Source organism: Psychrobacter sp. DAB_AL62B (assembly GCF_028895345.1).
GTDB lineage: Bacteria > Pseudomonadota > Gammaproteobacteria > Pseudomonadales > Moraxellaceae > Psychrobacter.
This window is the reverse complement of the sequence record NZ_SAXC01000006.1, coordinates 115,343-173,013: the sequence shown is the minus strand read 5'-3', so window position 1 is coordinate 173,013 and position 57,671 is coordinate 115,343. Positions and strand designations below refer to the sequence as shown.

Annotated in this window: 48 protein-coding genes and 1 pseudogene (1 of these 49 cut by a window edge); 25 read left to right on the top strand and 24 right to left on the bottom strand. The window is 42.3% G+C overall.

All coding sequences use genetic code 11. The features are described from left to right. Together EPB74_RS09675 and nhaA are read right to left on the bottom strand one after the other, a co-directional pair. Positions 1-83, bottom strand: partial view of a DUF2799 domain-containing protein gene (locus EPB74_RS09675; RefSeq protein ID WP_274903989.1) — the start only. It extends 514 nt beyond the left edge of the window; the window shows 83 of its 597 coding nt (coding positions 1-83); it begins with the start codon at positions 81-83; its stop codon lies beyond the left edge, outside the window. A gap of 53 nt (positions 84-136) precedes the next feature. Then, positions 137-1,339, bottom strand: a complete 1,203-nt coding sequence (gene nhaA / locus EPB74_RS09670; protein WP_089554558.1) for a Na+/H+ antiporter NhaA — start codon at positions 1,337-1,339, stop codon at positions 137-139. Positions 1,340-1,845: 506 nt separating this feature from the next. Between nhaA and EPB74_RS09665 the strand changes: the two genes are divergently transcribed. Further along, on the top strand, positions 1,846-2,601 hold the full coding sequence (locus EPB74_RS09665) for a TSUP family transporter (RefSeq protein WP_274903988.1): 756 nt from the start codon (positions 1,846-1,848) through the stop codon (positions 2,599-2,601). Between the two features lie 104 nt (positions 2,602-2,705). On the opposite strand, the gene EPB74_RS09660 is transcribed toward EPB74_RS09665, so the two are convergent. The 3 genes from EPB74_RS09660 to radC all read right to left on the bottom strand — a co-directional run bounded on the left by EPB74_RS09660 (position 2,706) and on the right by radC (position 8,480). After that, entirely contained in the window at positions 2,706-4,079 is a 1,374-nt protein-coding gene (locus EPB74_RS09660; RefSeq protein WP_079692617.1) for a dicarboxylate/amino acid:cation symporter, read from the bottom strand. A gap of 400 nt (positions 4,080-4,479) precedes the next feature. Beyond that, the gene (locus EPB74_RS09655; protein WP_274903987.1) at positions 4,480-7,407 is read right to left on the bottom strand and encodes an acyl-CoA dehydrogenase; all 2,928 of its coding nucleotides are present in this window, start codon (positions 7,405-7,407) and stop codon (positions 4,480-4,482) included. A gap of 389 nt (positions 7,408-7,796) precedes the next feature. Then, positions 7,797-8,480 (bottom strand): RadC family protein, encoded by a 684-nt coding sequence (gene radC / locus EPB74_RS09650; protein WP_274903986.1) that lies wholly within the window; start codon positions 8,478-8,480, stop codon positions 7,797-7,799. Between the two features lie 128 nt (positions 8,481-8,608). On the opposite strand from radC, the gene coaBC reads away from it, so the two are divergent. Both coaBC and EPB74_RS09640 read left to right on the top strand, forming a co-directional pair. Continuing rightward, complete coding sequence (gene coaBC, locus EPB74_RS09645; protein ID WP_274903985.1) at positions 8,609-9,994, top strand: bifunctional phosphopantothenoylcysteine decarboxylase/phosphopantothenate--cysteine ligase CoaBC; 1,386 nt, start codon at positions 8,609-8,611, stop codon at positions 9,992-9,994. A gap of 102 nt (positions 9,995-10,096) precedes the next feature. Continuing rightward, positions 10,097-10,879: a TSUP family transporter gene (locus EPB74_RS09640; RefSeq protein WP_274903984.1), complete on the top strand. Its 783-nt coding sequence runs from the start codon at positions 10,097-10,099 to the stop codon at positions 10,877-10,879. A gap of 90 nt (positions 10,880-10,969) precedes the next feature. On the opposite strand, the gene EPB74_RS09635 is transcribed toward EPB74_RS09640, so the two are convergent. The 4 genes from EPB74_RS09635 to EPB74_RS09620 all read right to left on the bottom strand — a co-directional run bounded on the left by EPB74_RS09635 (position 10,970) and on the right by EPB74_RS09620 (position 14,282). Continuing rightward, the gene (locus tag EPB74_RS09635) at positions 10,970-11,176 is read right to left on the bottom strand and encodes a DUF2905 family protein (RefSeq protein ID WP_274903983.1); all 207 of its coding nucleotides are present in this window, start codon (positions 11,174-11,176) and stop codon (positions 10,970-10,972) included. Positions 11,177-11,228: 52 nt separating this feature from the next. Further along, entirely contained in the window at positions 11,229-12,146 is a 918-nt protein-coding gene (locus EPB74_RS09630) for a histone deacetylase family protein (RefSeq protein WP_274903982.1), read from the bottom strand. 122 nt (positions 12,147-12,268) lie between these two features. Beyond that, the gene (locus EPB74_RS09625) at positions 12,269-13,108 is read right to left on the bottom strand and encodes a YbjN domain-containing protein (protein WP_274903981.1); all 840 of its coding nucleotides are present in this window, start codon (positions 13,106-13,108) and stop codon (positions 12,269-12,271) included. Between the two features lie 79 nt (positions 13,109-13,187). Further along, a complete protein-coding gene (locus tag EPB74_RS09620; protein WP_274903980.1) occupies positions 13,188-14,282 on the bottom strand; it encodes a hypothetical protein in 1,095 nt (364 codons plus the stop codon). A gap of 76 nt (positions 14,283-14,358) precedes the next feature. Here EPB74_RS09620 and ccmA point away from each other — a divergent pair, with 76 nt between their 5' ends. From ccmA to ccmE, 5 genes are all read left to right on the top strand, one after another. Next, on the top strand, positions 14,359-14,988 hold the full coding sequence (gene ccmA, locus EPB74_RS09615) for a heme ABC exporter ATP-binding protein CcmA (protein WP_274903979.1): 630 nt from the start codon (positions 14,359-14,361) through the stop codon (positions 14,986-14,988). A gap of 135 nt (positions 14,989-15,123) precedes the next feature. Then, entirely contained in the window at positions 15,124-15,780 is a 657-nt protein-coding gene (locus EPB74_RS09610; RefSeq protein ID WP_274903999.1) for a heme exporter protein CcmB, read from the top strand. A gap of 199 nt (positions 15,781-15,979) precedes the next feature. Continuing rightward, complete coding sequence (ccmC, locus tag EPB74_RS09605; RefSeq protein ID WP_079692608.1) at positions 15,980-16,765, top strand: heme ABC transporter permease CcmC; 786 nt, start codon at positions 15,980-15,982, stop codon at positions 16,763-16,765. Positions 16,766-16,800: 35 nt separating this feature from the next. Beyond that, the gene (gene ccmD / locus EPB74_RS09600; protein WP_089554568.1) at positions 16,801-17,025 is read left to right on the top strand and encodes a heme exporter protein CcmD; all 225 of its coding nucleotides are present in this window, start codon (positions 16,801-16,803) and stop codon (positions 17,023-17,025) included. 239 nt (positions 17,026-17,264) lie between these two features. After that, positions 17,265-17,765, top strand: coding sequence for a cytochrome c maturation protein CcmE (gene ccmE / locus EPB74_RS09595; protein WP_079692606.1), 501 nt, complete (start codon positions 17,265-17,267; stop codon positions 17,763-17,765). Between the two features lie 123 nt (positions 17,766-17,888). Here ccmE and EPB74_RS09590 read toward each other — a convergent pair whose 3' ends face one another. From EPB74_RS09590 to EPB74_RS09560, 7 genes are all read right to left on the bottom strand, one after another. Beyond that, the gene (locus tag EPB74_RS09590) at positions 17,889-18,737 is read right to left on the bottom strand and encodes an aldo/keto reductase (RefSeq protein ID WP_274903978.1); all 849 of its coding nucleotides are present in this window, start codon (positions 18,735-18,737) and stop codon (positions 17,889-17,891) included. 312 nt (positions 18,738-19,049) lie between these two features. Then, positions 19,050-20,009, bottom strand: a complete 960-nt coding sequence (locus EPB74_RS09585) for a MetQ/NlpA family ABC transporter substrate-binding protein (protein WP_274903977.1) — start codon at positions 20,007-20,009, stop codon at positions 19,050-19,052. Positions 20,010-20,252: 243 nt separating this feature from the next. Beyond that, entirely contained in the window at positions 20,253-20,939 is a 687-nt protein-coding gene (locus EPB74_RS09580; protein ID WP_274903976.1) for a methionine ABC transporter permease, read from the bottom strand. A gap of 19 nt (positions 20,940-20,958) precedes the next feature. Then, positions 20,959-21,729 carry a methionine ABC transporter ATP-binding protein gene (locus EPB74_RS09575; protein WP_165767609.1) on the bottom strand — a complete coding sequence of 257 codons (771 nt, stop codon included), beginning with the start codon at positions 21,727-21,729 and terminating at the stop codon, positions 20,959-20,961. Positions 21,730-22,038: 309 nt separating this feature from the next. Further along, on the bottom strand, positions 22,039-24,144 hold the full coding sequence (locus EPB74_RS09570; protein WP_274903975.1) for an ATP-binding protein: 2,106 nt from the start codon (positions 24,142-24,144) through the stop codon (positions 22,039-22,041). A gap of 156 nt (positions 24,145-24,300) precedes the next feature. Beyond that, positions 24,301-25,023: a response regulator transcription factor gene (locus tag EPB74_RS09565; protein WP_079692599.1), complete on the bottom strand. Its 723-nt coding sequence runs from the start codon at positions 25,021-25,023 to the stop codon at positions 24,301-24,303. Between the two features lie 333 nt (positions 25,024-25,356). After that, positions 25,357-26,583 carry an efflux RND transporter periplasmic adaptor subunit gene (locus EPB74_RS09560; RefSeq protein ID WP_274903974.1) on the bottom strand — a complete coding sequence of 409 codons (1,227 nt, stop codon included), beginning with the start codon at positions 26,581-26,583 and terminating at the stop codon, positions 25,357-25,359. An 822-nt stretch (positions 26,584-27,405) separates the two neighbouring features. Between EPB74_RS09560 and pilG the strand changes: the two genes are divergently transcribed. From pilG to EPB74_RS09515, 9 genes and pseudogenes are all read left to right on the top strand, one after another. Further along, positions 27,406-27,783, top strand: a complete 378-nt coding sequence (pilG, locus tag EPB74_RS09555; RefSeq protein ID WP_011514416.1) for a twitching motility response regulator PilG — start codon at positions 27,406-27,408, stop codon at positions 27,781-27,783. A gap of 100 nt (positions 27,784-27,883) precedes the next feature. Beyond that, a complete protein-coding gene (locus EPB74_RS09550) occupies positions 27,884-28,246 on the top strand; it encodes a response regulator (protein ID WP_079692598.1) in 363 nt (120 codons plus the stop codon). Between the two features lie 3 nt (positions 28,247-28,249). Further along, the gene (locus EPB74_RS09545; RefSeq protein WP_274903973.1) at positions 28,250-28,780 is read left to right on the top strand and encodes a chemotaxis protein CheW; all 531 of its coding nucleotides are present in this window, start codon (positions 28,250-28,252) and stop codon (positions 28,778-28,780) included. A 526-nt stretch (positions 28,781-29,306) separates the two neighbouring features. Further along, positions 29,307-30,317, top strand: a pseudogene (locus EPB74_RS09540) (methyl-accepting chemotaxis protein); the annotation flags it as partial. A gap of 179 nt (positions 30,318-30,496) precedes the next feature. Further along, entirely contained in the window at positions 30,497-31,471 is a 975-nt protein-coding gene (locus EPB74_RS09535) for a CheR family methyltransferase (protein ID WP_274903971.1), read from the top strand. A gap of 30 nt (positions 31,472-31,501) precedes the next feature. Beyond that, positions 31,502-38,440, top strand: a complete 6,939-nt coding sequence (locus tag EPB74_RS09530) for an Hpt domain-containing protein (protein ID WP_274903970.1) — start codon at positions 31,502-31,504, stop codon at positions 38,438-38,440. After that, entirely contained in the window at positions 38,430-39,443 is a 1,014-nt protein-coding gene (locus EPB74_RS09525) for a chemotaxis protein CheB (protein WP_274903969.1), read from the top strand. Before EPB74_RS09530 ends, EPB74_RS09525 begins: the two co-directional genes overlap by 11 nt. Next, on the top strand, positions 39,440-39,943 hold the full coding sequence (locus tag EPB74_RS09520) for a hypothetical protein (protein WP_274903968.1): 504 nt from the start codon (positions 39,440-39,442) through the stop codon (positions 39,941-39,943). Before EPB74_RS09525 ends, EPB74_RS09520 begins: the two co-directional genes overlap by 4 nt. A gap of 140 nt (positions 39,944-40,083) precedes the next feature. Beyond that, positions 40,084-40,611, top strand: coding sequence for a cytochrome b (locus EPB74_RS09515; protein WP_274903967.1), 528 nt, complete (start codon positions 40,084-40,086; stop codon positions 40,609-40,611). A 112-nt stretch (positions 40,612-40,723) separates the two neighbouring features. Here the strand turns inward: EPB74_RS09515 and minE are convergent, their stop codons facing one another. From minE to EPB74_RS09490, 5 genes are all read right to left on the bottom strand, one after another. Beyond that, on the bottom strand, positions 40,724-41,014 hold the full coding sequence (minE, locus tag EPB74_RS09510) for a cell division topological specificity factor MinE (RefSeq protein ID WP_079692590.1): 291 nt from the start codon (positions 41,012-41,014) through the stop codon (positions 40,724-40,726). Between the two features lie 2 nt (positions 41,015-41,016). Next, positions 41,017-41,829 carry a septum site-determining protein MinD gene (minD, locus tag EPB74_RS09505; protein ID WP_274903966.1) on the bottom strand — a complete coding sequence of 271 codons (813 nt, stop codon included), beginning with the start codon at positions 41,827-41,829 and terminating at the stop codon, positions 41,017-41,019. Between the two features lie 377 nt (positions 41,830-42,206). Next, positions 42,207-43,103, bottom strand: coding sequence for a septum site-determining protein MinC (gene minC / locus EPB74_RS09500; RefSeq protein WP_274903965.1), 897 nt, complete (start codon positions 43,101-43,103; stop codon positions 42,207-42,209). 79 nt (positions 43,104-43,182) lie between these two features. Then, on the bottom strand, positions 43,183-44,307 hold the full coding sequence (locus EPB74_RS09495) for a hypothetical protein (RefSeq protein ID WP_274903964.1): 1,125 nt from the start codon (positions 44,305-44,307) through the stop codon (positions 43,183-43,185). Positions 44,308-44,482: 175 nt separating this feature from the next. After that, the gene (locus EPB74_RS09490; RefSeq protein ID WP_274903963.1) at positions 44,483-45,451 is read right to left on the bottom strand and encodes an acyltransferase; all 969 of its coding nucleotides are present in this window, start codon (positions 45,449-45,451) and stop codon (positions 44,483-44,485) included. A 489-nt stretch (positions 45,452-45,940) separates the two neighbouring features. Here EPB74_RS09490 and EPB74_RS09485 point away from each other — a divergent pair, with 489 nt between their 5' ends. The 7 genes from EPB74_RS09485 to EPB74_RS09455 all read left to right on the top strand — a co-directional run bounded on the left by EPB74_RS09485 (position 45,941) and on the right by EPB74_RS09455 (position 54,581). Further along, entirely contained in the window at positions 45,941-46,594 is a 654-nt protein-coding gene (locus tag EPB74_RS09485; protein WP_079692584.1) for an OmpA family protein, read from the top strand. 300 nt (positions 46,595-46,894) lie between these two features. Beyond that, positions 46,895-48,349, top strand: coding sequence for an imelysin family protein (locus tag EPB74_RS09480; RefSeq protein ID WP_274903962.1), 1,455 nt, complete (start codon positions 46,895-46,897; stop codon positions 48,347-48,349). A 273-nt stretch (positions 48,350-48,622) separates the two neighbouring features. Continuing rightward, positions 48,623-50,287: a di-heme oxidoreductase family protein gene (locus EPB74_RS09475; protein ID WP_446740037.1), complete on the top strand. Its 1,665-nt coding sequence runs from the start codon at positions 48,623-48,625 to the stop codon at positions 50,285-50,287. 106 nt (positions 50,288-50,393) lie between these two features. After that, positions 50,394-51,554, top strand: a complete 1,161-nt coding sequence (locus EPB74_RS09470) for an imelysin family protein (protein ID WP_274903961.1) — start codon at positions 50,394-50,396, stop codon at positions 51,552-51,554. 3 nt (positions 51,555-51,557) lie between these two features. After that, positions 51,558-53,180 (top strand): DUF1513 domain-containing protein, encoded by a 1,623-nt coding sequence (locus tag EPB74_RS09465; RefSeq protein ID WP_274903960.1) that lies wholly within the window; start codon positions 51,558-51,560, stop codon positions 53,178-53,180. A gap of 2 nt (positions 53,181-53,182) precedes the next feature. Next, positions 53,183-53,860: a M48 family metallopeptidase gene (locus tag EPB74_RS09460; protein ID WP_274903959.1), complete on the top strand. Its 678-nt coding sequence runs from the start codon at positions 53,183-53,185 to the stop codon at positions 53,858-53,860. 115 nt (positions 53,861-53,975) lie between these two features. Continuing rightward, positions 53,976-54,581: a methyltransferase domain-containing protein gene (locus tag EPB74_RS09455; RefSeq protein ID WP_274903958.1), complete on the top strand. Its 606-nt coding sequence runs from the start codon at positions 53,976-53,978 to the stop codon at positions 54,579-54,581. Here EPB74_RS09455 and EPB74_RS09450 read toward each other — a convergent pair. After that, positions 54,559-55,236, bottom strand: coding sequence for an HD domain-containing protein (locus EPB74_RS09450; RefSeq protein ID WP_274903957.1), 678 nt, complete (start codon positions 55,234-55,236; stop codon positions 54,559-54,561). The two genes, EPB74_RS09455 and EPB74_RS09450, sit on opposite strands and share 23 nt — an antisense overlap. 90 nt (positions 55,237-55,326) lie before the next feature. After that, on the bottom strand, positions 55,327-56,235 hold the full coding sequence (locus tag EPB74_RS09445) for a hydrogen peroxide-inducible genes activator (RefSeq protein WP_079692576.1): 909 nt from the start codon (positions 56,233-56,235) through the stop codon (positions 55,327-55,329). A gap of 291 nt (positions 56,236-56,526) precedes the next feature. Between EPB74_RS09445 and ahpC the strand changes: the two genes are divergently transcribed. Next, positions 56,527-57,093: an alkyl hydroperoxide reductase subunit C gene (gene ahpC / locus EPB74_RS09440; RefSeq protein WP_274903956.1), complete on the top strand. Its 567-nt coding sequence runs from the start codon at positions 56,527-56,529 to the stop codon at positions 57,091-57,093. Between the two features lie 163 nt (positions 57,094-57,256). Here the strand turns inward: ahpC and EPB74_RS09435 are convergent, their stop codons facing one another. After that, positions 57,257-57,505 carry a YdcH family protein gene (locus EPB74_RS09435; RefSeq protein WP_274903955.1) on the bottom strand — a complete coding sequence of 83 codons (249 nt, stop codon included), beginning with the start codon at positions 57,503-57,505 and terminating at the stop codon, positions 57,257-57,259. Positions 57,506-57,671 lie beyond the last annotated feature (166 nt).

Genomic DNA, 57,671 nt, shown 5'->3' with positions numbered 1-57,671 from the left:
CAAGCTGACAACATATAGATACTACCTAGGATGACTAAGCGTGGCGTCCATTGCCACCCAAGTTGCAGACTAAATTGCCACATTACCTACTCCCATCATCAACATTGACCAATACTTGCACTAAAAGCTGCTTAGCTTATTTATGATGCGTTAAGTCCACAGATGTATTACTGACTTCATCTTTTAAGGTGGCTTTGAGCATCAGGTAACCGGCAATACCAGAAACGATTGAGCCCATAATAATTCCCAAACGCTCATCGAATAGTGGCGTATCACCAGCAAATGCGAGGCCACCGATAAACAAACTCATGGTAAAACCCACACCGCATAGCAATGCTGCGCCATAGATTTGCTTAAAGTTCATGCCTCTTGGCATGGTAGAAATACCCAGTTTAAAGATTAACCAGCACATGATCATGACGCCCAATTGCTTACCGATAAAGAGACCGGCGGCAATACCCAGTGGCACCGAATGAAACAGCTCAGCAAAACCTGCTCCTTTGAACGAGATACCCGCATTGGCAAAGGCAAATAATGGCAGAATACCGTAAGACACCGTGTTTTGCAGATCATGTTCAAGCTCTTCAAGCGGTGAGTGTTCAGGGTCAGTGCGATCAAATAAGGGGATAAATAACGCCAATACCACGCCTGCTAGAGTGGCATGAATACCTGATTTGAGCACGGCAATCCACATGATAACGCCAATAAGTAAATATGGCGTGATACTAGTGACGTTACGGCGATTGAGTAGATATAAGAATGGCAGACACAAAGCTGCGACAGCCAGTGAGCCGAGAGATAAATCGCTGGTATAAAATAAAGCGATAATTATAATGGCGCCAATATCGTCAAAAATAGCAATAGATACTAAAAATACCTTTAGCGAGTTGGGTACGCGATTGCCAAGTAAGCTTAAGATACCGAGGGCAAAGGCAATGTCGGTTGCAGCAGGAATGGCCCAACCTTTCCAAAACTCAGGCTCATTATAGTTAAAGAGTAGGTAGACAATGGCCGGCATCATCATACCGCCGAGTGCTGCTCCTGCGGGTAAGATAATTTGCTTAACGTTAGAGAGTTCACCAATTAACACTTCACGCTTAAGCTCAAGACCCACTAAGAAAAAGAAAACAGCCATTAGCCCGTCATTAATCCAATGATGCGCATCTTTCGCAATCGCAAAACCACCAATCTGAATGGCAACGGGCGCATGAATAAAGGATTCATACCAAGTATTAAGAGACGTATTAGCAATAATCATTGCCGCGATAGCTGCCAGCGCTAAAACAATGCCGCCCGACGCCTCGAGGTTGAAAAACGCTCTAACTCTTTGTATTGCCATATTATCCTCATTAACTAAATAAAACGTACTAAATCATTCAAGAAATTCAAGTGCCTATTTCGCTTTTTTCTACCGCATTGCTATGTACTGTCATAAATAACAATGCGGCAAATAGGTAGCCCTAGTTTCTCACAATATTAGCAATATAGACAATTAAATACGTTAAACCTATTTCTGCTTCTTCCTTGAAGACTGAATGTTTATAAGAAAAAATACCTACAAAAAAACATTTTGATGCGAAAAAACCTCATACGACAAATCTAGCAGACTTTGCTAGGTTTTTGGCTTTTTTTACGCTTTTATCTTTATAATGAGCGGCTTTAAACAATTACTAGTATCAGACTTGGCTATTATTGAAATAACCTTTATTAAAAAAGCGCTTATAAAAATAGCAATTGTCAAAATAGCGCTTATCAAAACATTCACCACTTAATTGGTCATCATATTCTCAGCCTAATATTCTAAGGCTTACTTCTCTTATATCATAAATTTTAAAGGTCAGTGTCATGGACTTATCGCTTTCTATTGAGGTTATTTTAATGTTGACGGCCGTGGCCGCGCTGGCAGGTTTCATCGATGCCATTGCTGGTGGCGGTGGTTTATTGACGATTCCCGCCATGCTGCTTGCCAATATTCCGCCTGTGCTGACATTGGGCACCAATAAGCTACAAGCGGCTTCAGGCGCGTTGGCTGCGTCCATTACTATGATTAGAAAGGGCGTGGTAAAACCCAAAAATATAAAAACAGCAATTATTGCCGCTTTTATTGGTTCTATCTTTGGGTCAATTGCCGTACAGTTATCACCGCCGGATTTACTAGAGAAGCTCATTCCATTTTTGATTGCCGCGATTGGTATTTATACATTATTCGCTCCCAAACTTGGTGAAGTGGAAGCTGCACCACGAATCTCAGAGGGCGCTTGGCAAAAAGTGGCTGCCCCCTTGATTGGCTTCTATGATGGTTATATGGGACCGGGAACCGGCATGTTTTTTGCGCTTGGAAATGTGGCGCTGCGCGGTCGAAAAATTATCGAAGCGACAGGCGCGGCAAAGGTGCTGAATTTATCTACCAATATTGGCTCGTTAATATTTTTTATCTTGGGCGGTAATGTCTTATGGAAAGTGGGGCTGGCGATGATGGTCGGGCAGACGATAGGGGCTTATTTCGGCTCACATATGGTGGTTAAAGGTGGTAGTAAACTTATTCGCCCAATGATTGTATTGGTATGTCTGGCGATGCTCACTAAGTATGTGCTTGGTTAATTGATGGCAATCCTAAAATTTCATTAGCCGTGTAAAACAATAAACCTCAGTCCAATGGGCTGAGGTTTATTTTTATCTTATGCATATGGCTTTATCAATCACAGTTAGCCACGCTTAATATCATCATATTCGCTGCCTATGATGCCATCGTGAAAGACTGCTGATAATTCACGCTCGCTGTCTGCATCGATATGGCCATCAAACATCTCTTTCGCACCCGCATCAGGATCGTTATAAATAGCCAAATCCATCTCACCTTCTGACTTTGCAACGATTACTGTAACGGCTGCGTCGCCACCAACGTTCACTGCCGTACGCAACATATCAAGAATACGGTCAACCCCTAAAATCAGACCAATACCTTCAATAGGGAGACCGACTTGGGCAAATACCATCGATAACATAATCAGACCCACACCCGGCACGCCTGCGGTACCGATAGAGGCGAGCACTGACATCAAGATAACGGTCAGGTATCCGGTGATTCCTAATTGAACACCATACAGATTGGCGATAAAGATAGTCGCCGTACCTTGCATGATTGCTGTGCCGTCCATATTGATGGTCGCACCAAATGGAATGGTAAAGGAAGCCACTGAGTTATTAACGCCCATGCGCTTGGTGACCGTGCGTAGGGTGATTGGAATCGTGGCGTTCGAGCTTGAGGTACTAAAGGCAAAGATTTGTACTTCGCGCATTTTTGCCAAAAAAGTTCTAATCGACAAACCTGAAGTCAGCTTAAGTATTACCATCATGGTGACAAAAAAGTGAAAGAAGAGTGCACCAACCAAGACAGCGACATAACCTAGTAGTGACCAGATAAGATCTAATCCCAGCTCTGCCATCGCTTTGGTTAACAGCGCAAAGACACCATACGGCGCTAAATTCATAATGATGGTCACCATTTTTAAGATGACTTCATTAATAAGCTCTAAGCTTTGTACCAAACCTTTTGCAGGCTTACCCACCATTAAAATACTAATACCGATTAACATCGCAAAAAAGATAATCGATAGCATATCGCCATTTGCCATCGCGCTGATGGGGTTGGAGGGGATAATATTAGAGAAGACATCAAGGAGGGGAGGCGCTGACTCTGCTTCGAAAACCGACTTGGTTTCGATTTGCATGCCCTTACCAATACCAAATAGTGAACCAAGCCCGATAGCAGTAGTAATCGCTAGTGCTGTGGTCACCATATAGATGAAAAATGTTTTGCCACCAATACGTCCCAATAGACGAATATCACCGATACCGCACACGCCGCAGATAAGCGAAATCAAAACTAATGGCACAACGAGCATTTTGAGCGAGTTAACAAATAGCTTACCGATGATGGCAAAAAAACCATTGGTAACATAAGTATTAACGAAGCTACCTTCGGCGTTCATGCCAGAATAGTTTATAACTAAACCCAGGATAATACCCAGAACCATGGCAACAATAATCTTGCCCGTTAGACCCATATTTTTCCACATAAACTCTACCCTTGGTATCTGTCACGCACAGAAATAGATGCGATATCGCAATCAATATGAGTGCAATATCGCTTGTACTATGACTTTTATGACATCTATTAATTTGTTACCTGACCATCAAGTCAGATTTTGGGGACAATATAAAAGAATTGTTGGGGATACTGCAAGAATTTTTTATGATTTAAATAACGTGACATTATGGGCAGGTTATGTTCGAGCTTTTCTATCCGTCAAAAATTTATATAAAATTGAGTGAATTAAGAGGTGTTGAATAAATATTGAAAAGTAATGTGAGCGTTTAAATAAAAAAGCGAGATGACTCTGATGAGAGCATCTCGCTTACTTAAATGACTACAATTAAATGAATGTAATTAAATGAATATGGCTAGACTAATCATGGTTAGACATTGTCGTTTTTATCACGGCGCAAACCATCTTTCCATGTAGGGTCACTACTCTCTGTTTGTTGTGCATTATCGGCTTTTAAACTATCTGGTTTAGCAGAGTTATTGTCTAGGCGATGATTGTAGCTCATGCGCTCGCTTAGGTGTGATTCAGCATCACGGTGACGAGGGTCGAGTGCTTGTACTTCAGGGTTTGACTCATTGAAGTTTGTTTGTCCGCGAGTTTCCTCGACTGTATCTTGTTCATTGACCATCTTTACGTCACCATTACTTTCATAGCCATGGTCAGGATTGGTATCTCCCGTCGGTTGTTCGACATCTGTCACTGGCGCCACATGATCAGGCATCTGCTCGATATTATCCGTAGGTAAACCATGCTTTAGCTGCGCATTATTTTTCAATTGCGCATCGTTTTTTAGTTGTGCATAGTCTGTCAGCTTATGCACGGCATTTTCTAAACTGTGCGGATTATCACGTTCTTGAGCTTTAGATAAATGCATATCAAATACATCGGTCAATAATGAATCATAGCGTACCGCATTATAGGTTATCAGCTGCTCCGCCTCTTCTTCAGTAATGTCACCGTTTTGACTGGCGTAGACCACATGGTCTTCAAAGGTTAAACCTTCAAAGCTGTCTTTATGTTCTGCTTTTTTAAACTTCTGCCATAAAGGTTCAACTTCGAGCAGCATTTGATAGGCATGCTCCATACGTCCAGTCACATCGTCTGGCTCAGTATTGTAATAAACCATGGTTTTGAGGTAGTCGCGGAAGGGGTTGGCTGCAAAATCATCCATAAAGGTATCGCCCAATTTGCGTTTCAGCTCATCGCTTACTGGCGCAAAGATACGACCACTTGGGAAAGTCACAAAGCTGACCACACTGGCCGCCATGCGATTAGGGAAGTTGGCAAATAAAGCAATAAACGCCTCTTGAATGGTATAAAAGCTATTTTTTAATGCCACTTCAGCGTGCAAGCGTTCGGCTGCTGATTTGCTGCCATATTCATAAAATTGTAAAATCGCTGTACAGATAAATAGGTGGGCATGGATATCTGCCAAGCGACCAGAGAGCATCTCTTTACGTTTTAAATCACCAGCGAGCAAACCTAATGCCATATCTGCTGTTAAAGCAAAACCTGCGCTTAAGCGGTTAATGTTCTTGTAATAAGGACGGGTAAAGCTATCGGCGAAACTTGGCGCATGATTGCTACCACCGACATAACCTGCCACAAATGCTTTTGCCCCGCGATTAAAGGTATAACCTAGATGTTTAAAGAATAGAGTATCGAACTGCTTGAGCGCGCCTTCTTTATCTTCACTTTGCAACAGTTGCAATTCATCGAATAGATAAGGGTGGCAACGCATCGCCCCTTGACCAAAGATCATCAATGAGCGCGTTAATATATTGGCACCCTCAACGGTAATAGATACAGGAATCGCTTGGTAAGGAATCGCTAAAAAGTTACGAGGTCCCATTTGCACTGCGCGACCACCAACAACATCCATACCGTCATTGATTACCTCGCGCATGGTTTCAGTCGCATAGTATTTTGCCATTGCTGTCATAACCGATGGTGTGCCACCTTGGTTTAGACCACAGGTGACCAAATGACGAAAGGCTTCTAACATATAAGTGTTACTGGCCATACGGCTAGTGGCATCTTGCACGCCTTCGAATTTACCGACGGAGATTTTAAATTGTTCACGAACTTTGGCAAAAGCACCAACAGTTAAGTAGGTCATTTCACTGGCTGAAGTTGATAAAGCTGGCAACGAAATACCGCGCCCAACACCCAAACATTCCATCAGCATACGCCAACCGCGTCCGGCATTTTCAACGCCACCGATAATATAATCTAACGGTATAAAGACATCGTTACCATCGACGGTACCATTCATAAAGGGTGAGCCGATTGGGTTGTGACGGGGGCCTATAATCACCCCTTCATGGTTAGCAGGCACTAACGCACAAGTAATACCATAATCCGTTTTTTCTAGATTACCAAGCAGACCTTCTGGGTCATGCATTTTAAAGGCCAAACCAACGACCGTGGCGATAGGTGCCAATGTAATCCAGCGCTTAGAGAAATTCATACGCAGGCCGAGCACTTGCTCGCCTTCATGCAACCCATAACAAACCACACCGGTATCAGGGATGGCGCCTGCGTCAGAGCCAGCTTCTGGACCAGTCAAACCAAAGCAGGGGACTTCATCACCTTTAGCCAAACCCGGTAACCAGCGCTGTTTTTGTTCATCAGTCCCGTAGTGCATCAACAGCTCACCAGGACCGAGCGAGTTCGGTACCATACAGGTCACTGCGGCGGTCGGTGAGCGCGAAGCGATTTTACTCATCACGCGACTTTGGGCATAAGAGCTAAACTCTAAACCACCATATTCTTTCGGTATGATTAATCCCAAAAAGCCATTGGCTTTGATAAACAGCCACGCCTCTGGTGACAGCTCTTTATCTTCATGGTGGATTTGCCACTCATCGAGCATCATACATAGCGCTTCTACTTCATTATCAATAAAGCTTTGTTCTTCTGCTGATAATTGAGGATAAGGGTATTCAGCAAAGGTATTCCAATCTGGCGCACCCATAAATAGCTCTTTTTCCCACCAGCTGGTACCAGCATCAAGGGCTTCACGCTCCGTATCACTCATACTGGGCATCGCACCGCCCAAGGTTTTATAAACGGGTTTGGTGATCAGTGTTTGACGAATAGGAGCGCTGAGTAGGACTAAACAAAGTAGCGCTAGCGGTATGCCTAAAATAAGCGACCATGGACTGATAAAGGCCGTGACAAGGACGGTGATCAGGGCAACAACACTGCCAGTGACACGTGATAAAGACAACAAAAAGATGGCCAACACCATGGCTAATTGAATGATTACTGCCAAAATAAATAAGCCAATGGCCATGACTGCCTCCTTTATAACGCCAAATCAACAGCGTAAAAAATGTAAGTGAATAGGAAATTTTGAAATAAATATGATTTTTATTTTATATTTCAATCATTTGCTTTTATAGAATAAGGTTGATGTTTATTCTTATGTCTTGTTTAAAGCAATTAATTTTACAGGTGACCGCATAAGTGACTGCAAATGCAAATTGAATAAGTGAAACTTGAGTAGCGCAGAACAATGTATTTTCTAAATTACTTAAAGTTCCAAGCTAAAATTAAATTTAACTACTAATATGAAACAGTTGTTTATAACTATCAAGAGCGGAAATGCTACGCTGTGTCGATAATATGTATCAGGATTTTCTCATATATCTAAAAAAATAGCATTTGTAGCTAATTAGCTAATTAGCTAAAAGGCGGCAAGCAGCTCTCGGCATAAGATAAGGTTTCATTACGTCCGACAATGATATGGTCGACTAAAGATAAGTCTATTAAATCACAGGCTTTTTTTAACTCATAGGTCAAAAGATTATCTGCCGTTGATGGTGTAGCATCTGTATGAGGATGGTTGTGAGCGACGATAAGTTGACTGGCGGCATGGCTCAAAGCGTGACGTAGCACATGTTTGATGCAGACTGAGCAAGAAGAGATGCCACCTGTAAACAATATCTCAAAATTGATTAAATTTAATGCATTGTCCAAACACAGTACCGCAAAGACTTCCCGATGCTCACCGCGTAACTGAGTGCTAATGTAGTCTTTGACCATTTGCGAGCGCCCCAGTGCTTGACCAGTCTTAAGCTGACTGTCCAAATAGCGCCTGCCCATCTCAAGTGAGGCAAGTATCTGCGCGTATTTAGCCGGGCCAATACCATGGCAGGCAAGCACGGTCTCTTGAGGCGCAGCTAAGAGTTCTGCGAGGCTACCGAACTGATCAATCAGATGACGAGCCAGCTCTATGGCTGACTGTGATTGCGTACCGGTACGTAGAAATATCGCTAATATTTCGGCATCAGATAAATGGGCTGCGCCAAATTTGAGTAGCTTTTCACGCGGTCGGTCATCTTCATGCCAGTCTTTGATCGCCATTGTCACTCCTTGAAATGCAGTTGATACTCGATAAATAAGATAAATCTAGAAAACTTCCCCTAACTTATCGCATAATTGTTACTATAAGCGCAATTTTTATCTTTCAATTCTTTGCTGATGCCACGCTTATGTCAAATATCCTGCTTGCTATCACCGGCGGTATCGCCGCTTATAAATCTGCTATATTTGCCCGTCTATTAATTAAGGCAGGCTTTGAGGTGCGCGTTATTATGACCTCAGGCGCGCAAGCCTTTATTACCCCATTAACGTTACAAGCTTTGACTGGTAATGAAGTACATATCTCATTACTCGATGAGCAAGCGGAAGCGGGCATGGGTCATATCGAGCTTGCGAAGTGGGCAGATTTGGTCGTGATAGCGCCGGCATCCGCCAATACTTTGGCACGGCTTGCGATGGGTATGGCTGATGATTTGCTAACGACTGTATGTCTGGCAACGACGGCACCAGTCATTATTGCACCGGCGATGAATCAGCAAATGTGGGCGCATCCAGCGGTTAACCTAAATGTGCAAACCTTGCGTGATATGAATTATCAAATCATTACGCCAGCAAGTGGTGAGCAGGCGTGCGGCGATGTAGGCGCAGGGCGATTGCCTGAGCCGGAAGCATTATTAGACGAAGTGCTGTTGTTTAATGCCATGCAAACGACACCGCAGCTATTAGCAGGTAAAAGAGTAGTGATTACCGCAGGTCCAACGGTTGAAGCAATCGATCCGGTACGTTATTTATCCAATCACTCGACTGGTAAAATGGGTTTTGCTTTAGCGCGCGCTTGTGTTGCTGCTGGTGCAGACGTTATTTTGATTGCTGGTGGTAAAGTGGCTCTACCGACACCGCTCAACGTCACGCGCATTGATGTATTATCGGCTAAAGAGATGCTGATTGCTGCCCAGCAGTGTGTGCAAGGTACGCATAGCGCCCTACAGTATGTCTCTGAAGATGAGCAAGATGACCATCACAACCATGATCATCATCACGATGACTGTGGCTGTGGTGATGAACATGGTGATGACCATACGCATTTGGATCATGATAGCTCTGCTAGTGCTAATAGCCAATATGACACGCGCGCCGCTGATATCTTTATTGCAACGGCGGCTGTAGCGGATTATCGTACCGAAGAAGCCGCCCCGCAAAAAATCAAGAAAACCCAAGATGCGATGACGCTGAGCTTGGTTAAAAACCCTGATATCTTAGCGACGATTTCGCTTGCTCATCCAGCGCTGTTTGTGGTCGGCTTTGCGGCAGAAACGCAAGATGTTGAGCGTTATGCTCGCGGTAAACTGGTTGATAAAGACCTAGATTTGATTGCTTGTAATGATGTCTCGCGGGCAGATATTGGATTTGCGAGTGATGATAATGCCATGGAGGTATTTTTCTCAGAGCATTATGAACACGATAGCATCACGCTTGATAAGGCGAGTAAAGATAAGATCGCTGAGCAGTTAGTCAGTATTATTGGCGGGGCAATCTGGCAACGTCACAGTGTTTAATGCAGTGGCTAGTACAAGGGTTAGTGCAATGATGAGTGTAAAGCCTCGTTATATAAGCATAAGTATAGAAAAAGACAGTAAGCTTTGATTGGTAAGGCTGATATGACAGGCATGATAGATGGTGATAGCACACAGACGCTATTGCTGATAGCTATCTTTGCGCTGGCATCATTGCTACATGGTATTAGCGGGCTGGGTGTGACCTTAGTGACTACCACCGCGCTTGCCAGTATGTATCCATTACCACATGCCATTGTATTAGTCATTTTTCCATCGTTATTACTCAATGCGATGACTTGGCTGGCAGGTGGCGGTCGCACGATCTGGCAAAACTTTACCTATTATGGCAGACGCTATTGGTTGCTGGCGTTAACCAGCTTACTCGGCAGTTTATTAGGTGCTAAGCTATTGCTATGGGTAGATAGCGCTTATATTTTATTGGTATTGGCAGCTGTCATTGGTTTTTATGTCTCGAGTAGTCTACTCGGCAAGCAAATTCAGCTACCAAATACCAAGCCTGTTCTCATTCTCGTTGGCTTTAGTGCAGGTATTATTGGCGGCGCGACCAACGCCATGTCTACCATACTGATGATGTACCTATTGTCTGCCAGTAACGATAAAAATACCATCGCTAAAGTCGGTAACATGTGCTATTTCTTGGGTAAAATCGCCCAAATTATCGTCCTGCGCGAGCCTATTATGGCGCTTAGTAGTGGGGAATGGCAGCTGATTACCTTCCTAAGTGTATTGTCTATCACTGCGCTTTTAATCGGCATTCGCTTGCGTCGTTATTTACCGCAAGCCCGTTTTCGCCAGCTTATTTTATTGATCCTAACCGTACTTGGTATTCGTGTCGGTTGGCAGGGTATTACAGCTTTTTTATAGAGGAGTTATAGATTAGTCGTGTAGGGCGCTATTCCCAAATTGGCGCAGCATATGGTTGGTGCAGCGTATTCCACCATCTGAACTGATTATTTAGCGATTAAATAAATTTAACACTATAGTGGCGATTATACTGATTATTATCATGGTTACGACCGGAAAATAAACGCTAGTATTGCCTGATTTGTGTTTAATATCTCCTGACATATTACCTATCCACGAAAACGCGCTTGGAAATATTAGCCAGATAATTCCTATAAGAATCAAAATAAACCCGATACCAATTAATATTTTTGCCATATAAAAACTGCCTCGTTACGTTATTTCGCATCGCCTATTAATCCGCTAATCATTAATCAGCTGTTTTATCAAAAAATATCTGCTGCGCCAGCCGAAAGGTATTACAGTGCGCCTCAACCACATCTTCGATATCTTCTGAATAACCGCCGCCCATGACGATAGCCACTGGAATATTGGCTGCTTTTGCTTGGCGTAAGACGTATTCATCACGAGCCTTGCACCCTTCTATCGTTAGTCCCAGTTTACCCAGCTTATCCGTTGCTAGGACATCTACCGCAGACTGATAAAAAATTACATCTGGTACAAAATCAGCGATTAAACGTGGTAGCGTTTCTTGTAGAATCTGTAAATACTCCGCATCACCGGTATCGTTATCTAGCTCAATATCTAAGTCTGATACTTGTTTGCGAAATGGATAATTCTTTGCGCCATGCATACTAAAGATAAAAACGCGTGGCTCATCTGTCATGATACTAGCGTTACCATTGCCTTGATGGACATCTAAATCGACCACTAAAATCTTTTGCGCCAATCTACGATTTAATAATAAGTTGCTCGCAATACAAACATCATTAAAGACGCAAAACCCTTCACCGTGGTCGGCAAACGCATGATGAGTGCCGCCCGCGACATTCATTGCCACGCCATATCGCTGAGCATAAAGGGCACATTCATAGGTTGCGTGCGCAATGTAGCGACCACGCTCTACCAGTTCTGGCGTCATCTCAAAGCCGATAGCTCGAGCTTCTTTTCTTGGCAACGTTTGGGTCTTAAGCTTGCACCAATACTCTTGCGTATGGGTGGTTAAAATCTCAGCTTCACTCAAGCGTGCAGGCGCAAAAAAATTATCGGCGCTGATAGTGCCTTCTGCCAATAGGCGCTCAGGAATCATGGTGTATTTTTGCATCGGAAAGCGGTGTTTTTCGGGCACTGAATAACGAAAAATGTCAGAGTAGGCAATTTTTAGCATAATGTTGATGATTTTCTAAAGGTTTGGTTTTTGAAAGAGGTGTTTTTAAAATACTGGCCTTGAAAGCATGGCTTTTCAAATAACATATTGAGCGCAAGGTGATTGCTAAAGATAGTGATGTTTTATTGCACAAATTGAGTTGGCAAAAAAAACGTTCGTGAGTCTGCTTGTTGGCGTAGCTGCGCCAATAAGGTTTGCAACTCTTTAGCAGGATCTTGGTTGCTGATCAAATCACTAAATATCTCATAGGTAACCGTCGTCATTGCGACAACACTTTGCAATAAATGCTCAATGATATCGTCATCAATACCTACTGCTTCGATATCGATAGCATTTTTGTAGCGTATCTCGCCATCGTTGATATCCATTTCTAAGTTGCCAATCAACATATCATAATTAATTTGGGTGATGAGAAGCATGGCGGCACTTTGATGGCTCTCTGGTATTAAAAATGGCAAAATACCATAGACTGCCAGCAGATTGTTTGTCTCTTGCACACGAAACAAATAGCCACAATCGAGCTGCTTATTTCGCATCCTTAAAAATAAATGGTGCAACTGTTGGCTATCGTTGTTTGCAGGTTGATAATGGGTATAGTGCCAATCTTTGCCATTAAAATACTGTTTAAGGTAATCGACAATAGATATACCGTCATTACTATGTAGCTCCGAGGTACTCTTAATATCAATATAAATGTCAGTGTCAGTGTCAGTTTCAGCATCAATATCCGTAGCAACACTACTAATAGAATTGCTATCAGACTTGCTATTAGAATTACTAATATCCGCATTATTAGCCTTTACGCTATAATTCTCCGCTTGCGACGTATTGCTCTCATTATCAACCTTGGCTGCCGGCGTATCCTCAGGCGTTTTCATTTCATCAATAGCAGACTGCACAGTCGATGCTGTGAGCAGCTGTTTAATTTTTTGCCATAAGTTGAGCTTAGTACGTTGACTCATAAATATTGTGCTAGCCAATAAATGATTGATAGTAAGGGTTAACAATAAAGCCGGATAAGCAATCTTCTAAAATAGTGAATTAATCGTCACTAAACACCAAACCCTCTTTGATGTTAGGCTGCGCATAAAATGCTTGTAGCATCTCACGGATATGTGCCGTCACCCATGGGCTTTCAAGAGCGTCATTTATGATAGGCAGTAGGGTGGTCCTCAATTGCATTATCGCCTGCTCGTCGATATGCAAGCTTGTTGCCACGGTAGCAATAGTATCGGACTGATGATTGCTATACCAAGTATCGACGCTCGCCGCGACTAAGCTATGCAAGTAAGGTGACAAACGCAGGCGGTTATAGCTTTGTTGGATGCTGGCTTCGATATGATCAATACTGCTATCGTTCGGCTCATTACGCAAATAGGTCTGTATTTCGCTAATCGGCTGCTCTTTAATTCGTGCCCAGCCCGTGACTATCAATCGCGCAACTTCTTCATTTGATAAATGCGCTTGAGCATTTACTTCTGCTCGCCGAGTCAAATCTTTAATATTCCGGTGCAGATACGTTTGCAACTTCTCATCGAGGTTTTTGTTGGTGGCTTTTTCAAAAGAGCTGCGCCCAAGCTTCATGAGTTTACCGACACCGCCTGCTTTATCTAGCGTATTTTCCATAAAGTCGTTGATGGCGTGATAGAGCGTTTGTGTTAGTAAATCTGCAAATGTGTCGTTACCGACCAGCGTATGAATCAATATATTACGCTGCTCATCATGACTACCAACATAGCCAGCAAGAATCTCAACCTGAGTGTCATCAATCAATTCAGATAAAGGCATATTGTCATTGACTGGATGATAAATAACAGTATGCAAGATATCGCGGATATCTTTACGCAGCACATCACTTAGCGGATGATTCAGTAGCCAGTCATTAATCAGATGCTGCAAATCATCAGCGCTGACATATTTACTGAGTGGCTGCGCGCCTAACCACTGCCAAGCTTCTATACTGAGCGGTTCAGCTTGCTTACGCAGCCATTGCTGCATAAAAGCAACTTGCGCATCGATTAAGCTGTCTAGTGTTAACGCTTGTGGGTCTAAGTTTTGGATATCTTTTGAAGTCTGCATAGGTTTTGAGGTCATAGTAATCGACAATTTGTTATACTGTGTGGTTGTGGTAAGCATAAAGTATTATGCCATGAACATCGTCTTTGTTTGTGATGAATATCGACTGCTGCTTAATAAATAATGTGAGGTTTGGATGACGGCTTTGAATACAGCCTTACTTGCGCTTGATGAGCTGACGGTTCAGCGCGGTGAAATCCCGTTATGTGAAGGGGTTGCACTCAATCTAGCAGCTGGCAGTATTTGCCATTTAGTGGGTGCCAACGGTACAGGTAAGACGACGTTACTGATGCAGCTGGCTGGATTGTTGCCAGTGCTGGAGGGTGAGGTTTATTACCAAGGAGCAGCAAGTTTGCCTATTCAGCCTTTATATGTCTCGCACCAGTTGGGCATTCACCCAAATCTCACCGTTGCACAAAACCTAATCTTTCTGCTGAATTTATATGGTATCACACCTAGCACCGCTGATATTGATGACGCCCTAGCTTGGGTAGGGTTGCAAGGCTTTGAGACTATTAGCTCAAGCCATTTATCTGCTGGACAAACCCGCCGTATCACCCTTGCACGGCTATATTTATTGACGCCTGAAGTGACGCCTTTATGGTTACTCGATGAGCCCTTTACCGCGCTTGATGTCGATATGGTGGCACGAATGGAAGACAGGTTACGCGATTTTTCTAATACTGGCGGATCGATATTAATGACCAGTCATCAAGCAGTGGGCGTTGCCAATCAAGTGCTCGATTTGTCAGATTACATGGTATAAATACTAGCAGTATAAGTGCGATAAGTATAAGTGGAAGGATGGATAATGACAGATGGCTCAATACAAGAAAACCCCATACAGCCAGTCAATAAAAGCTCAAATGCTAACGCAACCGATGTGCGTGGTATTAGCTTTATGCAGCTTTGGCGACGCGAATGGCAAGTTAAGCAGCAAGGTGCGGTGCAATGGTTGTATCCTTTGGTGCTGTTTTTAGTAATTATTACCTTGTTTCCGCTAGCGGTTGGTAGTGAGCCTGCTTTATTGCAACGCCTTGGGGTATCGGCGGTATGGATTGCCGCTTTGCTGTCACTAGTGATGGGTGTCGATGGCTTGTTTAAGCCTGCCCTTGATAATGGCACACTTGCGCAATTAGTCGTCGCAAAAGCCTCGCTGCCGCTCTGGGTGCTTATCCGTTTAGTGATTCACTGGGTATTTAGCAGTGGCATTGTAGCCGCGTTAAGTTTACTTGCCGTGCCCTTATTTCAGCTCAGCTGGTTTGAAGCGTGGATATTGATGGCTTCTATTGTCACCGGTAGTCCGATGCTGCTGATGTTATCAGCCGTTGCGAGCAGTTTGACCTTGTCATTGAAGAATGGGGCAGTATTGGTGCCTTTGATTGCCTTGCCAATGCAGTTGCCGGTCTTGATTTTTGCCACCGGTGCCGTTGATTTATTTGCCAGTGGCCTCAATGGGCTGCCTATTTTAGCCTTGTTATTAGCAGGCAGTATCATCTCAGTTTTGGTCATGCCATGGGTGATTGCGATGACCTTAAAAATGGCGTGGCTCAATTAAAAATAAAAAATGGTGTGCTATAAAAAGCCTTTATGTTAACAGCATGGTGAAAATCGGCAACTTTGCTATAATAGCCTATTAAACAAACAGTCAGCTGTAGATTCTATTCAGCCTTTAACGCCAGCAGGGTAGCGAATAATAGCGCCAATGGCGTGTTATATCGACTATAACCAACAAGCTATGCAATAGGTTCATTCTCATGCCCAACAATAATGTCTCATCTCCTAGCCTGTGGCAACGTATTTGGCAAGTTTTCTTGACCACGGTGGGTACCAAGCAGTTTTTTCGAATCTTTGCGCCTTGGGTCAAGTGGCTAGCGATATTAGCCGGTATCTGTCTGCTCATTGGTAGTGTTTGGGGTTTAGCCTTTGCGCCGCCCGATTACCTACAAGGTAATAGCTATCGTATTATTTTTATTCATGTTCCTGCTGCTAGCCTGGCCATCTCCATTTATTTCGCTTTAGCAGTGTTAGGGGTAATTTATTTAGTCTGGAAGATTAAAACAGCCAGCCTTGTGGCGCAGGCACTTGCTCCCATGGGCTTTTTATTATGCGTAATTAGCTTATTGACTGGCTCGATTTGGGCAAAACCAACATGGGGCACGTATTGGGTTTGGGATGCACGTTTGACCTCGATGTTGATTTTGGCGTTTTTATATGCGGGCGTCATGGCATTATTTGCCGCTTTTGAGCATACTGCCAACCGTGGCAAAGCGGCGGCTATTCTATCTATTGTCGGTGCCGTGAATCTGCCTATTATTAAATATTCGGTACAGTGGTGGAATACTTTACATCAAGGCTCGACCTTTACCTTAACCGCAGCACCAAAAATGTCTACTGACATGTGGATGCCATTGTTGCTAATGATGATTGGTGGTTATTTACTGGTAGCAACATTGGCGATTTACCGTACAAATACCCTAATTTTATACCGTGACCAAGGTAAGGCATGGGTGAAAGAATACATTCGCGGGCAAGCCAAATAAACATCGACAAACCAAATAACGGCTAGGAAAATATAATGCAGCCTTACTTTTATAGCGTATCTGAATTTATCGCCATGGGTGAGCATGGTGTGTTTGTCTGGTCATGCTGGGCAATTACCGTTGGCGTGATGTTGGTTTTTATTATATATAGTCGCAGACAAAGACAAGCGTTGATAAAGCAACTGACTATTCAACAAGCGCGGCAGGCACAGCGCACAGCCAAACCTTCTGTACCTGCAACTAAGCACTCTGCTTCGTAAAAACAACCCAACCTCATTGTTTTGGCTCATTATATCGTCACATCCTAATGGTAAATATATGACCTCATCAGTTGCGATGGGGCTTATTGATTTATGCAAAAAATGCTACCATATAGGTATTAGAAGAGTACGATTAGAAAGACATTTTTAGAACGTTTTTCTAATGGTAGTTTCTTTAATACTTTCTGTTTTATAGATTAATAGTTTATAAAATAGTGATTCACCAATGAGGTAGTGGTATGAACGCAGTTCGTCGCAAAAAACTGATGTGGGTTATGTTTACGCTTGCAGGGGCGGCGATAGCCGTGGTGCTGGTTATTTATGCCATTGGGCAACAGACCGACTACTACTTTGACGCTACGTCCATTGCGCAAGGTGAAGCACCCCAAGATAAACGTATTCGCGCCGGTGGTATGGTAGTCGCTGGTAGTGTCCAGCGTGCGCCAAATGACCCTTTGAGCATTGAATTCGCTATCACCGACTTTGAATCGACAGTGCCAGTGACTTACCAAGGTATTTTGCCGGATTTGTTCGCTGAGAATTCAGGGGTTGTCGCTACCGGTAAAATGCAAGGTAAGACCTTTGTCGCAGGCGAAGTATTGGCGAAGCATGATGAAAACTATATGCCACCAGAAGTTGCCAAATCGATGAAGGAAAACAATCGTATCGGTGCAGTACCTTCTTCTGAGCAATACAATCCTGCTGAAAAGATTCATGAGACTAAAACTCTGCAGCAGTAGTTTTTCTAAAAAGATCATGGTTAAGTGGCAAAATTAGTACTTAAGTAATGAAAGCTATAAAAAAGCCAGCGATATTTAATCGCTGGCTTTTTTTATTCATCATGCTTAAATAATTATTAGCGCTTAATCATCCCACTCAGGAGAATAGTCTGGATGCTTAATTTTACGACCATCAGCACGAGCTAAGCCGCTTATTTTCTCAATCTCATCGGCACTCAATTGCACATTGATAGCGTCTAGATTACCTTGCAGATGATCGGGGTTAGATGTCTTTGGAATAGCGATACGGTGCTTATCTGATAGAATCCAAGCCAACGATACTTGTGCGGGTGTAATACCATGCTTGTCAGCAATTTCTTTAATGATTTCATTATCAAAGACATCACCACGTGCGAGTGGCGAGTAAGCTTCTAATAAAATATGATGATTGTTTAAAAAAGTTTGTAAGGTTTTTTGCTTAATAAAAGGATGAAACTCGACTTGGTTGACTACAATTGGCACATCAGCATATTTCTCGGCTTCAATAATATGGGCGATATTAAAGTTAGACACGCCAATATTGCGAGTCAGTCCCTGTTTTTGTAGCTCGCATAGCGCAGGAATGGTTTCAGACAATGGCACGCGGTCATCTGGCCAGTGTAATAGTAGCAAATCAACGTAATCCGTATCTAGATTCTCTAAAGAACGCTTGGCTGCGGCGATGAGTTTTTCTGGCTCAAACTTCATATCATCAGGGAATATTTTCGTCGTTAAAAAGAACTTATCGCGAGCGACGCCTGATAGCTTAATACCTTGTCCTACTTCCTTTTCGTTGTCATAAGCTTGAGCGGTATCAATATGCTCGTAGCCCATTTTTAGACCTTGGCTGACCACATCGATACAGTCCTGACCGGTTGACTGCCAAGTCCCAAGCCCGAGTACCGGAATGTTTGCTTGTCCAGCAGTGCGAATATTATAAGTTTTAGCACGCATATTATTATCCTTGTTGTTTTTTTGATTTATTAATAGCTGGTGTGATTTATTAATAGAAAAATAAGTAGTGGTATCCTAATTTCTATTTAGCCTATCCACTATAGAAAAAATCAGTCGTCAGCGATAGTGCGAGTGACGCTTTCCTACAAACCACAAACAGGCTGTAACGTCATTTTTAGTAAATGATTGTGTATGCAACAAAGTCTTGACCAAAAAAAGCCCATTATTTAAAAATAATGGGCTTTTGCTATTAGGACTTTTAGAGCGGTTAATTAATGCAAATTAACCGTTATTAAGCTATTAAACGGTCGATTATTTAGTAGCAGCTTCTGCTACTGGTGCAGTGTCCGCTGTAGGGGCAGCGGCATTATCAGCACCCCAAATTTTTGGATATTTATAGCCAGGGAAGCTATCATGGGCATACTTTTTAAAGGTATCTGAATTATAAGCTTCAGTGACGTCTTTCACCCATTTTTTATCTTTATCTGCAGTTTTGATGGCTGACCAATTCACATAAGCAAAGCTTGGCTCTTGGAATAGTGCTTCTGTCAGCTTGATACCAGCATCGGTGGCGTAGTTACCATTAATGATAGCAAAGTCTACCTCATCACGCGCACGAGGTAACTGTGCTGCTTCTAATTCGACGATTTTGATATCGTATTTGCTATTATCAGCGATATCAGATTTTGAAGCAGTAAGAGGATCGATATTGTCTTTTAGGGTGATCCAGCCAAGTTCATTCATCATCACTAAAGCACGAGCAAAGTTACTTGGGTCATTGGGTGCAGAGACGCTCATACCCTTAAATACATCGTCGATTTTAGTCTTTTTACCTGAGTAAACACCTAGCGGGGCAGTAGGTACTTGAAAGACTTCTACTAAATCAAGATTATTTTCTTTCTTGAAAGTATCTAGATAAGGCTTATGTTGGAAGATGTTGATGTCTAAATCGCCATCTGCCAAAGCAATGTTTGGGCGGACATAATCGGTAAAAGTCACCAACTCAACTTCATAGCCTTGGGCTTCTAATGAGCCTTTTACTTGATTACGAACCATATCTGCAAAGTCACCTTCGGTCGTACCGATGATGATTTTGCTATGTTCAGGATCGATATCACTGGTCGCCGCAGTTTCCGCACTAGCGCCTTCAGTAACGGGCTCTTTGGTGGCTTCTGGTGCTGATGAATTGTTGCAACCGACCAATACTAGGCCTGATACGCCAACAGCTGCAAATGCAGTCGCCAGCTGACGGCTGATATCTGTTAATTTCATGGAACTTCCTTAATAAGGGATAGGGATATAGGGAATAAAATATCGAGATTAAAAATGCAGCATTAAAAAAGCAACATTATGAATAGTAATGCTGCTAAGTTAACGGTTGTTAAGATAGTATCAAAATTAAAGGGAATCAGTTACAAAGTCAAGCATTTGCTTAGGATGAATCGGCATTAAACCCTGAGTATTATTCATAATAAGGGTTTCTAGACTACCAATAGCTGATGCTATCAGCCGATTTTAACGTTTATCCAAGCGAGTTGCTATCCAATTGCCAGAAGCCTGAATACCGATAACCATAATCGATAGCATGATGACAATAAATACCATGACCTCAGTTTGGTAGCGATAGTAACCATAACGAATGGCTAAATCACCCAAGCCGCCACCACCAATCATACCGGCCGCTGCGGAAAAAGAGAGCAAGCTGATACAGAGAATCGTCACGGACAATACCAGTCCGGAGCGCGCTTCGTTGAGCAAAACTTTGATAATGGTCAGTGGACGGGCACCCATGGATTCGGTCGCTTCAATGATACCACGGGGTACTTCACGTAAGTTTTGTTCGACCAGGCGTGCAAAATAGAACGAGCCAGCAATCGCCAATACCAACGATGCCGCGATTGGTCCAATACCTGTGCCAACGATGGCTTTGGTAAAAGGGCTCATCGCGATCATCAAAATCACGAATGGAAAAGCGCGCATGAAGTTCGTGATGCCGCCAAGCACGCCATATAGCGTCTTGTTTTGCAAAAACTGCCGATCGCTGGATAAAAATAAGAATATCCCAAACAGACCACCGATAAGGATGGCTACTGTTGTTGAGATACCAAGCATAATAAAGGTATCTACAAACGCTTGCCAAATCTCTTTACGCAGTACGAGCAGCTTATCTATGGAGGCGGATAATTCAGCACCGGTTAACATGTTTATTTCTCCTGCCTCATTAGTCTTCGTGGACTAAGCCTTTGCCAATTGGGGTGGTGGCCTGAATGAGACCGTCGCGTATATCTGCGACTTCGAGTAATTGTCCTTGATGTAACAATGCTGCGCGATCACATAGCCTGCGAATGACGCTCATCTCATGGGTCACGATGACAATGGTCACGCCAAGTTGTTCATTAATATCACGTAGGCAGCTCAATAAGCTGCGTGTCGTCGCAGGGTCAAGCGCACTGGTAGGTTCATCGGCTAATAGGACTTTAGGACTTGGGGCAATAGCGCGGGCGATACCGACACGCTGCTTTTGCCCACCTGATAGCTGCGCAGGGTAATGGTTGGCACGGTCGGTCAAATCAACTATTTCTAAGCAATCCATGACACGCTTATAAATATCGCGACTAGGATAGCCGGCTACCGTTAAATTAAAGGCGACATTTTCAAAGACAGTGCGATTGGACATCAGGTTAAATTGCTGGAAAATCATACCGATATTGTGCCGAGCAATACGTAAATCACTGGCAGATAATGTGGTCAAATCAGTGCCATCTATAATCACTTGACCTGAATCCGGACGCTCAAGTAAATTAATCAGACGTAAGAGGGTAGATTTACCAGCGCCCGAATAACCCATCAAACCAAAGATTTCGCCTTGCTGAACAGTTAGTGACGTCGGCTCGACAGCAGTAAACCAATGTGGCTTGCCGTCTTTATCTTTTATAGACCGGTCACTTAAAAAACTTTTGGTCACATCGTTTAAGACAATCATGTCACTCATGGAGGGCTCAAAATTCAATAAATATTTTTAATAGTCATGAAGCTGTTGCAGTGTCTCTTTATAGTAGAGACCTGCGTTAAAAACAACCTCAATAACCCTAGAATAAGGGGCGCTAATATAGCATATTATCGGGTGTTTTGGATACGGACATCCATCACTGGCTGATAATTCCAGTTTGGTGTGTATTTTGAATGCGTCTTTTTTATTTTGAACAGACTGTATCTATATCAAATGAGATGTGGATGACATAGATAAGCGGTTAGCATGAATGACATAGCATCTGACATTTTATAGTATGAGCTTGCAGAGTCAGTCACGGTTATCATGGTAATTATAATGAGGGTCTTGTTTGACAGGTAAGACCACTAAAAATCGAGTATGACCATTAATAGTGTCAGTGATGATACGCCCTTGATGGGCGGTGACAATTTGCGCAACCAATGATAAGCCAAGCCCTGAGCCTTTATTCTTTTGCTGTAAGCGCACGAATGGACTAAAGACTTCTTCGCGTTTATTTTCAGGGATACCCGCGCCTTCATCAATCACTGCCATGACAGCATATTTTGGTAGTGGACGTGTTGGTTCGGCTTTAGGTTTCTTCAAATGCTTGCTAAATAGACTTTCTTTAAGTGTGACACCGTTCTCTTTAGAATTGCTTTTAGTATCCTCTTTCACAGCAACAGGGTTAGTTTTGCTAACCTTGTCACCATCTTCTTTGTTGTTATTTATAGACTTGCTATCGATATCATTATCTACAGAGATTACAGAAGGTTCATGATTTTCAGGAACGGCACGCCACATAACTTTTTTAATTTTATCCGTCAAATCGGTAGTAAAGTTATGGTAATTGGCAATTAGTGAAGGTTTAGCAATAGTTTTAGACTCATCTATAGCGATGGTAGGTTCTGTTGTGTCCTGCTGGTGCGTGATGCTGGTGCCGATACTATCGTCAGCTGTCTCTATGCCATCATCATTATCAATATTAACATCATTATTAATGACCACGTTTTCACCATTTTTATAGATATCTGGTGCGGGTAACGTCGTTAGATGCTCGCTGGTTTCTACTTTTGGCTTATGGTTGGCGGCACTAAAAGAGTCATCAAGATTTGATAGAGTGTGTAGATTATGCTTATTTTCTTCAAGACCATTAACACTACTAGGCGCCTCATCATAGGAGTCAAAATCTGAGCTGTTATAATCAGCAAAGCTACTGCATAGCACTGTTTGTAATAAAAAATCAGGGATTTCGTCAGCTTCATCAATCGTTTGCACGCCATAAAGCAGTACCGTTACTGGAGGCTTACCGTGCAGCATGGCATTGGTTAGTAGGTTGCGAATTAAATGAGTAAGCATCGATGATTGACCATCAATCGCAATATGCTCACCGATTAAAGTCGCTTCAGGATAGTGTTGTCGCTCTTGATTAACCAAGTCATACAAGTCTAAATGTTCAACTTGCTGTAAGGCATGACCAGCGTCTAAGCGGCTCACTAGTAAGATACTTTCGACCAAATCATTGAGACCCGACAAGTCGCGATTAATCGCTTGGGCGCGCTTATCAAACTTTTCTTTGGTATCGGTTGGCAGAGCGCCAGCTAGCATATCCATCATCTCAATCTGCAAGCGAATGCGAGTGATGGGGGTGCGCAGCTCGTGAGAGGCGTGCGCTAGTAATAAATTATTGGCATCGATAAGATGTTCAATTTTTTGTGCGGCTTGGTTAAATCCGCGTGCGAGCGAGGCAATTTCATCATTACCACGGGCATTGACTCGTACCGTAAAATCGCCATCACCGAGCTGAGCCATCTGCTGACTCAACTGATTGATGCGCCAAGTGATGCTACGGGCAATCCACCAAAGGACGCCAGCCATAATCAGTAGTAGTAGCAGCGTACCAGTAAATAAATTCAGCGCCGCAGAGAGCACCGGTTTTTTAGGTGGCAAGCGTGATTCATACAATAGTGTATAGCCTGTACTACTATAGACTTGGGCTTGCTTGGTCGGTGAAGTCTCGGCAAATGAAGGAAATACACGTGACAATAGGGAAGGCGGTGCCGGTAACTCTAACGGCAAATCGCTATTGTCCGTTTGCATCAGCAAACGACCTTCGCTGTCATATAAGCCCATCTTTGCCTGTAATGATTCATCAAAGATATCAAAGCTTTTTTTGACTACCGCCAGCATAAAGCGTGACTGTAAACGATTGTCCTTGCTCACAGCGATGTTTAGCTCATGCAAAAACGGGTCGATTTGTCCTAAAATTTGCGTCGCCAATACCTCTGAGCGGATACCAGCATCTTTGTCATGTACCAGCTGCGTCAATAGCACCATCGCAACGGCAAATAAGATAAGTGCCAGCATAACACTGGCAAATAGCTTAGCAAATACGGAACGAAAACCCAATTGCTGCATTAAATCATCTCTATTATCAGGCGCTTATATCACTTTATGCTTATATTGTTTTATATATGCAAGCATAAAAGGGGTATCATAAGTATGATACCCCTTTTAACGAACAGCTTTAAAGCAGTTTAACTTTTTATTTACTACTGACTTATTTACTACTGACTAAACCTGATCGGTGGCAAATTGATAACCGACGCCGCGAACCGTAATAATACGTTTTGGCTGACGTGGATTGTCTTCAATTAAAGCACGCAAACGTGAGATATGCACATCAATCGCGCGATCAATATTGTCTGAGCTGTCATCGTTTGGCATCGCTTGCCACAATTGTTCTCGGTTCAGCACTTTGCCAGAATGAGTAGCGAAATAATGTAGCAACTGGAACTGATGTGTCGTCAAGCGTACGGGCAGATCATCAATAGTGACTTCATGACTGTCAGGGAAGACGCTTAAGCGACCAAAAGTTAAGCTATCCGATTGACTATCCGCTTGGTTGGGCTGCTCGTGACGACGGATGACCGAACGAATACGCGCCAAGAGTTCACGCGGCTCAAATGGTTTTGATATATAGTCATCAGCCCCCATCTCTAGCCCCAGCACGCGATCTGTCGTGTCGCCTTTAGCGGTGAGCATAATGATAGGGACTTTATTGGTCATATTATTCTTGTTGCCGCGAATTTTTTGGCAAACTTGCATACCATCCATATCAGGCAGCATAAGATCTAGCACAACCAAATCGATATCACGTTCTTTGGTATCCAATAAATCAAGACCTTCTTGACCAAGCCCTGCATGATGGACATCATAATAATTCATGGTCAGATAATCGCTGATTAACTCTGCTAAGTCTGGATCATCTTCAATTAACAAAATCTGCTTACTCATAGTGTTTCCTCTAGTTGTTGTTATAGTTTGTCTAAATGTACTTTTTGAATTTAAAAAATTATCAGATACCCTTAATTTTCAATGACTCTAAATCTTTATATTGAAAGCATTCTTAACATAAATGCTTTCAATATAAGCATGTCCAACACTATTTCTCTAGTCGCTCTGAATCATAAAACAAGAACGAATTAACATATAAATGATGTTTCTTAAAACATAAACGATGTTTCGATTAATCTAGCTTAGCATACGCTATATTGCCTAAACAGGATGTTATTAAACAAGACATGCTTTGTTAATGTTTCTACACAATGTAACTATTCACCTTTACGCTTATGAAACCATTACTTTTTTACCTTCAGATTCAATGGGTAAGTTTGCTAGACAAATTAAGCTGTCATTGCTAACGCCGGCAATTAAATACTGTTTGGTAAGTGGATCGTATTCGATTACCTCAATAGGCTGGCGTGTCAAACGTTGGTCTTGTCCTATAATCCATATATGGGCGCTCAAAGAACGAAGCGGTTTATAAGGCGGGGCATGTAATACGGTTAGGTCGACATTATGCAAAGCACGCTTAGGGACGATGGTACCGACTTCTATTTGTCCGTAGTCAACACGTCCTATCACTTTCATGCCCGGTAATATTTGATGGCGACTTACCTCGTTATTAACCACATTAACATAGACAAATAACTGTGTTGGTTGTCCCGCTGCCTTCAAATTACTGACCTGACCAGTGAATTTGTCTATCCTCTCTTCGGCGGTGAAATTGACGGTTTGTCCGACAGAGATTTGCGATTCGGCTTCAATAGGCAAGGTTGCAACAAAGTGCAATTCAGACTCATCGCTGAGCTTTAGTAAAGGTGTATCAGCAGTTATCTGTTGTCCAGCTTGGACGGACAAGTTTTCTACACGACTTGAAAAACTCGCTCGTACCGTTACCAAGTTAGAGGATTGCCTTGCAGTTGTAGCGTCTTGAACGTTATCTGAGTTCTCATCATTCTCAGTAACCATAGAATGGGTTAGGTTAGCATCGGTGTCAGCTTTTTTGCTGAGTGGCGCTGCTCGATTGGAAGTCTCTGAAACGCCAAGTTTTTCATTATCTGAGGCGATATCGTTCAAACTGACGTCGATATCGGTTGAATCATTAGGTGAGAGTGTTGGTTTGATTTGAGTTGTTTGACGTCGAACCGTAAATAAAGGCGTGCCTTTTTTCACCCATTGATTTTTGCTGACCAAAACCTGCTCTACGGTCAGCGGCTGGGCTGCAATAAGATTAACTTTCTTGATAGGCTTAATGGAGCCTTGTAATCCAAGGCTTGGCTGATAACGGGTTGGTTTTACACTTAAAATATGATCCGGTGTCATGGTAATACTATCGGCAGTGATAATAAGCGGAGTATCGACCGTTTCACTGTTTTCAGCAGTCACAGGTTCAGCAGTAGGAGGCGATGGCTGACAGCCGATAATGAGCAAGGCGCTTAATACATAGCTGCTTTTTCTTAACAGTGCAGAACGTAAAACAACAGAACGTATGGAGCGTATAGAAAATGTCATACCAATCACCATCATAAACGACCTTTTATTATATAGTGAATTTAGATGAGGGGAAATGATTACACCATATTTGCTGAGCAGCAGAGGAGGTCAAAAAATAATGATATAAATTTTACTTCTATACAGCAAGATTTGATTAACATACTGAATTTAAAAAATAAGTTGAACATAAATTCGTTAAATCGCTGGAAAAGCAGTAGTAACTGTGCTAAAACAAACATAATAAAATATATTGATACATTTTTATTACAAATGAAGATTATTCGGTAAGGTATATGCTATTTCTATATAATGCTTAGAAAGTAGCAGCTACTGAGATTAGGTTTCTGCCTATTTGAAGAATCACTAACCATACCGGCTTTTAATACAACAGCTCTTTAATACGATGTATTTTTGATGATAGTGAGCTTCTAAAGAGTTTTATCGCTATAGTTATTGGCTAAAAAATAAGCGTTTGGTCAGATAGCGCTCGAGCCGATGATTCGTCAAGTTTGTCGTAGTTAATTAATGACTGTAGGGTACGGTTGATCACTGACTATGCAGGTATAATAACGCTGTAAAAAAATTTAAAATAATGCCGAATTTACTAAGATAATTCATTATAAAGTGCGTATAGTGACTCATGGTAACGCCATGCTTCATGAGCAGGTTTCAGTAAATAAAACGTATCTATTATTACAGACAGCAAGCCAAAGTTTGCCATTCATATCAATCAAAAATAAGCCAGTTTATCAGTTGAGATGACAGTTAACTGGCTTTAAATTGATGGCTTGTATCGATGGATAGCACTACGAATAAATAGTTGTTAATAGGACAATGCAAATGGAAAATAATTTTGATGGTTTAAAAGTGATGGTTATTGATGACTCAAAAACTATTCGCCGTACCGCAGAGACGTTGTTGCAAAAAGCTGGCTGTGAAGTTGTGACCGCGATTGATGGTTTTGATGCATTGGCGAAGATTGTTGATCATAATCCAGATATTATTTTTGTGGACATTATGATGCCACGTTTGGATGGATATCAAACCTGCGCGTTGATAAAAAACAATCCTGATTATGCCAGCAAGCCAGTGATTATGTTGTCATCTAAAGATGGTTTGTTTGATAAAGCACGTGGACGTATTGTTGGTTCTGATGAGTATCTGACTAAGCCGTTCAGTAAGGATGAGCTTTTTGAGGCGATTAACCAGTATCGCTAATACTAAAAGTAGCAGTAAATTGGTTTTATAATATTGTTTCTAATCGGTTTGTTTCAATAACATATCCTAGTGGATATCATCAAAAATAAAGGGAATACCCATGACTACCGTTTTAGTCATTGACGATTCGCCATCTGAGATGGCGAAATTTCGCGACATGCTTGCTAAAAATAATTATCAAGTGTTAGAGGCGACAAATGGTGAACAAGGTTGTCAGATGGCCATTGATCATCTACCAGACGTCATCCTAATGGATGTTGTCATGCCTGAAATGAATGGTTTTCAGGCGACTCGTAAGATAACTCGTGGTAAGACGACGTCCCATATTCCTATCATTATGATTAGTACCAAAAATCAAGAAACCGATAGAGTTTGGGGTAAGCGTCAAGGCGCCAAAGAGTATATTACTAAGCCTATCGATGAAAGTGGTCTGGTCCAGATAATTCGTAAAGTAATGGGGTAGCTTGTGGCATCCAGAGGGTTTATTGAGCTTCTGCGTATAGCAGATTTGGCACGCGCGCGTAAAAGTGGTCGCCGCGGTGGGCAAGCGTTTGACTGGCAAGGGGTGGTATTTGAGATCGGTGGTCAACACTTAGTTGCGCCAATGGGTCAAGTATCAGAAGTATTAACCATGCCAGAATATACCAGCGTGCCTTTAGTAAAGCCTTGGATGCTCGGCATCGCAAATATTCGTGGGCGCTTGCTACCGTTAACCGATTTGTCTCGGTTTTTGCAAGTTCCTAGCCGGTTGTCGCAAATGAGCCAGCGCAAAGTCATCGTGGTCGAACATGATAATGTGTTCTCGGGACTGCTGGTAGATCAGGTTTTGGGTATTGAGCAGTTTACTAAAGATCAATATTATCCAGAAGCTATTGAGCCTAATTCGCCATTTGCGCCTTACAACCATGGCAAGTTTTTCAAAGATGAACAAGATTGGTATATTTTTATGCCGAGCTTGCTGGCACAGGATCTACAGTATACCGATGCTGCAATATAGCTATTGTTAATAAACAATCACCTCTAATAAGTATTGGTTGATTAAATCGATAGCAGAATAATAATGGCTGACATGAGCCGGTGGTATGTCAGCATTCATACAGGCTTTGTGAATCACTGTTGTTTTGATAACAATATGATTTCAGAGTCAGTCACGATGAGACTTTGACGATTGTTTGAAAGGAATACGCACGATGAGTGATGTTATAAACAACCCTGTAGCTGTTACAAATAAAACAACGGCAGATGTTAATAGTAAGTGGAGGCTGTTATTAGGGCTTTGTGCTTTAGTGAGTATTGCTTGTCTGTTTTGGCTGGTCAATTCATTATCATCGATTAGTCAATATTTAACGGATTTTAATCAATCAGTCATATTGCCAGTGATTGTATTTGTGCTAGGTATACTAGGTGTTTTATTTGCTTTATACCAGTTACTACAGCAGCGCGGTGGGTCAGAACGCTTACTCATCGAAAAAGAGACGTTACGTCGTCGCCAAGAAGCTGAAGCGGAGTCTGAACGTGCGCGCCAAATTCAAGAAGAGAACGAGCGTAACCAGATTGCGATTTTACGCCTACTTGATGAATTGGGTGATTTAGCAGACGGTGACTTGACGGTTAATGCGACGGTATCAGAAGATTTTACTGGTGCGATTGCTGACTCCGTTAACTTTGCAATTGACCAATTACGTCAATTGGTACTGGTTATTAACAGTACTGCTGATCGTGTTTCGCAGTCCTCAGAGCAAACGCAGATGAATGCTGTCGAGCTTGCTGAGGCATCTGAACACCAAGCACAAGAAATTGCTGGTGTATCTGCGGCTATTAATGAGATGACGGTATCGATTGACCAAGTTTCAAACAACGCTGCAGAATCTGCGACGGTTGCTCAGCGCTCGGTTGCCATCTCTTATAATGGGGCAGAAGTTGTACAGCGCTCTATTGAAGGTATGAACGTGATTCGTGACCAGATTCAAGAAACATCAAAACGTATCAAACGCCTTGGTGAGTCGTCACAAGAAATTGGTGATATCGTTGGTCTGATTAACGATATTGCTGACCAAACCAACGTTCTAGCATTGAATGCGGCGATTCAGGCATCGATGGCAGGTGAGGCTGGGCGAGGATTCGCGGTTGTTGCTGATGAAGTTCAACGTCTTGCTGAGCGCTCAGCGAATGCAACCAAACAGATCGAAACGTTGGTAAAAACCATTCAGGCAGATACCAGTGAAGCCGTTATGTCAATGGAATCAACGACTTCTGAGGTTGTGCGCGGTGCACGTTTGGCAAAAGATGCCGGTGAAGCACTAGAAGAAGTACAAACCGTTTCTAATACTTTGGCTGACCTTATTCAAAACATCTCAAACGCTGCTATGCAACAGGCAGAGTCAGCAGGTCACATCTCTCATACGATGAATATTATTCAAGATATTACTTCGCAAACCTCGTCTGGTACGATGGCGACGGCACGTTCTATTGGTGAGCTAAGTGAAATGGCCGCGGCACTACAAGAATCTGTGACGGGCTTTAAAATATCTGATGATGATGAGCAGTTGAATAATGAAAATACTGACCATGAGTATTTAGATATTGATGAAAGAGTATCAGACAGTATTTAATAGCTGTTGATAGCGTTTATGATTTTCTATATTGAAATGTTAACCAAATTGTTGCCTTGATCATTATCTAGACTAAGGCAGCAAAAATAATAGCAGGTTACGTGAATAATCATACTCAAAAAGGCAATATTATCATTAATAAAGCTGAAACAGTATTGCTAGAAGCTTTTATGCAAGACGATACTGAAGCGTTAATAGATGATACTGCTTTTGATACGCAACGATGGCAACGCTATATAGAGCAAGAGATTGGATTTATCTTACCCACTGTTCAGCGCAAGTGGCTGGTAAATGCCGTTAGTCAGACAGCGTTATCGTATGGGCTGACCGTTATACAGTTATGGCATCAGTTACCGCACAATGATGAGCTGCGCCAGCAATTACTAGATAAAGTATTGATTCATGAAAGCCGCTTCTTTCGCCATGTGCCTTCTATAGAGTTTGTCACAAACGATGCATTACAGCATCAGCGCCGCCAGCTTGTAGAGGGTGATACTGATGATATGTTTCGTATTTGGAGTGTGGGCTGCGCCAGTGGGCAAGAGACGTGGTCGCTTGCGATGAGCTTAGCCTCAAAACAGCTCAGCAATTACGCTATATTGGGTACTGATGTTAGTCAACAAGCAGTTACAACGGCACGCTTAGGTCAATATGACAATAGACAGCAATCGTTAATTCCGCTACGTTGCCAGCAGTTTGTGCAACCATTAAAGCCTGCAAATGCGACTAAAGAAGCAGGCTTTAATACTGCTTCTATTGAAAAAAACAAAGTAAGCAGCAGCTGTGCAGACTGGCGTATTGCGCCAATGTTAAAACCACATGTGCGCTTTGCTTTACACAATATTATGGATAAAAAACTACCTACGCCACATTTACAAAAAGTGATTGTCTGCCAAAACATGCTGCTATATTTTCGCAAATTTGATCAGCGTGATATTTTGGCGCGGCTATCAGAACAATGTGCACTAGGTGGTTATATTATATTGGCTCCAGGTGAGGCGTTATTTTGGCGTCCTTCAAATATGCGCCGTATTGCGCACCCACAGATTAATGCGTGGCAAAAAATCAGTGCCTAAATTAGCGCCTAGACGAGTTAGGATAAACCTATGAACAACCAGCCCAATGACATGGTAACGATCGAGTGGTTATTGCCACTGTTTAATCAGCAATTATCACAGGTAGCTGATGGCTGGCAATTAGGGGCAGAAAACTCTAATTATGAGCAAACGGCACAGCACTACCATCAGATTAGTGGTGCGCTTACCATGATTAACTTGCCTTCTTTAGCAAGTCTAGCGACTAAGCTCAGCCTGTTAGTGGGAGCAAGTAATCCCCAAGATTTAAAAGATAATGTTAATAACTTAGACAGTAGCCTCAATGATGACAGTTTTGATACTCATCTTGCTACTGAGAAAGCTCGAATCGGGCAGGTCGCTCATAGACTGTTACAACATGAGCTGGTGTACTATGCGCGAACGGGTAACTACCATAGCGCTTTAATCAATAAGACCTCGGCTGAGCTGACGCAAGCTTTATCACGGTTTGATATAGCGACAGACCACCTTATAGATTCAGTCTTATTATCTGCAGCTAGTGATCTAGATAGTCGGTCAGACCACGATGATATTGACATAACCATACCAGCTGACAGGGCAGTTTCAGATTTAGATAGCCAACAGCATCAGCAATTGTTATTGGTTTGGCGCCAGCAAGTACAAGAATTGCTAGCTGCTAATGTAAATAAACCTTCTATACTGACTGTTTTAGAAAAGGTCAGTCAATACTTGTGGCAAACCGCACAAGCGGCTGATTTGCAGCATCTTTGGTACTTGACTGAGTTGTGGCTGCATGACCTTGGAAAAAATGAAAGCCCGCTACCTATGCATTATGCAGGGTTATTAAGTCAGCTGGATCAGGTTATAGAGTCTTACCAACATCAAACTGAGCTATCAACGAGCGTCATTAAAAAATTGATAAGCAGTATTTATATTGAATTAAACGGCCTTGTCAATCATAGCGATAATACTCAATCTATCTTGAGCGGCTGGTCGCAGGCAGATACAGAGTCACGTTTCTTACCGCGTATACTGAATGCGATTGAGACGATTATTCTTAGTCTCGATAAGCCTCATAATTTGCTAAAACCTTTACAACAAATAAATACCCAGCTCGAAGGTCGTGGTTGGACATTGTTTGCGTCACAAGTAGCCTCTATTCTGACTGATATAGAGCGCAACCTATCGTCAGACAAAGCCTTTGCTCAAGAACAATGGCAAATTGAACGTCAGCTTCAAGAGCTATATAGTGCTGTCTATAATACAGAGCAAGTCATATCTACGAAAATAGGTAACGCAGCTTCTTTCACATCACTATCTCAGGTAGTCGCTAGTGACGACTTGCAGCCAAAAAGTAGTAATTATATTAGCGCCAATGATGACGATTTACGTGAACTGCGTATTGCAGTCGAAGAAATCAAGCAAGCTTTTCAGGACTATATACAACGCCAAGATACAGATCTATTACCAGATCAAGCAGATTTTACTAAAATGAGCCATGCCTTTGATAGCATGGGACTGCCTTCGATTGGTCAAGCAACAGATAAAATAGCTGATATATTTGTACAAATACACACTCATGGAATAGAAGCACTCAGTTGGGATGTTACCCAAGCGCTGGCAGAGGGTTTGACCTCTATTGAGTTATTACTCGATTATCTTGCCCAGCAGTTCTTTGACCAATCATTATTGGAAAAAGCAAATGGATATATCGACAAAGCAGCAACACTGCTTAGTGAGTATATTCATGCGCCTGAAACGGTCAATGATACTTTTCTTACCCAAAAAACGGCAGCAACCGATGTACTGCGCTATGATGACAGTGGTGAGATTTCACCTATTATCAATCAATCTTTCGTTGCTGGCACTGTTAGTGACGCTTTACTACGCGCTCGTCAGCAACTCAAAGCTGATAACTTTGATATAGATGAAGACATTCGTGAAATATTTATTGAAGAAGTTGAAGAAGTTGTTGCTGACTTAGAGGATTTTTTACCAATATGGCAGGAAGACGCACAGGATTTAACACCATTAACAGAAGTGCGTCGAGGTTTTCATACCTTAAAGGGTTCTGGTCGCATGGTTGGTGCTTTTAGTATCAGTGAGACGGCATGGTCTATTGAAAACTTGCTTAATCGTTTGTTAGACAAAACCTTACCGGTAACAGATGATGCCGTCGCTTTAGTGACAGAAACTACAAAGCGTTTTCCAGCCATGTTGGGCGACTTCGAAGCACAGCAGACTCCAAGTTTTGATCCTGCCATTACTATTTTGCAAAGTCATAATTTAATGACCCAGCAACCTCTTAATTTCGGATTAGAGACAGCGGAACTAGCGTTTTCAAAACCTGAAATCGAACAGGATAGTGCTATATCAGACCATTCTGTATCAGGCCATAGTTTGCATTCACAAGCGTCAAACTTAACTGTTGAGACTGCCAGCTCTATCGATCTTATCACTACTATCAGAGATACTGGCGAAGCAAAAAATCTCTCTGAACTATTAGCTGGTTTAGAAATACCCTTGGTACTGAAACCATTTATTTCAGAATCAAGAGTGCTAGCGGCAGATGCGAACGATGCTGATCCTGATATCAAAGAGATATTTATAGAAGAGGCCAATGAAGTATTGGACGAAATCGTCCCTTTATATGAGTATTGGCAGCTTTCTCCGAGTGATTTGACTGAACTGACGGACATTCGCCGTGGATTCCATACGTTAAAAGGTTCTGGCCGTATGGTTGGCGCTAATTATAGCGCTGAGCTGGCATGGTCTATAGAAAACATGCTTAATCGTATTTTAGATAAAAGTATTACGGCGTCAACAGATATACAACAGCTTATCGGCGATGTATTGGCAGCTTATCCTGCACTATTAACAACTTTTGAAAATGAAAGCGAAGATTATTCCGCTATGCTGCCCTTGTGGGTCGCATGTGCTAATGCGTACAGCAAGCAGCTAGGTGATGAGTTCAGCTACAGTGTGCTATATGGTCAATTAGCAAGCCCTTCTGAACAACAAGTTTTTGAGCATGCAACATTGCATTCTGGTTTGGATAACCACGCTCAAGATTCTGACAATGGTAGTGATGAAACAATCGATCATGCATTGCAGACGATTCATTCGGTCAATGAAAAAATGGCTGAAGCGCCTGTTATTTTGATGCCTCAAAGTGAAGAGGAACAAGCATTTTTTGATATTTTCATTGAAGAAGCGGAAGAGTTGTTAGAGGGTATAAATGAGTTTGTAAGTAGCCATCAAGATGAGTCTCATGTGGCAGTGAGTGATGAGATTGTGCGTGCATTCCATACACTGAGAGCGGCTTCTGGCTCTAGTGCTTTGGCAGCAATCAGCGATGTTAGCGCGACAATAGAGCAGAGCTTAGAGCTACTACAGCAGCAAGATATACCGATGAATGCGAAGCACTTAAGCGCGCTAGCCCAATCTGTGACGCTCATTAATGGCTATCTCGATAACTATAAACAAAACGCGCAACAGCAGGATATGTCGATAGAAGATATGCAAAGCGAGCAAGATATCGCCTCATTACAGGCGTTACTTGGGAAGCAGAATGTTGACGATACTGGCGAGGCTATAGCTGATGATAAGCCAACGATAAACCAGTTATTAGATGGCGATATCGATGACTTATTAGATGCAGAATGGCAGTTGAGTGAAGCGCTTAGTAATCCAGAAATCGACCAAGTTCAAAAATATATAGCTCAACAAATTGCACAAATAAAATACCTGACTGAAAAAGCACAGGTATTTCCAAAATTCACCTCTATTCTTCATGCATTGGAAAATGCTTATAATTATTTGAGTAAAAATGTTGAAAAATCAGCGAATCCTGAAATCCAAGCCATCTTACTTGCGGGGCATGCTCAGTTAGTCGGTTTATTTGACGCTTTGGCTGGTAGCACCTCATTAAAAATTGATGAGCAAGTACTTGAGCAATTACAGAATATTGCTCAACACAATGATTACAGTGATCAAAATGATGCGGTTGTTGCTCATGAAGATGATGCTGCCGTGCAAAGTATTGCAGCGCCTGAGCTACAGCTTGAGTCTATCGATACCGATATTGAGCTATTGGAAATCTTCTTAGAAGAAGCCCAAGAACTGGATGATGCGCTGGTCGATAGCTTTAGTAAATGGCGAGCGGATATTACTAATATCAATACTTTAAAGGTACTGCAACGCCATCTGCATACCATTAAGGGTGGCGCGCGCATGGCGGGTATTCGTAGTATTGGGGATTTGACCCATGAGGCGGAGACCATCTATGAGGCGTTTGTAGAGGTTAGACGCACGCCAACAGTGCAGTGGCTTGAGATTATGCAAGTGGTGCAAGACACCTTGTCATTGCAAGTGGCACATATTGTACGTTACCAAAAATCATTTTTTGCTCCTGAGCTTATTGAGCAATTACAACAGTTTGAAAAAGCAAAAGCTTTACCAGAAACGGTACAACTTATTGTACCTATGCCAAAAAATCATGTTGATGCCGAGTCTAAAATCCATGCAAATGAATATACGCATCGTATAGAAAAAGCGGCTGATACTCTAAGCTTAGATAGAATCATCAAACAATCATGGGCTCATGGCTTACCTGATCCGGATATTTTAGAGGTATTTTTAGAAGAAGCTGAAGCGCTCACTAACCGTAACGAGTATCTGCAATTATTCTTAAGTGATGCTGGGGATATGATTGCATTACAAGGACTACAACGTGACTTGCACACCCTAAAAGGTGGGGCGCGTATGGTGACCGCTAGTGGTATTGCTGATCTGGCCCATGAAATGGAATCAGTATATAAAGATTTTGTTGATCGCCGCCGTCCTACAACCAAAAAAGTATTAGAGCTACTTGTGGCTTGTCACGACTGGCTTGCAGATGCCGTATTTATTCTCTCGCAACAGGTCAATCCACCAACGCCTGACTTATTGATTGAGGCACTACAACAATTCGGTAAAAACCCTGATAGTTTAAAACAAATACCTAAAGAAACCCTGCAGCCTCAGCGTGAAGCGATTTTAATCGCTAAAGAGAAGCAAGAGACAACCTATATTCAAAAAGATATCAGTGACATGCCACTCATGGTTAGTGATGTCCCTGAGCATGAACAGAACGCCAATAATAATGAGATGATTCGTATCTCAGGTGGGCTGATTGAGCATATGATTAATCTGTCGGGAGAATCGACGATTAACCGTGCGCGTATTGATATGGGTATCAGTAGCTTGACCAATAGTATTGAGGAGATGGGTACTACCGTACAGCGTTTGGCTGATCAGTTACGCCGGATGGAGATTGAGCTTGAGGCACAGATTTTATCGCAGATAGATGATGAGCTGGTTAATCACGAAGGCTTTGACCCGTTAGAGATGGATCAGTATTCTTCTTTGAATCAGTTATCAAAATCTTTGACAGAATCGGCATCGGATTTGGTGGATATTAACCACACCTTATTAGAAAAAACGCGTGACAGTGAAAGTCTATTGCTTCAGCTATCGAGGACGCAAACTGAGCTACAAGATGGCTTGATGAACTCGCGCATGGTACCTTTTACCCGATTAACGCCAAGGCTTGAGCGTATCGTACGTCAAACCGCCAATGAGCTTAATAAATCAGTTGAGCTGAAGATTATCAATGCTGACGACGAGATGGATAGAACCATTCTAGAACGTATTACATCGCCGCTTGAGCACATGTTACGTAACGCGGTCGACCATGGTATCGAAAATGCCTCAACGCGCCTAGAAGCGGGTAAAGAACGCAGTGGACAAATTACTTTAGAGGTGCTGCGCGAAGGTAGTGAAATCGTTATTCAGCTGACCGATGATGGTTATGGCATTGATGTAGAAGCCGTACGTAACAAAGCTATCTCTCAAGGTCTGATTGACGCTGCTGATACCAGTCTCAGTGACCTCGATATCATGCAATATATCTTTAATGCTGGGCTAAGTACCAGTAAACAAGTGACACAGATATCAGGACGCGGTGTCGGTATGGACGTCGTTATTAGTGAGATTCGTCAGTTAGGTGGCTCGGTATCAGTTATATCAGAGCTTGGTAAAGGGTCACGTTTTACCATACGTGTACCACTCACCGTTGCCGTTTCTGATGCTTTGGTGGTTCGTGCGGCTGATCGTTACTATGCCATCCCATTGGTTCAGATTGAGCGTGTAGTGCGTATCAACCCAGAAAAACTTTACGACTATTATCAATCCGGTGAAGCCACACTAAATTTTGAAGATAACGATTATCGCGTACGTTACTTAAATGAGATCTTATCGGGTAATAAGCTCAATGAGCTGGTCGTCAATACCAATACCAGCGTACCGCTTATTATCATTAAAAATCGTAGTGGACAAAATATGGCGCTGCAGGTCGACCAAATAGCAGGGTCACGGATTGAAGTCGTTGTAAAACCTTTGGGGCAACAGTTCTCGAATTTATCGGGTATCTCAGCAGCCACCATTATGGGCGACGGTTCGGTAATGCTTATCTTAGATTTGATTGCTTTGATGCGTAATGCCGCTTTAGTCAAAGAAGTATCGCAACCTGCTATTGTTAAGCGCAGAAGCTCAGAGTCTAAGGGTACTATTTTAGTCGTTGATGACTCAGTCACAGTACGAAAAGTAACGTCACGTTTCTTAGAGCGTCAAGGCTTCAATGTTGCGCTTGCCAAAGATGGTATTGATGCTCTTGAGATATTACAAGAGATGACACCAGACCTCATGTTATTGGATATTGAGATGCCGCGCATGGACGGTTTTGAAGTCGCGACTCAAGTCAGGCATAATAGACGTTTGCAGCATTTGCCTATCATTATGATTACCTCACGTACGGGTGAAAAACATCGTGAGCGCGCACTTGAGATTGGAGTGAATGATTACATGGGCAAACCTTTCCAAGAAAATCAGCTGCTTGATAAGATTCAAAACTTATTGGATAAAAAGGTCAGCCTAACTCATGATGGGTAACATACGTGCCTTGGCGCTAAAAGATAAAAGTGAGATTAAAGTGCTGGTGGTGGCAGAAGACCATCAGCAGCGGATGGCTTTTTCTGATACGGTACATAGCTGTGGTTTTCATCTGCTTGATTGCGTCACACCATCGCAGTTGAAAGATAAGTTTGATGGTTATGAAAGCGCTATCGATATCTGGTTGATAGACAGTGATTACGATGAGCACGTGGCTACTGTGACCGCATTGACTAAATCAGCCGCCGTCTTGGTCGGTTTTAGTCAAGCACCTTATCTCAATGAGGCGCAGCAGTATGCTAAGTGGCAGCGTAAATTAAAGCGTAAGCTTGCCCAAATGCTTGCTTTGCCAACGCTTGTAGATACCGTCGCTTATAAGAATGAAGCCGTTGATTGGCGTTATGTGGTGTTTTTAGGCGCTTCTATGGGCGGTCCTAGTGCCGTCAAGGAGTTCTTAGATCACTTGTCACCCGCGCTACCAGTTAGCATTTTACTAGCCCATCATTTCAACCAAACGATGATTAGTACACTACCACGTATCTTGAATCGTCATAATGACTGGCGCTGTCAGCTGATTACTTCCTCACAGCGCTTGCGTGCCGGTCAATGTCTGATTGCACCCATTGATAAACAGATTGTCTGCGATTCAACAGGGCGAATTATCCTATTAGATCAGGCTTGGGAAGGTGATTACAAACCTGCTATTGGTCAGATTCTTAAAAACACCAGTGATGTCTATGGCAGTGAGCTGATAAACATTATCTTTTCAGGTATGGGCAACGATGGCACGCAGTATTTAGATTTAATTCAAGATAATGACAGTCAATTGTGGGCGCAAGAGCCAAGTTTAAGTGCTTGCCCTAGTCAGCCACAAGCTATCATTGATTCAGGATATTGCAAATTTGTCGGTAGTCCCAAGGCATTAGCACAAAAACTTACCGACTATATTGCTGAAAGGGCGGCAAGCGCCTCTTCGCATTCATTTATTGTGAGCGACGTATGAAACAGATTTTAAAACATTCGTTTGAGGCAGTAAGCTTACTGACCACGAACAAGGGTATGCTCGACGTTACTATCGTCCCAGCGTTTGAACAGCCTGACTGGATTATTCCTAGTAGTTTAATTTTGAGTGTAGACGAGTATAGCGAACATACTTGGAGTTATGAGTGGCAACAACAAGAAGTCGCTGTGTTCCATATGCTACCGCGTCATCAAACGCCAGATAAAATGATTGTATTAGAAGGTAATACGTCAGCGCATCGTATCGCGCTACAAACAGCTGGTGAGCTGCGCCAACTACAGGCACGTATCTCTGAGGTTAAAGATGTTGAGCTTCCTGAGCATTTCTACAAAATAGACAGCAATATCGATACGGTTTTTGAGCGTGTGCAAGAAGATGTTGTGCTATCCTACCTATTTCAAACGGTGATGATTGATAATACACTGTACTTGGTGCCTGATTTAGATAAAATCGCACACCAATTGATTGATTTAGACAGCTAGCTTGCTTGCTCATTCACTCACTCATAATGAAGCTTTATATCAGTATTTTTTCGATGGCTTGTTAATTATGCTTTGTCAGTCAGTAGCTGTCTATTCACATCATTAAGCAGCCGTTAGCGATAGAGGTGACACAATAATTTATGAACAATACCCATTCAAACCTGACAAAGTGGTCGGCTACTAGTCGACTTTTTCATTGGATTAGCGCAATTTTATTGCTAATTACGTGGATAATGATGCTGTTGTATAACAACCTTGATAGCAAGGTCTACATTGGATTACATAAGGCTTTTGGGGTTAGCTTGTTGTTTTGGATGATAGCGCGAGTGATTAATCGCGTCTTTACGAAAGCGCCGCCACCAGTAGCTATGCCAAAATGGCAAATGCTACTCTCGCAATTATCGCACTTTGCGCTATATGCACTACTAATTGCTATGCCAATAGCAGGACTGCTTATGTCTATCTATGGTGGTCGACCGGTTGATATTTTTGGTTTGTTTCAGATACCGGTATTTGTTACTCCAGATAGAGGTTTGGCACGACTTTATAATGACTGGCATACTGATATTATCTGGCCAATGATTATCGCCTTTACGCTTATACATATCGGCGCTGCTTTATATCATCAGTTTGTGAAGAAAGACAATTTAATAGGCCGTATAAAATAGCTAATGCTAGATAATAGAAAATATGTACACAAAAAAGCCCTAAGTAGGATACTTAGGGCTTTTCTTCATAAGCGATTAAAGTGTGTAGCTATCTATTGTATAGTCAATAGAGTTATTTTTTATGCTCAGGTAAATTAATATTCATCTCTAGCACATCTAAGCTGTCTTCAGAGCGATGATTGATATTGACATCATCAATCTGTACGCCATTGACATACTTATTAACCACTTCCAGTATCTCACGTTTCATTTTTTCGATACGGTCTGCGGTCAAGCGATTGCTTAAGCGATTTTCGCTAGCAACAATAACTTTTAGACGCTCAGTTGCCATATTGGCGCTGCCTGAGTTACTGTTGTCATCCGTGCCGAATAGACTACTCCAAAATCCTTTTTTCTTACTCATTGTTAACCCCCAAACCAGCGCTGTAATAGACTCTTTTTCTTCGCATCAATATGACGTAGCGGACGCTCTTCACCTAAGAAACGAGCGACAATATCGTCATAACACTGACCAGCAACAGAATCCGTATAATGAATCACTGGCTCACCGTGGTTAGATGCCTCAAGCACTGAATGGCTTTCGGGAACAACGCCAAGTAAAGGCACTTTCAAAATGTCGTTTGAGATAGTGTCAATATCCATCATCTCGTTAGCTGCTGCTCGTTCTGCATTATAGCGGGTGATGATGAGATGCTCACGTACAGCCCCTTGGTTTTCAGCCACCTTTTTTGTCTGGCTTTGCAAAATACCAATGATCCGATCTGAGTCACGTACTGAAGAGATCTCAGGGTTAGTCACAATAATGGCTTCATCCGCATGATACATCGCTAGCTGAGCACCGCGTTCGATACCAGCAGGTGAGTCGCAAATGATATAGTCGAATTGCTTAGAAAGCTCTTCCATAACCTCTGCCACGCCTTCGTCTGTTAACGCATCTTTATCACGCGTTTGACTGGCAGGCAAGATGTATAGATTTTCTAGCTGCTTATCTTTGACAAGCGCTTGTGATAGGCGTGCATTACCACTGATAACATCGACAAAGTCATAAACAATTCGATTTTCGCAGCCCATAATCAAGTCTAGATTACGCAAGCCTACATCAAAATCGATAACAACTGTCTTATAGCCACGTAATGCTAAACCGGCGGCAAAAGACGCACTGGTCGTGGTTTTTCCCACACCGCCTTTACCCGAAGTGATTACAACAATCTTCGCCACAATGGCACACTCCTATGAATTAATGAGATGATTTATGAGTTGATGAGATAGTTATTATATAAAACAGCATATAACAATTAGTATATATACTGGTCGTGAATATACTTCATATGCACTCTCTGCGAGCGTAAGCCTAGCATAAATATAGCAAAACTTATAGCAAGTCACTATTAAAGCTTAAAAAACTAAAGCCTAAAAAGGACTCGTATATAAAGCTAGCTTTGTTAGTCATATATAGACGACTGCAGTTGGGGTAAATAGTGGCAGAGCCACAGATTCATCATAGCGCAGTTTTGTTAAATAAACTTGCTACAATATGAATTAGGCCATGCATCTAACCATTTGGTGGTTATACGTACATTTGTGTCAGTAAATATTTACGGTTTAACGCCTTTAGTAATCTGAGATTCATCTATTATAGTAAATACCAGTCCTTGACCTTCCAAAAAACGTACCTCTACTGATTTATCAATCACATGCTCTGGAAGGTTATCGCGTAAGCAATACGTACCGGCAACTGACACAAGTGAAGGGTTGAATACTTGACAGAAGATACGCGCGTCCTTATCACCAGTAGCACCTGCAACCAAACGTCCTTGGGCGCGACCATATACATGTAAATTATTATCAGTGATTGCTTCTGCGCCACTATTGACACTGTTGGTCAAAATCAAATCGCCGCCGACATGATTGAGGCTTTGTCCTGAGCGCAGCATTTGATCATAGATGAGGCTGGTAATATGTTCAGCACTAATAAGTGTTTCTGCAGATTCTACAGATAAAGCCGCTTCAGTGGTTTCGCTCGTTTCAAGCGTTTGATTACCGCTTACTGAATCAGTGGTATCAGTAGCGATTTTAGGTTCGCTATTACTATCAATAGCTGCCGTAGTCGTGGCAGCTACTTGGCTCAACTGAGTCGTGGCCTTTTTGCTGGGCAAAATGCGCTCAATACGCTTGCCATCTGCTGGGAATATCGCCAATCGTAATTCGCGTGCTTGGGCGTCAAGCAGACCTGTCACTACGCCGATAGGTTGTAAGCCCCAAGACCAAAGTAGCTCTATCAATGCCGATAAATCTTGATCTACCTCACTATCAATCAATACTGGGATATGACTGGTCTTATTACTCAGCGTTGTTTGCAGCTGGGCTGTAATGGCAGCAAAATCATCAGTGCTAAACTGCAACCGTGAAAAGGTCAACATTTTGCCATAAAAAGCTAAGGCTGGCGTGGTTGTCGAGGCGAGGGCATGGTTGTTATTGTCTGAAATTGTCATAGTATAAATCCTCAAAAGATGGTCATGTTGCTGTATTCACGGTGCCGTTTTTTATTATCAGGTCGCTATTTTAAAAATTCTATAAGTTAAGTATGTCTTTATTCTTCCATTGTTGTATTTTTAAATTTGATTCAAATTCTGACAAGCTCTCAGAGAAGACACGGGCTATAAGACTTTCAAGTTCAGTATTATTAGTATTAAGTTGGGCGACACCCTGCGAAATTGCCACCATTAGCGTATCGATACGTTCAGGGTCGAGCAAACACTCATTGAGGGCATTGACGACATTTTCACCAATATTATGGCCGATATTTAATAATTGTCCTTCAATCAGTTTACCGGCTATTGGAATTAAGCGCAGCAAACGGTGCAGCTCTGGAGTATTCGCCAGTGCATTTTCGACTGCATTACCGATATCAATGGCGAGCATTTTGCCATTTTCTGAGTTGCTATTCAGGTTTTGCAATTTTGGTGCAAGCTCTTGGCGTAGTAAGGAGAGGAGCGCGGCTTCAATCTCATTGCGATTGCGATTAAAGGTCGCATCAATCAACGACTTTTGCATCTTAGGATCGGTCAATTGTTGCCGATAGTTATCAATCGTGGTCAAAACAACGCGATCTGACAGCTCTTCTAATAGTAAATTGATATAGAATTTAATCCGATTGATCCAAGGTTGCGGTAGGACTTGATAGCCGAGCTGGTGTAGGCGCCGCCCGATAACCACCGCTCGAAACAAGCGTAGCGCCCGTAGCTGTGGAAAGCAACCCAGCACTTCATACCAATGCACAAAGGGGAAAAAGAACCAGCGATAATATATCTTTTGTTTAATGGCAACTGCCCAGCGTAGCAGTAACTCAATCACTAAGAATATAGTAAAAAAGCCACCCGCAGTACGCAGTGAATCGTGTATCGTATTTTGATACCATAACACAGCATTACTAAGTGACAGCCAACCTGCGATATTAGCGCTAATAAAGTCACTCATCAAGATAGTATCAATACTAATCAGTAATAGATCGATACTGATCGCGATAATCATCACAATATCATAGGTCAGCTTCAAGCGATTTGGCTGTGGGCGATTCGGTTGCGGTGATAGGGGTGATAGGCTATCTGATGACTCTGAGTATGCTGCTGGGGGCTGATTAAGCGCTGACGTTGACTCTATAGGCGGGCTAGTAGTAGAAGAGGCGGGCACAGTCATACCTTATTAAATAGTAAGTGGCATCAGCAATGAATGGCTTTACGCCAATCACTACTAAATAAATAATGCGTTTTAATGGTTATTCACATTATCAATGAATAACACCAAAAAACAAGCCATCAACCATTATAATTTGATATTTTACAAATTATCTTTTTATACAAAATCAGTATTTTCAATTGCTTTGATTTTCAAGCTCAGGTGTCACATTAAATTCAGCCAACATATCCGTAATGCGCTGGTCTTTTTGCTGCCAAATTTGCTCTACCCAATCAAACATTTGCGCTTTGACAGTCTCGTCATTTTCATAACCACCATCTTGGATAGCAGCAAATAATGCGTCTGGCATCTTGATATGGCGAACATCGACGCCGAGGCGTTTGATATTACCTTTCCATAAATCGCCATAGGTCGGTACACCATCAGGATAAACAATGGTCATATCCAAAATACCATCAATATCATCACCTAGCGCATTTATAGCAAGTGATAAACCACCCGCCCGTGGTTTTAATAAGTTTTTATAAGGTGAGTGCTGCTTATCACGTTTAGTGGGTGTAAAACGCGTACCTTCTAAATAGTTTAGCAAAGTAAATGGTTTGTTCTTTAATAGTGCGCAAGCGCGTTTTGCTTCTTCAATATCTTTGCCTTGCAGAGCCGGATTCTTAGCGATGGCTTCTTTAGAATGTCTGCGCATCATGGGGAAGTCTAAAAAATAAAAGGCTTGACCAATGACAGGGATGTAGATCAGCTCAAACTTGGTAAAAAACCGCGTTAATGGCAAACGCTTTTCACTAATATATTGCACGATACTGGTATCGACCCATGATTGATGGTTACTAAGCAGCAAGTATTTACCATACGTATGCACATCATCAGGCAGGCTAATGCGCCAGTCTTTATCCGGCAAAATATTATCAATTACAGCATTGTTGCTATTAATCCAATAATTAGTGACGCCAATCACTGTCTTATCTGCAATCTGTGAGCCAGTGATGGCTTTGGTGGCACCCATCAACCAGATAGGGATACCGGCAGCAATACTATTGGCCGTGATGACACCTGTGGCGGTCGCTAACGAGAGCGCTTTGCCCAGTTTAGGAGTGCGCTTATGTATTTTTTGTATGGTGGAGTTAAATCGCATATCCAATCCCTTTATATTAGTTTTATGAATCTATTAAGCCTGTTTTTCTACAATCGCTGCTTCTAATATACCTACATAAGTCCAGTTTTTCTACTTTCTACTCTAGCATTCAAATGTTTTTACGGTCATCGCTAGTCTTTGAAGGTCTATCAGAGCAAGATAGCGAAATATTGTTCTTATGAGGTATATTATCCATTTGCTATCCACTTTACGGCATGATTTTAGCAGAAAAGAATCAGAGTGTACGAGTGTAAACATGACTTATAATAACAAATAATAATGATTTCTAGAGGATTGTCTGTAAACACTTATGCACTTCTCATACATAGATGTGACAAAATATTACACACAATTAGAATGGGATTGCCATAATAATAAAAGTGTAGATAGACAACTAAACGATGTTGCTAAGTGATATTTGTCATAAGCAATTTTCATAAAAAACACAACTTATCTATTATTTTATTTTAAAAATTATGAGGAAATACTATGCGTAATACATTAATGGTTGCAGCAATAGCATCAGGTTTGGCTCTTACTGGCTGTGCTACGGATCCTAACACTGGACAACAGCGTCTTAATAAATCTGCTATCGGCGCTCTAGCTGGTGCGGCAGGTGGCGCAGCTATCTCTAAAGCGACTGGCGGCGACAAGACTGGTCGTGATGCCGCTATTGGTGGTGTACTTGGTGCTGGCGTTGGTTATTATATGGAGCGTCAAGCTAGACAGCTTGAGCAGCAAATGGCTGGTACTGGTGTAACAGTTACTCCAAATGCAAACGGTAACATTGATCTAGTCATGCCAGGTAACATCACTTTCTCATTCGATGACGCTACCCTTAATAATTCATTTAAACCAACGCTTGATAAGCTTGCATCAACGATGAACGAGTATAACCAAAACTCAGTAACCATCGCTGGTCATACTGATAGCAAAGGTTCTGATTCTTATAACATGAAATTATCACGTGACCGTGCTTATGCAGTAGCTAACTACCTAAGTGCACGCGGCGTATCATCTAGCCGTATCAACGTAGTCGCTTATGGTGAGTCTCGTCCAGTTGCTGATAACAGCAGTGAATATGGCCGTCAGCAAAACCGCCGTGTTGAGCTAACGGTTAATGCGCCAAATAGCGTTCGTTAATTATTATTAAATTGATAATATAAAGATTCAGATAAAAAGGTTGGCGAAAGCTGGCCTTTTTTTTGATTAAATTTTGTCTACTTATTAGTAAATTATATTTGATAATAGTTATCAATAACATTATAATTCCCAATCATTCAGCTGTTGGATACTTACATTCCGTTCGTATTTTATGACTGAATGGACGATTATTAACCAGCGTCTAGCGTAGTTAGCTTATGTGCGGTACTGCTAACAATGTTGAATATCTCTCTTATCTCCCTTTCTTTCTTATTTTAGTGCAGCCCTTCAAGGACATATATGAATATCACTACAGTGACAAGCCGTAAAATTTTACCGACCACTTTAGCTGCTGCACTGGCAGGGATATTAATGCTATCAGGTTGTAGCAAACCGTCTGATGAGACAGCTACAACGGATGCGCAAGCGGAAGTAAAAGAGACAGAGAATACAAATAATAAAACCTTATCAGCAGCTGACCAAGCACATACGGATCGTTTACTTATTAGTTATGCTGATATGGCGCATGCTGCATACAAAGACTCTTTGGAAACCGCAAAGATTTTACAGACTGCGGTGAACACCTATGTAGAAACCCCAACACAAGCCCATTTGGATGCAGCAAAGGCCGCTTATAAAGCCGCGCGCCAGCCGTACTCGCAGACTGAAGTCTTCCGATTTGATGAAGGTTTTGTGACGACCAATGATAAGCGTGAGATTGGTAGCATTGATGGTTGGGAAGGACAGGTTAATGCTTGGCCACTAGATGAGGCGTTGATTGACTACGTTACTGACGACTATGCAGGCGAGTACAACAGTAAAGACAATATCATCAATAGTGATAGCATTACGGTCGGTAGTATCAAACAAGATAGCAGTATCATCACCCCCGAGTTATTAGCTGAAATGAATGAGATCGGCGGTAGTGAAGCCAATGTGACAACTGGTTATCATGCGATTGAGTTTATGTTATGGGGTCAAGACACCAATGGCGTTGCTGAAGGTGCTGGTAATCGCCCAGTTAGCGACTACGTGACCACTGACGGTGAATGTACCAGTGGTGATAGCGCAAATACCGACGCGAGTATTTGTGAGCGCCGCGGTCAATATTTAAAAGCGGCTACTCAGCTGCTGGTCGACGACCTAACAGCGATGGAAGCGCAGTGGCAACCTGACAGTGAAAATACCTTACGTAGTGATATGATGGCGCGTAAAGACACGAATGGTCTGCGCCAAATCATGTATCAGATGGGGAGCTTAGCGCTGGGTGAGCTTGCTTCTGAGCGTATACAAGTGGCTTTTGTCACCGGTTCTACCGAAGATGAGCATGAGTGCTTTAGTGACTTGACCCATCTAAGCTACGCCAATAATGCCCGTGGTATTCAAAACGTCTTTAATGGTAGTTATAAAACAGTCGCTGGTAAAACGGTAGGCGGTTATGGAGTTAAAAACTACCTTGTCGATACGGGCAACAAAGAAGCTGCTGATAAGCTAGCTGCTGATTTTGCAAAGGTAGAAGCCACCTTTAATGTGATTGTCGAAAAAGGCGAAAAAGAGAATATCAAGGTTGATCAGATGATCGCGACGGTAGGACAAGCAAGTAAACATGGTATTTCTGCTGAGGAGCAAAATAAGCGCCGTGGTTGGATTGAAAGCAGCATTACCAGTTTACAAGAGCTGACGGCTGGTATTGAAAATGCAGCAAAAGCGGTTGGCATTGATAATCTAGACGCCGACGCAGGCTCACAGTTTTAAGTCATTATTGTTTTAAATTATCACTACTTAATATTATCAGATATATGTATTTATAATGCCTGATAAGTCGCTATAAGTTAATGAGAATTATTTTCATAAGAAAGTAAATTATGTATAATAAACACGTTGTCAATTTTGGTTGGCAGCGTGTTTTTTTATAGCGTATTAAAATAGCCGGATAGGTCAGTGCGCAGCTGTTACTTATCGACTAGAAGTGAAGAACTTTATAGCACGCGATTTTAATGGTTCTATACTAGAACTAAGGTACTCTCTATGACCATCACCAATGTCTTAAAAGTTAAACAATACGCCTCGTTTTACGCTTCTTTTATCCACAAAACTGCGCCATTAAAACTATCGTTAGGGATGCTATGCGCACTATCGATAAGTGCCTGTCAGCCGACTGATGATGTTGCTAATAATACGGCTGAAAGTGATAATAAAACTCAAAAAAACGCACAATCTCAGGCATTAACTTCTGAACGCGCGCAGACGATTGAGGCGCTGGCAGGCGTGCCTATGCAGCAGCTGGCAAACTTTGATCCGCAAGAGATTAAGCAAGGTGGTGATACTGGCATCAGTATTACAAGTAGCGAGAGTTACTCCAAACCTTCGTCAAACATCACCGCATCTCGTAAAGGCTCGTTCTTTATTGGCAATGCGTTTTTTCGACAACCGTGGGTGATTGCCCCTGCTAGTACGGATAGCCGTGATGGTCTTGGCGCATTATTTAACGTTGCTGCTTGTCAATCATGTCATGTAAAAGACGGTCGTGGTCATGCTCCTATGACTAGTGATGACGATGCAGACAGCTTGCTCATTCGTCTGGCCATGCCAGCCACAACGGCGGCGCAGCGGCAGCAGTTGCAGGATTCGCTTATCGAGAAAGTCGTCCATCCTATGTATGGCGGTCAATTGCAAGATCGCGGTGTTCAAGGCGTTCCAGCAGAAGCAAGAATTGCCGTTCAATGGACCGATAAGTCGGTCACTTTTGCTGATGGATATGTCGAAACATTGCGCGCACCGATCTTTAACTTAACCAATCCAGGTTATGGTCCGTTTGATGGTGAACTCATGGTATCGCCGCGTATTGCTTTACCCATGATCGGGCTCGGGCTACTCGAACAAATACCCGATGCTGATATTAAAAAACAAGTGGCTAGCAATCATAAAAACAGCAGTGATATTAAGGGTAAATTCAATTTAGTCATGGATCCGCAAACGAGTAAAGTCGCATTAGGACGCTTTGGCTGGAAAGCCGGTCAAACCAAGCTGCTTACTCAAAACCAAAGTGCTTTTAATGAAGACATGGGCTTAACCTCAAATATTCGCCCTAAAGAGTCGTGTATGCCGACGCAAACCGCTTGTATGAATGCCGCAACTGGCGCTGATGAGCAAGGTAATGGTAAGCAACCGGTTGAAGTTAATGATGAAGTGGCAAAATTTGTAGAATTTTATACACGTAATTTAGCGGTGCCGCATCGCCGTAATGCGGATGACAAGCTGGTATTAGCTGGCAAAAAGCACTTTTATGATATGGGCTGTCAAAGCTGCCATACGCCAAGATATCAGTTGCCAAAAACCGACGATGATCATATTGAGCAGCATGGACAAGTGATTTATCCTTATACAGATTTGCTGTTACATGACCTGGGCGATGATCTTGCGGATCGTACAATCGCTGGCAAGCTACCGCCCAAAGACTTGCAGGTTGAGTTTTTAGCCAACTCTTATGAATGGCGTACGCCGGCATTATGGGGCATTGGTCTTGCCCAAACGGTTGATCCACAAGCGACATTTTTACATGATGGCCGCGCCCGTACACTGATGGAAGCGGTATTGTGGCATGGCGGAGAAGCTAAAAAACAACAGCAAAAAGTGCTAAAGCTCGATAAACAAGGGCGTGCTGAATTGAACGCTTTTTTACAATCACTATAAAATCATTATGAATTTTGAACGAGCAAATAAACGACTGTTAACGACATTATCTTCCAATTTAGATATGACGATTTAAATAATTATTCATAATGTTACCGAGAAACCTATGAGAATAAACCCTGCTTTAGCAATGGTGCTATCGGCATTAAGTGCCGGAATACTTATCAGCTGCGTTAAACCGGCTGATGACAATAAAGCACCAGAGTCTGACAGCCAAAAGGTGGCGCAAGATAGCACTGAACCTAAAACCAATGAAAATTCAGCCAGCAGTGATAACAATAGTGAGAAAAAAATTATCGCGGTAGATATCAGCGCTGATACTGAAAAAACTTACTTAACCCATGTGGCTAATGACATTGTTATTCCAGCGTATGCTGATGCGGCTAAACAAAGCGATTTGTTGCATGATTTGGCACAGAAGCATTGCCAGCAAGCGCCAGTAAGCGGTGATGAATTGCAAGCGCTGCGCGACCAATGGCTGGTATTAGCGCAAGCTTGGGCGAGTGCTGAGATGGTCAATTTCGGTCCTGCGACTGCCAGTATGAGCAATCTATATATTAATTACTATCCTGACGAACGCGGTCTGGTTCATAGCGGCGTTGCAGATCTCATCACTGCCAATCCCAAACTAACCGCTGCGCAGCTCGCGAACGAAAGCGCCATTGTCCAAGGTGTACCAGGATTAGAAGAAGCGTTATATGCTAATGACAGCTTGGACGCTGGTCAGTGCGCGTATGTGATGAGTGCGAGCAGCGCATTGAGCACACGCCTCAAAGATATTGAGAAAAACTGGCAGCAGAATTCAACCGATTTATTGGCGATTGATAAAACGGCGGAAAGTGACCAAGGCTTGAACCAATGGTTTAACTCTTTGCTATCATTGGTTGAGACCATGAAATCTAACGCCATTGATCAGCCGCTAGGTCTAACAGGTAAAGCTAAGGGTCATTTACCGGCTGCGACCGCAGGGCAAAGTCGCGCGATTATCAATGCTAAATTGGCGATATTGAATAAAACCATGACCGATCCGGTGCTTACTGCTATTTTGGGTAGTAATGATGAAAATGCAGTAGCTGATAATCTATCGACTGCACTTGCTGATACCACGACATTATTGGCACAAATGCCAGAAGATCTCGCCACTGCCGATAAAGCCACGCAGCAAGAATTGTATGACAATCTTACGACCATTACTCGTGTGATTAAACGCCAATTGATTCCGACACTCGGTATCCGTGTCGGCTTTAATAGTACCGATGGCGATTAAATAATGCCTACTATCGAAACTAAGACAGCAATGTCCATTACTGAAGATACTTGTCAATCGAATGAACTAAAAGCGCAGCAAGCAGACAAGTTATCAAACCATGAGTTACTGATAACGTCAGCACTGACAGTACTTGGTACGGTAGTGGGTACAGCAGCGCTGCTTAGCATTCATCATCGCTATCGCAAGCAGCGTCAGCCTGATTCGAGCTGGCAAGATTATCTGACTGGTGTTCGTTCGCAGTTGCACTTATTGCCGTCAATATCGAAGCCGCCGCTAATGCGTTTTAGCTCCGCCTGTCAGCAAGCGGCTTGTGCGTGGCAACAGGCTTATGCTCTACCCATTAATGAGGTGCATCATAGTAATAATAGTCTTGGTACAACTGATTTTAGCGCAATGCATACCACGACCATGCTGGCGCGATCAGTTTATTGGGTCAGTGGCGTCGCTGCTATGCCAAAAAATATCTCATTGATAAATGACGACAGTAATGATGAAAACGACTTTGGGGTAGTTGGTATCGATGCGGATAGGGAAATCGTTTGGCAGACCACCATGCCTGAACGTGTCCATGATATTGTCGTTCAGCCCATTTTGAACGATCAAGATAATAGTCTTAATAGTCGTCAAAGCTGTCAAAATCGTGACGTTGTAGTGATGGGTCGTCGTCCAAGTGAGAAATTCTGGGTGCTCGACACCGCGACAGGACAAGTAAAGTTCGCTATCAAAGCATCAGACCAGCGCCATTTTTATGGTCATGCTTGCTATAGCTTGGATGGCTCAACGTTATATGTGACCGAGAATGATACGCAAAGTTTAGATGGTAAGATCGGTGTTTATAATGCTCATGGAGATTATCAAAAAGTAGCAGAATTTGACTCGCACGGCATCGGTCCGCATGAGCTGATAATGCATCCGGATGATGAGACCTTAGTTATTGCTAACGGTGGTATCAAAACCGAGCAAGCCTCACGTGAAGAGCTTAATCTTGACATTATGCTTCCATCATTGGTTTACCTAAACCGTCATGATGGTAGGCTACTAGAACAAATTACTCCAGAGCATAATCAGATGAGCGTGCGCCATTTAGCCATGCATAATGATGGCACAGTGATGATTGGCATTCAGTTTCAAGGTGAGAAACATATCAATGTGCCATTGGTACTTACCCATAAACGTGGCGATATTGATTTTACTCCTTTGATAATGCCTAATCATCAGTGGCAACGCTTTCACCAATATATCGCTAGCGTCGCGGTTGATAGTGAACGCAACCTATTATGTGTAACCACACCGATTGGCGGTTGTGCGGCAATATTTGACCTAAATAGCCGTACGCTGATTAATGATGTCAGTCTGCCAGATTGTGCAGGCGCATCAGTGCTAGCTAATTCAGTGCTACCTAATAATGTAGGCAGCGATATTAACAATGAGGTTAAGGGCAAGGATAAGGATAAGTGTAAGGAATCAGGTTTTATCGTTAGCGATGGGCAAGGTCAACTAACCAAATTGCACGTCGACAATTTGGCAACAGTAGCATCGGCTGTTATAAATAAAGTTGAAAGTATCAGTAAAGACAGCAAACGCCATATGATGTCCTTTGATAACCATTTACAAGCGCTTTGAGCATGAGCTTACCACCTGAACATCCTGTATATAGTATGTCTTTATTAGAGAGTGCTATTCAACGTTTGTTAGAATCGGGTATTGAGTTACAGGTGACCAAAAAGCGGGTCAAAAATATCAATTTTCGCTTAAAGCCACACATATTGCTGGTGTCTGTCCCCAAGTTTATCAGCCCGATGCAAATGGCACAGTCTATTGCTAAGCGGGTGCCATGGGCAATAGAAAACCATGCGCAAGTTTTAGAACAGTACAAGCGTAAACAAAGCACCTCGTCCGAATCTTCAATTGCTGATAGCTCGCTTTTATTGTGGGGTATAGCGCAGCCGTTCACTTTGAACCACGATGAAAAAATTACTTATTATCGGCAACAGCTCTCCGAAGTAATGCCTTCATTATTTGATAAATGGCAACCAATTGTCGGTGCGACAGCGAATGAGATACGCCTAAAAAAAATGCATACGCGTTGGGGCAGTTGTAATACCCGTGCGCGCCGTATTTGGTTATCTGTTTATCTGCCTGCTTATCCTATTGAATGTACCGAATATGTCATTGTGCATGAGCTGTGCCATTTACATCATGCCAATCATAGCGCTGCGTTCTGGCAAACAGTTGCAACAGCGATGCCCGATTATCAGCATTGGCATAATATGCTGGCCGGTAAAACAGGGCAATTAGATTAAAGGCTTCAGCTAAATAATATCCATAATCGCATTAAGACTGCTATGATGATTAATAACGATACAAATCATGTCGTTTAAATAAACGTATTATCTATCATATATACAGGGATGTCATATGGAAAACGTTAATCAAGCAGAATTTTGGCAGCAGCGTTATGAGCAAGACAGTATTGGCTGGGATATGGGTCAGGTATCACCACCGCTAAAGGCTTATATCGACCAGCTACCTGAATCGGCTAAAAATCAGGCCATTTTAGTGCCGGGTGCAGGTAATGCTTATGAAGTTGGATACTTGCATGAGCAAGGATTTACCAATGTTACCTTGGTTGATTTTGCGCCTGCGCCGATTCAAGCTTTTGCTGAGCGTTATCCTGATTTTCCAGCTGAACAATTAATCTGCTCGGATTTTTTTAATTTATCGCCTGAGCAATATCAATTTGATTGGGTACTTGAACAGACGTTTTTTTGTGCGATAAATCCTGCGCGCCGAGATGAATACATCCAGTACATGGCAACGTTGCTTAAACCTAAAGGTAAGCTGGTTGGTTTGCTATTTGATAAGGATTTTGGGCGACAGGAACCACCATTTGGCGGTACAAGAGAGGAATATCAGCAGCGTTTTGCGACTCATTTTGACATTGAAATCATGGAGCCAAGCTATAACTCACACCCAGCACGGAAGGGGAGCGAGTTATTTATTAAGATGCGTGTAAAAGAATGATTTCATGCTTAATATTGTCTCGAGCTTGCTGTTCTAACCGCGCGTGATAATACTCTGTCAGATAAAGTGTTGGAAGCGTTAATAGTTTCTCCAGTACCGCAATGCGCCCAACGAGGTAATCTGCTTTTGCTACATGCGCATATTCTTGACGGACGGCTTGCGCGTACTCTTGATATTCAGACCAAGGCGCACCTAAGATACTTAAGTCCATATCTAATAAATAAGCCGCATCACTGATTTTATCCTCACCTGCTAACTCATTAAGTTGATGAGTGGCAGTCATCATAATAAGCGCGTAGATATGTTGGCATTGCTCATCACTCAGATAGTAACTTAACGCTGCTAGCGCATATTCTGCACTTTTTAATTCGTTATCTGAGCGCATTGGCTCATATATTACGTCATGATAATAGAGTGCCAAGGCGATAATATGTGGCTCGTGAAGAGCGTTTTTGATCTGCTCGAACTGTCCAAATAATTGCTGGATATGCTTTAGAGTATGGTAAGCACGCTGCGACTCGTTATAATGAATCGCAATATCCTGCCAGAGCACTTTTACTTCTGCTGGCGTAATATTACTATTAAGAGTAAGAGCAGATAAATGCGTCGTAAAACGATTGCCTAGCTCAGCATTTATTTGCGAAAGCTCGTCCATATTTAACCTGTATTTTTATTAATAACTGTCATTTATGATGTCTTTCGATAGTACTCAATACCACTCAATGCCACGTTAATCAATACCACATCAGTTTTTATCAGCAGCATCTTCAAACGCTTGCTTAAACAGCTTACCAAGCAAATTGACATCATCAACGCGGGCATAATTCAGACGAGTGACAAAGGCAATATGACGATGCGGACCTTTCTCCGCCAGTGGTACTGCGACCGCGTTTTGGTTTTGTAGATGCAATTGATCGAGCGCCATTTCCGGCACCAAGGTCGTACCCATGTTGGCAAGTGCCATTTGGATTAAGGTATTTAAGCTGGCATCAGAAAAGCTGGATTTCATCTGTGCACGGTCAAAGTGACAGACGGATAGCGTCTGATCAGTCAGACAGTGTCCTTCGCCAAGTAACATGAGATTGGCAGTGGCTAGCTCATCGGCATTGATGGTTTTAAGTTTGGCATGGACATCGTCTTTAGGGAATACGGCAAAGAAATCTTCTGCCCAAAACTCAAAGCTATGCAAGCCATCTACCGCATAAGGTAGCGCAATAATGGCCGTATCAATATGACCATAACGCACTTGTTCAAGCAAGCGCTCGGTTTGTTGCTCGACGATGGTCATACGGAATTCTGGATAGTGCGCTCGTAGTGCAGGCAATACTTTTGGTAGTAAATAAGGGGCAATCGTTGGAATAATACCAACGGTCATAGGATAAGCCAGTGGCGACTGATGGCTGTGCGCGCGCGTGGTCAAATCATTGACTTCCGAAAACACGCGCTGCGCCCGAATTAAAATATCTTCACCGATAGGCGTAATCAGTACTTGCTTGTTGTTACGCTCAAAAATCTGGGTATCCAGTTGCTTTTCTAACTCTGCGATACCAAGACTTAGTGCTGATTGTGAGATATTACAGTCTTCCGCTGCGCGTTTAAAATGACGGTGTTTGGCGACGGCTAAGGCAAACTCAAGTTGACGTAAGGTAATCATAAAACCTCTCTATTAATAGCTGTTTAAGGCAATTGGTTGTGCTTATTTATTTTGTGCATTTATCCAATGAGATGTAGTTACTTACGCATAGTGCACTGATGATAAAAAGCAGAGAGAATAGTTTAACAAGTTTAATAAAACAAAACATCACATTAAAAACTTTTAACTGGATTAACCATAGAATTCGCGTATAGTTTGTCAGGTAGCCCAGAGAATTAAAGGCTTAACTGAACAATCATATAAATAAATTTCAATTAACTTAACATCAATCAATCAAAAAAGGAGCCACTCATGGCGTCTATTATCAATCAAGAAATCCCAGAATTTTCAGCTGATGCATATGTAAATGGTGAGTTCAAAACCATCACTTCAGAAGACGTAAAAGGCAACTGGGCGATTTTCTTATTTTACCCAGCTGATTTTACCTTTGTTTGCCCAACTGAACTTGAAGACATGGCAGCTCATTATGAAGAGCTAAAAGGCTTAGGCGTAGAAGTGTACTCAGTATCAACTGACACCCATTTCACCCATAAAGCATGGCATGATTCTTCAGAAGCAATCGGTAAAGTTACTTACCCAATGATTGGCGATCCTACTGGTCGCATCACTCGTGGCTTTAACGTCATGATTGAAGAAGCTGGTCTTGCTGAGCGCGGTACATTCTTAGTAGATCCAGACGGCTTAATTCAAGTTGCTGAGATTCATGCTGGCGGTATCGGCCGTAGCGCAAAAGACATGCTACGTAAAGTGAAAGCAGCGCAGTATGTTCGTGAAAACGACGGCGAAGTTTGCCCAGCAGCTTGGGAAGCTGGTCAAGAAACGCTAAAACCAAGTCTTGATCTAGTAGGTAAGATCTAAGCAATTATTGATTAGATTAAGATTTTAGTATTATTAAAAGCAGTAGTTGCTGATTAGTGGTACTAAATCAAGCTTCAACAAAAGACCCCATTAACTTATGCTAATGGGGTCTTTTTTTATGTATGAGTTTTTATCATACGTATACATTTATAACATTAAATATTTAGGCATGAGATTGTAATTTGTTTTTATCAATTATTTTATAAATCTCATCTTTTAAATGCAGTTTTCGCCGCTTCATTTGCTCGATTTCTTCGTCGCGACTGGCGTGCGTAATGACATCTTTCTCAAGCTGATTGATTTGTTGATCCAGCTGAGTATGTTCATCAAAAATAGTCGCAAAGTGGCTGTCTTTCTGCTTAAGCTCAGCAATAATTTCTTTGTTATCTTGCCATGTATCAGTCTTTCTCATGTTGTCATCCTTGTTATGAAGCGCAAGCTTGCAATGAGTATTCGCGCATTTTAGTTAAGATTACTGTGATGAATTTCTATGATTTTGAGACCTAGATTTTATTAAGTTTTATCGCTATTTGACTCAATAATGATAAAACTTAACACAAGCAGATATGACTTTTAAT

Excerpts from the sequence above, each read along its gene's own strand:
- nhaA (WP_089554558.1), bottom strand. The coding sequence starts at position 1,339 with ATGGCAATACAAAGAGTTAGAGCGTTTTTCAACCTCGAGGCGTCGGGC.
- EPB74_RS09665 (WP_274903988.1), top strand. The coding sequence starts at position 1,846 with ATGGACTTATCGCTTTCTATTGAGGTTATTTTAATGTTGACGGCCGTG.
- EPB74_RS09660 (WP_079692617.1), bottom strand. The coding sequence starts at position 4,079 with ATGTGGAAAAATATGGGTCTAACGGGCAAGATTATTGTTGCCATGGTT.
- EPB74_RS09655 (WP_274903987.1), bottom strand. The coding sequence starts at position 7,407 with ATGGCCATTGGCTTATTTATTTTGGCAGTAATCATTCAATTAGCCATG.
- radC (WP_274903986.1), bottom strand. The coding sequence starts at position 8,480 with ATGGCGATCAAAGACTGGCATGAAGATGACCGACCGCGTGAAAAGCTA.
- coaBC (WP_274903985.1), top strand. The coding sequence starts at position 8,609 with ATGTCAAATATCCTGCTTGCTATCACCGGCGGTATCGCCGCTTATAAA.
- EPB74_RS09640 (WP_274903984.1), top strand. The coding sequence starts at position 10,097 with ATGACAGGCATGATAGATGGTGATAGCACACAGACGCTATTGCTGATA.
- EPB74_RS09635 (WP_274903983.1), bottom strand. The coding sequence starts at position 11,176 with ATGGCAAAAATATTAATTGGTATCGGGTTTATTTTGATTCTTATAGGA.
- EPB74_RS09630 (WP_274903982.1), bottom strand. The coding sequence starts at position 12,146 with ATGCTAAAAATTGCCTACTCTGACATTTTTCGTTATTCAGTGCCCGAA.
- EPB74_RS09625 (WP_274903981.1), bottom strand. The coding sequence starts at position 13,108 with ATGAGTCAACGTACTAAGCTCAACTTATGGCAAAAAATTAAACAGCTG.
- EPB74_RS09620 (WP_274903980.1), bottom strand. The coding sequence starts at position 14,282 with ATGCTTACCACAACCACACAGTATAACAAATTGTCGATTACTATGACC.
- ccmA (WP_274903979.1), top strand. The coding sequence starts at position 14,359 with ATGACGGCTTTGAATACAGCCTTACTTGCGCTTGATGAGCTGACGGTT.
- EPB74_RS09610 (WP_274903999.1), top strand. The coding sequence starts at position 15,124 with ATGCAGCTTTGGCGACGCGAATGGCAAGTTAAGCAGCAAGGTGCGGTG.
- ccmC (WP_079692608.1), top strand. The coding sequence starts at position 15,980 with ATGCCCAACAATAATGTCTCATCTCCTAGCCTGTGGCAACGTATTTGG.
- ccmD (WP_089554568.1), top strand. The coding sequence starts at position 16,801 with ATGCAGCCTTACTTTTATAGCGTATCTGAATTTATCGCCATGGGTGAG.
- ccmE (WP_079692606.1), top strand. The coding sequence starts at position 17,265 with ATGAACGCAGTTCGTCGCAAAAAACTGATGTGGGTTATGTTTACGCTT.
- EPB74_RS09590 (WP_274903978.1), bottom strand. The coding sequence starts at position 18,737 with ATGCGTGCTAAAACTTATAATATTCGCACTGCTGGACAAGCAAACATT.
- EPB74_RS09585 (WP_274903977.1), bottom strand. The coding sequence starts at position 20,009 with ATGAAATTAACAGATATCAGCCGTCAGCTGGCGACTGCATTTGCAGCT.
- EPB74_RS09580 (WP_274903976.1), bottom strand. The coding sequence starts at position 20,939 with ATGTTAACCGGTGCTGAATTATCCGCCTCCATAGATAAGCTGCTCGTA.
- EPB74_RS09575 (WP_165767609.1), bottom strand. The coding sequence starts at position 21,729 with ATGAGTGACATGATTGTCTTAAACGATGTGACCAAAAGTTTTTTAAGT.
- EPB74_RS09570 (WP_274903975.1), bottom strand. The coding sequence starts at position 24,144 with ATGCAGCAATTGGGTTTTCGTTCCGTATTTGCTAAGCTATTTGCCAGT.
- EPB74_RS09565 (WP_079692599.1), bottom strand. The coding sequence starts at position 25,023 with ATGAGTAAGCAGATTTTGTTAATTGAAGATGATCCAGACTTAGCAGAG.
- EPB74_RS09560 (WP_274903974.1), bottom strand. The coding sequence starts at position 26,583 with ATGACATTTTCTATACGCTCCATACGTTCTGTTGTTTTACGTTCTGCA.
- pilG (WP_011514416.1), top strand. The coding sequence starts at position 27,406 with ATGGAAAATAATTTTGATGGTTTAAAAGTGATGGTTATTGATGACTCA.
- EPB74_RS09550 (WP_079692598.1), top strand. The coding sequence starts at position 27,884 with ATGACTACCGTTTTAGTCATTGACGATTCGCCATCTGAGATGGCGAAA.
- EPB74_RS09530 (WP_274903970.1), top strand. The coding sequence starts at position 31,502 with ATGAACAACCAGCCCAATGACATGGTAACGATCGAGTGGTTATTGCCA.
- EPB74_RS09525 (WP_274903969.1), top strand. The coding sequence starts at position 38,430 with ATGATGGGTAACATACGTGCCTTGGCGCTAAAAGATAAAAGTGAGATT.
- EPB74_RS09520 (WP_274903968.1), top strand. The coding sequence starts at position 39,440 with ATGAAACAGATTTTAAAACATTCGTTTGAGGCAGTAAGCTTACTGACC.
- EPB74_RS09515 (WP_274903967.1), top strand. The coding sequence starts at position 40,084 with ATGAACAATACCCATTCAAACCTGACAAAGTGGTCGGCTACTAGTCGA.
- minE (WP_079692590.1), bottom strand. The coding sequence starts at position 41,014 with ATGAGTAAGAAAAAAGGATTTTGGAGTAGTCTATTCGGCACGGATGAC.
- minC (WP_274903965.1), bottom strand. The coding sequence starts at position 43,103 with ATGACAATTTCAGACAATAACAACCATGCCCTCGCCTCGACAACCACG.
- EPB74_RS09495 (WP_274903964.1), bottom strand. The coding sequence starts at position 44,307 with ATGACTGTGCCCGCCTCTTCTACTACTAGCCCGCCTATAGAGTCAACG.
- EPB74_RS09490 (WP_274903963.1), bottom strand. The coding sequence starts at position 45,451 with ATGCGATTTAACTCCACCATACAAAAAATACATAAGCGCACTCCTAAA.
- EPB74_RS09485 (WP_079692584.1), top strand. The coding sequence starts at position 45,941 with ATGCGTAATACATTAATGGTTGCAGCAATAGCATCAGGTTTGGCTCTT.
- EPB74_RS09480 (WP_274903962.1), top strand. The coding sequence starts at position 46,895 with ATGAATATCACTACAGTGACAAGCCGTAAAATTTTACCGACCACTTTA.
- EPB74_RS09475 (WP_446740037.1), top strand. The coding sequence starts at position 48,623 with ATGACCATCACCAATGTCTTAAAAGTTAAACAATACGCCTCGTTTTAC.
- EPB74_RS09470 (WP_274903961.1), top strand. The coding sequence starts at position 50,394 with ATGAGAATAAACCCTGCTTTAGCAATGGTGCTATCGGCATTAAGTGCC.
- EPB74_RS09465 (WP_274903960.1), top strand. The coding sequence starts at position 51,558 with ATGCCTACTATCGAAACTAAGACAGCAATGTCCATTACTGAAGATACT.
- EPB74_RS09460 (WP_274903959.1), top strand. The coding sequence starts at position 53,183 with ATGAGCTTACCACCTGAACATCCTGTATATAGTATGTCTTTATTAGAG.
- EPB74_RS09455 (WP_274903958.1), top strand. The coding sequence starts at position 53,976 with ATGGAAAACGTTAATCAAGCAGAATTTTGGCAGCAGCGTTATGAGCAA.
- EPB74_RS09450 (WP_274903957.1), bottom strand. The coding sequence starts at position 55,236 with ATGGACGAGCTTTCGCAAATAAATGCTGAGCTAGGCAATCGTTTTACG.
- EPB74_RS09445 (WP_079692576.1), bottom strand. The coding sequence starts at position 56,235 with ATGATTACCTTACGTCAACTTGAGTTTGCCTTAGCCGTCGCCAAACAC.
- ahpC (WP_274903956.1), top strand. The coding sequence starts at position 56,527 with ATGGCGTCTATTATCAATCAAGAAATCCCAGAATTTTCAGCTGATGCA.
- EPB74_RS09435 (WP_274903955.1), bottom strand. The coding sequence starts at position 57,505 with ATGAGAAAGACTGATACATGGCAAGATAACAAAGAAATTATTGCTGAG.